General features: G+C 70.8%; 56 protein-coding genes, 1 tRNA gene and 1 pseudogene. 30 read left to right on the top strand and 28 right to left on the bottom strand.

All coding sequences use genetic code 11. The annotated features are described in order from the left end of the window. Nucleotides 1-50 precede the first annotated feature (50 nt). Nucleotides 51-449, bottom strand: a complete 399-nt coding sequence (locus B9H04_RS01725; RefSeq protein WP_049930811.1) for an acyl-CoA thioesterase — start codon at nt 447-449, stop codon at nt 51-53. Nucleotides 450-558: 109 nt separating this feature from the next. Here B9H04_RS01725 and B9H04_RS01720 point away from each other — a divergent pair, with 109 nt between their 5' ends. Then, on the top strand, nt 559-1041 hold the full coding sequence (locus B9H04_RS01720) for an Lrp/AsnC family transcriptional regulator (RefSeq protein ID WP_049930813.1): 483 nt from the start codon (nt 559-561) through the stop codon (nt 1039-1041). Here the strand turns inward: B9H04_RS01720 and B9H04_RS01715 are convergent. After that, nucleotides 1038-2054 (bottom strand): amidohydrolase family protein, encoded by a 1017-nt coding sequence (locus tag B9H04_RS01715; RefSeq protein ID WP_085682397.1) that lies wholly within the window; start codon nt 2052-2054, stop codon nt 1038-1040. The genes B9H04_RS01720 and B9H04_RS01715 overlap by 4 nt on opposite strands. A 252-nt stretch (nt 2055-2306) precedes the next feature. Between B9H04_RS01715 and B9H04_RS01710 the strand changes: the two genes are divergently transcribed. Together B9H04_RS01710 and B9H04_RS01705 are read left to right on the top strand one after the other, a co-directional pair. Further along, nucleotides 2307-3794 carry a proton-conducting transporter transmembrane domain-containing protein gene (locus B9H04_RS01710; protein WP_049930816.1) on the top strand — a complete coding sequence of 496 codons (1488 nt, stop codon included), beginning with the start codon at nt 2307-2309 and terminating at the stop codon, nt 3792-3794. Continuing rightward, nucleotides 3784-6276 carry a DUF2309 domain-containing protein gene (locus B9H04_RS01705; protein ID WP_049930817.1) on the top strand — a complete coding sequence of 831 codons (2493 nt, stop codon included), beginning with the start codon at nt 3784-3786 and terminating at the stop codon, nt 6274-6276. Before B9H04_RS01710 ends, B9H04_RS01705 begins: the two co-directional genes overlap by 11 nt. A gap of 186 nt (nt 6277-6462) precedes the next feature. Here the strand turns inward: B9H04_RS01705 and phoU are convergent, their stop codons facing one another. Next, entirely contained in the window at nt 6463-7137 is a 675-nt protein-coding gene (gene phoU / locus B9H04_RS01700; protein ID WP_049930819.1) for a phosphate signaling complex protein PhoU, read from the bottom strand. A 253-nt stretch (nt 7138-7390) separates the two neighbouring features. Here phoU and B9H04_RS19390 point away from each other — a divergent pair, with 253 nt between their 5' ends. From B9H04_RS19390 to B9H04_RS01690, 3 genes are all read left to right on the top strand, one after another. Continuing rightward, entirely contained in the window at nt 7391-7525 is a 135-nt protein-coding gene (locus B9H04_RS19390) for a hypothetical protein (protein ID WP_254921774.1), read from the top strand. A gap of 86 nt (nt 7526-7611) precedes the next feature. Continuing rightward, nucleotides 7612-8349 carry a carbonic anhydrase gene (locus tag B9H04_RS01695; protein ID WP_049930820.1) on the top strand — a complete coding sequence of 246 codons (738 nt, stop codon included), beginning with the start codon at nt 7612-7614 and terminating at the stop codon, nt 8347-8349. Nucleotides 8350-8452: 103 nt separating this feature from the next. Further along, on the top strand, nt 8453-9706 hold the full coding sequence (locus B9H04_RS01690; protein ID WP_085682396.1) for an outer membrane protein assembly factor BamB family protein: 1254 nt from the start codon (nt 8453-8455) through the stop codon (nt 9704-9706). A 170-nt stretch (nt 9707-9876) separates the two neighbouring features. Here B9H04_RS01690 and ndk read toward each other — a convergent pair whose 3' ends face one another. Genes ndk through rpl7ae form a run of 4 tightly spaced genes read right to left on the bottom strand, consistent with a single transcriptional unit; the run spans nt 9877 to nt 11144 of the window. Continuing rightward, nucleotides 9877-10356 (bottom strand): nucleoside-diphosphate kinase, encoded by a 480-nt coding sequence (gene ndk / locus B9H04_RS01685; RefSeq protein ID WP_049930823.1) that lies wholly within the window; start codon nt 10354-10356, stop codon nt 9877-9879. Next, a complete protein-coding gene (locus tag B9H04_RS01680) occupies nt 10353-10547 on the bottom strand; it encodes a 50S ribosomal protein L24e (RefSeq protein WP_049930824.1) in 195 nt (64 codons plus the stop codon). The genes ndk and B9H04_RS01680 overlap by 4 nt, the downstream gene beginning before the upstream one ends. A gap of 3 nt (nt 10548-10550) precedes the next feature. Beyond that, nucleotides 10551-10775, bottom strand: coding sequence for a 30S ribosomal protein S28e (locus B9H04_RS01675; protein ID WP_004595321.1), 225 nt, complete (start codon nt 10773-10775; stop codon nt 10551-10553). Nucleotides 10776-10781: 6 nt separating this feature from the next. Beyond that, complete coding sequence (gene rpl7ae, locus B9H04_RS01670; protein ID WP_006112392.1) at nt 10782-11144, bottom strand: 50S ribosomal protein L7Ae; 363 nt, start codon at nt 11142-11144, stop codon at nt 10782-10784. 276 nt (nt 11145-11420) lie between these two features. Here rpl7ae and B9H04_RS01665 point away from each other — a divergent pair. Both B9H04_RS01665 and B9H04_RS01660 read left to right on the top strand, forming a co-directional pair. After that, nucleotides 11421-12841: pseudogene (locus tag B9H04_RS01665) on the top strand (bifunctional metallophosphatase/5'-nucleotidase). Between the two features lie 143 nt (nt 12842-12984). Beyond that, entirely contained in the window at nt 12985-13542 is a 558-nt protein-coding gene (locus tag B9H04_RS01660) for a diadenylate cyclase (RefSeq protein ID WP_049930827.1), read from the top strand. Nucleotides 13543-13609: 67 nt separating this feature from the next. On the opposite strand, the gene B9H04_RS01655 is transcribed toward B9H04_RS01660, so the two are convergent. Both B9H04_RS01655 and B9H04_RS01650 read right to left on the bottom strand, forming a co-directional pair. After that, nucleotides 13610-14503, bottom strand: a complete 894-nt coding sequence (locus B9H04_RS01655) for a tetrahydrofolate dehydrogenase/cyclohydrolase catalytic domain-containing protein (RefSeq protein ID WP_049930829.1) — start codon at nt 14501-14503, stop codon at nt 13610-13612. A gap of 93 nt (nt 14504-14596) precedes the next feature. Further along, complete coding sequence (locus B9H04_RS01650; protein ID WP_049930830.1) at nt 14597-15373, bottom strand: aldo/keto reductase; 777 nt, start codon at nt 15371-15373, stop codon at nt 14597-14599. Between the two features lie 200 nt (nt 15374-15573). Here B9H04_RS01650 and B9H04_RS01645 point away from each other — a divergent pair, with 200 nt between their 5' ends. Further along, nucleotides 15574-16116, top strand: a complete 543-nt coding sequence (locus tag B9H04_RS01645) for a hypothetical protein (protein WP_049930832.1) — start codon at nt 15574-15576, stop codon at nt 16114-16116. A 34-nt stretch (nt 16117-16150) separates the two neighbouring features. Here the strand turns inward: B9H04_RS01645 and B9H04_RS01640 are convergent, their stop codons facing one another. The 3 genes from B9H04_RS01640 to B9H04_RS18520 form a co-directional block, all read right to left on the bottom strand. Further along, nucleotides 16151-16906: a hypothetical protein gene (locus B9H04_RS01640; protein WP_049930833.1), complete on the bottom strand. Its 756-nt coding sequence runs from the start codon at nt 16904-16906 to the stop codon at nt 16151-16153. A 68-nt stretch (nt 16907-16974) separates the two neighbouring features. Beyond that, entirely contained in the window at nt 16975-17658 is a 684-nt protein-coding gene (locus B9H04_RS01635) for an HAD family hydrolase (RefSeq protein ID WP_049930835.1), read from the bottom strand. 57 nt (nt 17659-17715) lie between these two features. After that, nucleotides 17716-17856 carry a hypothetical protein gene (locus B9H04_RS18520; protein ID WP_169514831.1) on the bottom strand — a complete coding sequence of 47 codons (141 nt, stop codon included), beginning with the start codon at nt 17854-17856 and terminating at the stop codon, nt 17716-17718. 126 nt (nt 17857-17982) lie between these two features. Here B9H04_RS18520 and B9H04_RS01630 point away from each other — a divergent pair, with 126 nt between their 5' ends. Then, nucleotides 17983-19122 carry a CBS domain-containing protein gene (locus B9H04_RS01630; RefSeq protein ID WP_049930836.1) on the top strand — a complete coding sequence of 380 codons (1140 nt, stop codon included), beginning with the start codon at nt 17983-17985 and terminating at the stop codon, nt 19120-19122. Nucleotides 19123-19248: 126 nt separating this feature from the next. Here B9H04_RS01630 and radB read toward each other — a convergent pair whose 3' ends face one another. Further along, nucleotides 19249-19956, bottom strand: coding sequence for a DNA repair and recombination protein RadB (gene radB / locus B9H04_RS01625; protein WP_049930838.1), 708 nt, complete (start codon nt 19954-19956; stop codon nt 19249-19251). Between the two features lie 215 nt (nt 19957-20171). Continuing rightward, a complete protein-coding gene (locus B9H04_RS01620; protein ID WP_004595330.1) occupies nt 20172-20378 on the bottom strand; it encodes a cold-shock protein in 207 nt (68 codons plus the stop codon). A 207-nt stretch (nt 20379-20585) separates the two neighbouring features. On the opposite strand from B9H04_RS01620, the gene B9H04_RS01615 reads away from it, so the two are divergent. The 4 genes from B9H04_RS01615 to B9H04_RS01600 all read left to right on the top strand — a co-directional run bounded on the left by B9H04_RS01615 (nt 20586) and on the right by B9H04_RS01600 (nt 23282). Further along, a complete protein-coding gene (locus B9H04_RS01615; RefSeq protein WP_049930840.1) occupies nt 20586-21281 on the top strand; it encodes an SCO family protein in 696 nt (231 codons plus the stop codon). Then, entirely contained in the window at nt 21278-21823 is a 546-nt protein-coding gene (locus B9H04_RS01610) for a TlpA family protein disulfide reductase (RefSeq protein WP_007345106.1), read from the top strand. Before B9H04_RS01615 ends, B9H04_RS01610 begins: the two co-directional genes overlap by 4 nt. 16 nt (nt 21824-21839) lie before the next feature. Continuing rightward, nucleotides 21840-22505 carry a cytochrome c biogenesis protein CcdA gene (locus B9H04_RS01605; protein ID WP_004595333.1) on the top strand — a complete coding sequence of 222 codons (666 nt, stop codon included), beginning with the start codon at nt 21840-21842 and terminating at the stop codon, nt 22503-22505. A gap of 123 nt (nt 22506-22628) precedes the next feature. Beyond that, nucleotides 22629-23282 (top strand): AIM24 family protein, encoded by a 654-nt coding sequence (locus B9H04_RS01600; protein ID WP_085682395.1) that lies wholly within the window; start codon nt 22629-22631, stop codon nt 23280-23282. Nucleotides 23283-23316: 34 nt separating this feature from the next. Here B9H04_RS01600 and B9H04_RS01595 read toward each other — a convergent pair whose 3' ends face one another. Further along, nucleotides 23317-24672, bottom strand: coding sequence for a sodium-dependent transporter (locus B9H04_RS01595; RefSeq protein ID WP_049930843.1), 1356 nt, complete (start codon nt 24670-24672; stop codon nt 23317-23319). Nucleotides 24673-24867: 195 nt separating this feature from the next. On the opposite strand from B9H04_RS01595, the gene B9H04_RS01590 reads away from it, so the two are divergent. Further along, the gene (locus B9H04_RS01590) at nt 24868-26256 is read left to right on the top strand and encodes an NAD(P)/FAD-dependent oxidoreductase (RefSeq protein WP_049930845.1); all 1389 of its coding nucleotides are present in this window, start codon (nt 24868-24870) and stop codon (nt 26254-26256) included. A gap of 59 nt (nt 26257-26315) precedes the next feature. Here the strand turns inward: B9H04_RS01590 and B9H04_RS01585 are convergent, their stop codons facing one another. Further along, nucleotides 26316-27458, bottom strand: a complete 1143-nt coding sequence (locus tag B9H04_RS01585) for a M24 family metallopeptidase (RefSeq protein WP_049930847.1) — start codon at nt 27456-27458, stop codon at nt 26316-26318. A gap of 233 nt (nt 27459-27691) precedes the next feature. Between B9H04_RS01585 and B9H04_RS01580 the strand changes: the two genes are divergently transcribed. The 9 genes from B9H04_RS01580 to B9H04_RS01540 all read left to right on the top strand — a co-directional run bounded on the left by B9H04_RS01580 (nt 27692) and on the right by B9H04_RS01540 (nt 35368). Beyond that, nucleotides 27692-27766: transfer RNA gene (locus B9H04_RS01580), tRNA-Val, on the top strand. Nucleotides 27767-28299: 533 nt separating this feature from the next. After that, complete coding sequence (locus B9H04_RS01575) at nt 28300-29046, top strand: AAA family ATPase (protein WP_085682394.1); 747 nt, start codon at nt 28300-28302, stop codon at nt 29044-29046. Between the two features lie 105 nt (nt 29047-29151). Further along, nucleotides 29152-29436: a translation initiation factor eIF-1A gene (locus tag B9H04_RS01570; protein WP_049930850.1), complete on the top strand. Its 285-nt coding sequence runs from the start codon at nt 29152-29154 to the stop codon at nt 29434-29436. A gap of 295 nt (nt 29437-29731) precedes the next feature. After that, nucleotides 29732-30073 (top strand): thioredoxin, encoded by a 342-nt coding sequence (gene trxA / locus B9H04_RS01565; protein WP_049930851.1) that lies wholly within the window; start codon nt 29732-29734, stop codon nt 30071-30073. A gap of 85 nt (nt 30074-30158) precedes the next feature. Then, nucleotides 30159-31301 (top strand): aminotransferase class V-fold PLP-dependent enzyme, encoded by a 1143-nt coding sequence (locus B9H04_RS01560; RefSeq protein WP_049930852.1) that lies wholly within the window; start codon nt 30159-30161, stop codon nt 31299-31301. A gap of 105 nt (nt 31302-31406) precedes the next feature. Next, a complete protein-coding gene (locus tag B9H04_RS01555) occupies nt 31407-31964 on the top strand; it encodes a class I SAM-dependent methyltransferase (protein ID WP_049930854.1) in 558 nt (185 codons plus the stop codon). 97 nt (nt 31965-32061) lie between these two features. After that, nucleotides 32062-33162, top strand: coding sequence for a DoxX family protein (locus B9H04_RS01550; protein WP_049930856.1), 1101 nt, complete (start codon nt 32062-32064; stop codon nt 33160-33162). Nucleotides 33163-33266: 104 nt separating this feature from the next. Further along, nucleotides 33267-34553: a hypothetical protein gene (locus B9H04_RS01545; RefSeq protein WP_049930857.1), complete on the top strand. Its 1287-nt coding sequence runs from the start codon at nt 33267-33269 to the stop codon at nt 34551-34553. An 80-nt stretch (nt 34554-34633) separates the two neighbouring features. Further along, nucleotides 34634-35368 carry a CPBP family intramembrane glutamic endopeptidase gene (locus B9H04_RS01540; RefSeq protein ID WP_085682393.1) on the top strand — a complete coding sequence of 245 codons (735 nt, stop codon included), beginning with the start codon at nt 34634-34636 and terminating at the stop codon, nt 35366-35368. A gap of 11 nt (nt 35369-35379) precedes the next feature. Here B9H04_RS01540 and B9H04_RS01535 read toward each other — a convergent pair whose 3' ends face one another. Next, entirely contained in the window at nt 35380-36675 is a 1296-nt protein-coding gene (locus B9H04_RS01535) for a DNA double-strand break repair nuclease NurA (protein ID WP_085682392.1), read from the bottom strand. A 338-nt stretch (nt 36676-37013) separates the two neighbouring features. Here B9H04_RS01535 and B9H04_RS01530 point away from each other — a divergent pair, with 338 nt between their 5' ends. Then, on the top strand, nt 37014-38921 hold the full coding sequence (locus B9H04_RS01530) for a methyl-accepting chemotaxis protein (protein WP_085682391.1): 1908 nt from the start codon (nt 37014-37016) through the stop codon (nt 38919-38921). Between the two features lie 44 nt (nt 38922-38965). Here the strand turns inward: B9H04_RS01530 and B9H04_RS01525 are convergent, their stop codons facing one another. The 3 genes from B9H04_RS01525 to arcD form a co-directional block, all read right to left on the bottom strand. Further along, complete coding sequence (locus B9H04_RS01525; protein ID WP_085682390.1) at nt 38966-39394, bottom strand: hypothetical protein; 429 nt, start codon at nt 39392-39394, stop codon at nt 38966-38968. A 1-nt stretch (nt 39395) separates the two neighbouring features. After that, nucleotides 39396-39896, bottom strand: a complete 501-nt coding sequence (locus tag B9H04_RS01520; protein WP_176450702.1) for a DUF2240 family protein — start codon at nt 39894-39896, stop codon at nt 39396-39398. A gap of 67 nt (nt 39897-39963) precedes the next feature. Beyond that, nucleotides 39964-41421: an arginine/ornithine antiporter ArcD gene (gene arcD / locus B9H04_RS01515; RefSeq protein WP_085682389.1), complete on the bottom strand. Its 1458-nt coding sequence runs from the start codon at nt 41419-41421 to the stop codon at nt 39964-39966. Nucleotides 41422-41614: 193 nt separating this feature from the next. Here arcD and B9H04_RS01510 point away from each other — a divergent pair, with 193 nt between their 5' ends. Beyond that, entirely contained in the window at nt 41615-42598 is a 984-nt protein-coding gene (locus B9H04_RS01510; RefSeq protein WP_049930867.1) for an NOG1 family protein, read from the top strand. Between the two features lie 52 nt (nt 42599-42650). Here B9H04_RS01510 and B9H04_RS01505 read toward each other — a convergent pair whose 3' ends face one another. The 3 genes from B9H04_RS01505 to B9H04_RS01495 form a co-directional block, all read right to left on the bottom strand. Continuing rightward, nucleotides 42651-43394, bottom strand: coding sequence for an SIMPL domain-containing protein (locus B9H04_RS01505; protein WP_049930868.1), 744 nt, complete (start codon nt 43392-43394; stop codon nt 42651-42653). Nucleotides 43395-43454: 60 nt separating this feature from the next. Then, nucleotides 43455-45539: a formate/nitrite transporter family protein gene (locus B9H04_RS01500; RefSeq protein ID WP_049930869.1), complete on the bottom strand. Its 2085-nt coding sequence runs from the start codon at nt 45537-45539 to the stop codon at nt 43455-43457. Between the two features lie 154 nt (nt 45540-45693). Beyond that, the gene (locus B9H04_RS01495; RefSeq protein WP_049931052.1) at nt 45694-46968 is read right to left on the bottom strand and encodes a TIGR00341 family protein; all 1275 of its coding nucleotides are present in this window, start codon (nt 46966-46968) and stop codon (nt 45694-45696) included. Between the two features lie 125 nt (nt 46969-47093). On the opposite strand from B9H04_RS01495, the gene B9H04_RS01490 reads away from it, so the two are divergent. From B9H04_RS01490 to B9H04_RS01480, 3 genes are all read left to right on the top strand, one after another. Further along, nucleotides 47094-47342: a hypothetical protein gene (locus tag B9H04_RS01490; protein ID WP_049930871.1), complete on the top strand. Its 249-nt coding sequence runs from the start codon at nt 47094-47096 to the stop codon at nt 47340-47342. A 153-nt stretch (nt 47343-47495) separates the two neighbouring features. Further along, nucleotides 47496-48377, top strand: coding sequence for a homoserine kinase (locus B9H04_RS01485; protein ID WP_085682388.1), 882 nt, complete (start codon nt 47496-47498; stop codon nt 48375-48377). A gap of 188 nt (nt 48378-48565) precedes the next feature. Continuing rightward, nucleotides 48566-50803 carry an AAA family ATPase gene (locus B9H04_RS01480; RefSeq protein ID WP_049930874.1) on the top strand — a complete coding sequence of 746 codons (2238 nt, stop codon included), beginning with the start codon at nt 48566-48568 and terminating at the stop codon, nt 50801-50803. Between the two features lie 36 nt (nt 50804-50839). Here the strand turns inward: B9H04_RS01480 and B9H04_RS01475 are convergent, their stop codons facing one another. From B9H04_RS01475 to lwrS, 4 genes are all read right to left on the bottom strand, one after another. After that, nucleotides 50840-51385, bottom strand: coding sequence for a CopG family ribbon-helix-helix protein (locus B9H04_RS01475; RefSeq protein ID WP_049930877.1), 546 nt, complete (start codon nt 51383-51385; stop codon nt 50840-50842). Nucleotides 51386-51410: 25 nt separating this feature from the next. Further along, nucleotides 51411-51767 (bottom strand): helix-turn-helix transcriptional regulator, encoded by a 357-nt coding sequence (locus tag B9H04_RS01470; protein WP_049930878.1) that lies wholly within the window; start codon nt 51765-51767, stop codon nt 51411-51413. A gap of 34 nt (nt 51768-51801) precedes the next feature. Then, nucleotides 51802-52455 (bottom strand): HAD family hydrolase, encoded by a 654-nt coding sequence (locus B9H04_RS01465; protein WP_049930881.1) that lies wholly within the window; start codon nt 52453-52455, stop codon nt 51802-51804. Nucleotides 52456-52558: 103 nt separating this feature from the next. Beyond that, nucleotides 52559-52942: an LWR-salt protein gene (gene lwrS, locus B9H04_RS01460; protein ID WP_049930883.1), complete on the bottom strand. Its 384-nt coding sequence runs from the start codon at nt 52940-52942 to the stop codon at nt 52559-52561. Between the two features lie 62 nt (nt 52943-53004). Here lwrS and uppS point away from each other — a divergent pair, with 62 nt between their 5' ends. Further along, nucleotides 53005-54000, top strand: a complete 996-nt coding sequence (gene uppS, locus B9H04_RS01455) for a polyprenyl diphosphate synthase (RefSeq protein ID WP_049931053.1) — start codon at nt 53005-53007, stop codon at nt 53998-54000. Here the strand turns inward: uppS and B9H04_RS01450 are convergent. Continuing rightward, the coding region (locus B9H04_RS01450) for a DUF2891 family protein (protein ID WP_139835020.1) at nt 53997-54578 on the bottom strand (582 nt) is incomplete at its 5' end. The two genes, uppS and B9H04_RS01450, sit on opposite strands and share 4 nt — an antisense overlap.

Raw genomic sequence — 54578 nt, 5'->3', positions numbered from 1 at the left:
CGACGGTGGGGAAGGCCTCATATCGCAGCCCCGGGCCGCGGGCCGCCCCCTCAGCGATCTCGGTACGACGCCATCGCCTCCCGGTGTGCCTCCGGGATCGGCGTCGGCTCGCCCGTCTCCGGGTCCACGGCGACGAGCGTCGCCTCGGCTTCCGCCGCGACGGCGTCGCCGATCCGGATCTCGTGCGTCATCGTCGCGCTCGACCGGCCGAGATCCGCTATCTCGACGCTCACCACGACCGCGTCGTCGTCGAGTTCGACCGGTCGGCGGAAGTCGATCGACAGCGACGCCAGCACGGTCGACGCCCCCGAGATGTCGAGGTCGAGGACATCGCGGAAGAAGCGCGTCCGCGCCTGCTCGATGTACGTCGCGTAGACGGCGTTGTTGACGTGGCCCATCGCGTCGATGTCGCGGAACCGAACGTCGATGTCCGCGGTGTAGGTCGCCATATCCGACCCACTGGCGGGGATCGTATGTAGGCGTCGGGATCGGCGTCGACCGCGGCGGCGCCGGGCGCCCCACCAACGTATAAAACCGACACGCGCGTACCGGCGAGACATGGACAACGGCGCGATAGACGACGTCGACAGGGCGATCCTGTACGCGCTCCAGGCGGACGCGCGGAACACGTCGTCCGGGGACATCGCGGAGCGGGCCGGCACCTCGGACAGCACCGTCCGCAAGCGCATCCAGCGGTTGGAGTCCGAGGGCGTGATCAAGGGGTACAGCGCCAGCGTCGACTACCAGCGGTCGGGGTATCCGCTCCGGATGCTGCTCTACTGTACCGCGTCGATACCGGAGCGCGGCGAACTCATCCCCGACATCCTCGCGATCGACGGAGTCGTGTCGGTCCAAGAGCTCGTCACCGGCGAGCAGAACCTCCTCGTCACCGTCGTCGGCGAGTCGGACAGCGACATCACGCCCGTGGCGCAGGCGCTCCTCGACATGGGCGTCACCGTCGCCGACGAGGTCCTCGTGCGGACCCACGAGACGACCCCGTTCGGACGGTTCGACGCCGGGCGGGACGGGGCGGAGGACTAACCGACGACGCGCTCGACGTCGAGCCCGGTCGCCCGCCGGACGACCGCACGGACCGGGTCCTCCGAGCCGGACAGGTTGTCGGAGTCGCCGTCGAGGACGAGGAGGGCCGCCCGCCGCCCGGGCTCGATCGCCCCGCAGTCGAGGTCGGCGATTTCGGCGCCCGCGGCGGTCGCCATTCGCAACACCTCCCGGTCGGTCACGTCGAACCGCTTCGCCGCTGTCGCCATCTCGCGGAACATTGACGGCTGGTTCAGCATGGCGTTGTCGGTGCCGAGCGCGACGGTGGTGTGGTCGAGCAGCTCCCGTATCGGCGGCGTCCCGACATCGAGGACCGCGTTCGCGCGCGGACAGACGGCGATCGGGACCGACTGGTCCGCGACGCGCTCCAAGTGGTCCGGCTCGGCGTGGACCATGTGAACGAGCAGGTCCGGGTCGTAGTCGAGCGCCGGGTGGATGTCGGTCGCGTCCGGCTCGCCCGCGTGGATCGCGAACGGGCGACCGCGATCCTCGCAGGCGGCGCGCTCCGCGGCGAACTCGTCGTCGTTCGCGCCGGAGGCCCCGTAGCCGTCGGCGACGTCGAGGACCGACGGGTCGCCGCTCCCGAAGATGAACGGGTCGACGCCCGTCTCCGCCGCCGCCTCGCGGAGCGCCCGCGCGCCGGCGGGCCCCGACTCGCGGAAGTCGAGCGTGGAGACCGTGCCGGTCCGACGCATGAACCGGAGCGTCCGCCCCATCGCCGACACCAGTTCGTCGCGGTCGGCGGCCGCCAGCCGCCGGTGCTTCAGGCTGTCCGGCGGCGCGACCGCCTCGCCGAGCGACAGGCCGACCGCGGCCTCCTTCGCGACGGAGTCCCCGCGGTGGGTGTGCGCGTTGACGAACGCCGGCCGCACGAGGTCCGTCGAGTCGGTGTCCGTCTCCTCCACGGCGTCGATCCGCCCGTCTTCGACGACGACGCGTCCGCGGACGGGCTCGAACGACTCCCCGACCAGGACGGTCCCTGCGAGTTCTCGCATACCGGTCCTCCGGACTCCGAGCCGATATGGTTTCCTGAGTCGCGACGCCGAACGGGCTCACTTGCGACTGCGGACTCGCCAGGCCCTCCCCCATGAGAGGATAATCATAATGTTCTATAATGCTGTTCTTGCGAACGAATTGTGAATACAAACAGCTTTAATAGACGTTATGTTCTCAAAGTGGGTAGACAACGACCGGGTTGCGACTCGACCCGACGGCGGGTCGAGACCGGTCGCGTGGTCGCTCGAACGATGTCAGGACCCACCTCGAAGACGACGGTCGGAGCGCTCCGGAAGACGACGGACTCGTCGTTCGTCTCCGCTGTACTGACGTGGCTCGCGTGGTCGCTGTTCGCCGCGAGCGTCGCCGTCCTCGTCGCCCGACTCCGACTCGGCGCCTCGTGGGAGGTGCCCGGCGCGGTCGCCGTCGACGGACTGACCGTCCTGCTGTGGACCGTCGTCACGTTCTTCAGCGGGATCGTCCACAGCTACTCCCGGCGCTACATGGGCGGGAGCGCCCACGAGACCGACTTCTTCCTCGGGATCTTCTCGTTCACGCTCGCCGTGATGGCGCTCGTCGCGGCCGACCACCTCACGCTGTTCTGGCTGTGCTGGCTGGCGATGGGACTCTTGATGGCCCGGCTCATCGGGACCGTCGACGGCTGGCCGCAGGCCCGCGCGGCCGCGAGCGTCGCCCGGCGGCACTTCCTCGCGAGCAGCGCGCTCCTCGGCGTCGCCCTATTGACGCTGTGGCGGGCGACCGAGGCGACGACGATCTCGGGTATCGCCGCGAGCGCGGACGGGCTCGGCGGCCCCACGCTGCTCGTCGCCGGGGGCGCGCTCGTCCTCGCGGCGATGATCCAGTCCGCTCTCGTCCCGTTCCACGGGTGGCTGCTCTCCTCGATGACCGCTCCCACGCCCGCGTCGGCGCTGATGCACGCCGGCTTCGTCAACGCCGGCGGCATCCTCCTGACCCGCTTCGCGCCCGTCGTGACGGCCGAAACCGGGCTCATGCTCGCCCTCGTGGTCGCGGGCGCCGCGAGCGCCCTCGGCGGGAAGCTGCTCAAGACCGTCCGGTCGGACGTCAAGGGCGAACTAGGCTGCTCGACCGTCGGGCAGATGGGCTTTATGATCGTCCAGACCGGGCTCGGCTTCTTCGCCGCCGCCGTGACGCACCTCGTGTTACACGGGTTCTACAAGGCGTACCACTTCCTGAGCGCGGGCGACAAGGTCGAGCGCACGGCCCCGACGGAGACCGAATCGGAACTCGGGGGAACGGGCGTCGCGGGTGCGGCCGTCGTGTTGCTGACCGGGCTCGCCGGCGGCGCGACGTTCGCGGTCCTGACGGGGAAGGGAACGAGCCTCGACAGCGGGCTGCTGCTCGCCGGGTTCGTCACGCTCACGACGCTCCACGCGGCCCGGAGCGCCGTCCGGCAGACCGGTCTGTCGACGGCGGCCCGCTACGGCGCCGTCCCGCTGGTGGCGCTCCCGGCCATCGCCGTGTACGCGCTCGCGTACGAGGCCGTCTCGGGGCTGCTCGCCGGGCTCCCCGTCGTCTCGGCGCCGACCGAACTGACAGCGCTCCACGCGCTCGTCGGCGTCGCCTTCCTCGCGGCGTACGTCGCGATCGAGACCGGCGTCTACGAACGGAGCGAGCGCCTCTACGTCGCCCTGCTGAACGCGGGGCAGCCCGCCCCGGAAACCGTCCTGACCGCCACGGAGGAATACGATGAACGCTGAATCCACCACCGAAGACGACGCAGACGCCATCGGAGACGCTATCGAGACGGCCGCGACCGCCGTCGGGTCGGTCTGGCCGGTCCACTCGTTCGTGACCGCGAACCCCCTCGCCGGCTTCGAGGACCGGCCGTTCGACGAGGCCGTGAGCCGGGCGGCGGACCTTCTCGGCGGCCGCGGCTACCCGCGGGCGGCGACGTTCCGGACGGCCCTCGACGAGGGGCGGATCGACGCCGACCTGCTCGACGAGACCCTGACCGACCGCGGCTACGAGGCCGGTCCCGAAGCCCTGCTGGACCGGCTGGAATCCGCCGAGGGGACGGACGAACCGAGCGACGCCGGCGCCGCGACGCGCCCGGATTCCGACGCCGAGCGCGTCGACCGCGTGCTGACGAAGTGGCTGTCGGCCTTCCTCGACGAGGGGCGGGCCGAGTGGTCGATGCCGAACCGCGAGGCGGGGTTCTACGACGCGTTCCGGTCGGTCGCCCAGCACGACGACGAGATCCCCGATCGGGGGCTCGCAGCCGACCTCCCGGCGTCGCCGACGGCGGCCGTCGAGTCCGCGCTGGAGCCGTATCCCGACGACCGGTGGCAATCGATCTTCGAGGCGCAGTTCGCCGCGCTCCCCGGGTGGACCGGACTGCTCAAGCGCCGCGCCGACGACGGCGGCGCGTGGCAGTCCGCGTACCCGATCACGCTGACCGGGTACCTCGCGGCCCGGCTCGCGCTGGCGGACGCCTTCGGTGTCGACCTCGCCCCGCCGGCCGAGTCCGACGGCCCGGTCGTCGACGCGGAGGACGAGATCGCGGCAGCGTTCCTGAGCGCGTGGGAGGCGACGTACCGCGACGCGCTCGTCGAGCGGGTCGCGGCCGAGAGCGAGGCCCGCCACGGCGAGCGCGGGGCCCGCGCGGACGGCGGCGCGTCCGGACGCCCGGACGCCCAGCTGGTCTTCTGTATCGACACGCGCTCGGAGGTGATCCGTCGGCACGTCGAGGCGACAGGTGACTACGAGACGCACGGCTACGCCGGCTTCTTCGGCGTCCCGATGGAGTACCAGGGGTACGACGACGACGTGTCGATCGACGCCTGTCCCCCGATCCTCGACCCGCAGCACCGCGTCGCCGAGATCCCGACGGACGACGGCGCGCGGGCGAGCCGCGACCGCTGGGCGCGCGCTCGCGAGGCCGCGGGCGAGGCGATCGAGACGCTCCGCTCGAACCCCGCGACCGCCTTCAGCTTCGTTGAGGGCGCCGGCAGCGGCTACGGGCTCGCGCTCGCGGCGCGCACGCTCCTTCCCGCCCGGGTGTACGACCTGCTCTCGACGACCGACGACGCGGTTCCGGGCGACCACGAGTTCTGCGAACCGGGCGTCCACCGGCAGGACGGCGCTCCCGGAGCGCTTCCGACCGGTCTGACTCGCGACGAGAAGGTCGAGTACGCCGCGACCGCGTTCGAGCTGATGGGGTGGGAGGAGTTCGGTCGCCTCGTCGTCTTCACGGGCCACGCGGCCGAGACGGCGAACAACCCCCACGACTCCAGCCTGGACTGCGGTGCCTGCGCCGGCAACCCCGGCGGCCCGAGCGCCCGCGTCCTCGCGGCGATCTGTAACGACCCCGAAGTGAAGACGGGACTGCGCGAGCGCGGCCACGACGTGCCCGACGACACCGTCTTCCTCGCCGCCGAACACAACACGACGACCGACGAGATCGAGCTGTACGACGGGGACGTGCCGGACTCGCACGCGGCGGACCTCGAACGGCTGCGCGCGGACCTCGACGCCGCCCGCGAGGCGGCAGCCGCCGAGCGGGTCGGACCGGCGGGCGAGGCCGACTCGGCCGGACCCGGGGGCGCGGCGGGCGTGCGCGAGGCGGAACGGCGGGCCGCAGACTGGGCCGAGACGCGCCCCGAGTGGGGGTTGGCCGGAAACGCCGGCTTCGTCGTCGGGCCCCGGCCGCTGACGAGCCACCTCGACCTCGACGGGCGCGCCTTCCTCCACTCGTACGACTGGGCGACCGACCCCGACGGAACGGCGTTGGAGGCGATACTGACGGGCCCGATGGTCGTCACCCAGTGGATCAACGCGCAGTACTACTTCTCGACGGTCGACAACGCCGCGTACGGCAGCGGGTCGAAGGTGACCCACAACCCGGTCGGCAACGTCGGCGTCTACCAGGGCAACGGCGGGGACCTGATGACCGGCCTCCCGCTCCAGTCGCTCATGGCCGACGCCGACACGGCGTACCACCAGCCGCTGCGGCTCTCGACGGTCCTCCACGCGCCCGTCGACCGCGTCACCGATATCCTCGCCGACAACGAGGCGGTGGCCGGACTGCTGGACAACGACTGGCTCTCGCTGACGGTCGTCGACCCGACGCGGGACCACCGCGCGTTCCGCTACGAAGAGGACTTAGAATGGACGCCGGCGCCCGCGGCGGCCGAAGCGCGCCCCGGAACGGCGACGACGCCGGCCGTCGCCGACGACTGAGATCGGTTCGCCACGGAACCCGGCGAGCGGAGCAAGCGCGGCCGCCCACGCGACGGCGCCGAGAGCCACGCCTGTTTCGTCTCGATCCGGAAGGACACAGCACAGGGAGAGCGTCCCGCTCGGCGACGCGTTCTCAGCGGGCGGGTGACGGTACGTGGTGGGCGTCCCCGGACCGAGTGATCTCGGTCAGTACAGCAGTTCGTCGTCGTTCTCGATCATGTACAACGACCGGGCGGCGATGTTGACCGCGTGGTCGCCGACCCGTTCGAGGTCGCGGATCGTGAGGAGCAGCCGCGAGACGTTCTGCATGGTACCCTCCACGTCCTCGTCTTCGCGGAGCTCGTCGCGCTCGATGAGGTCGCGGACGACGAGGTCGCTCGCGGCCTCGCAGGCGGCGTCGACTTCGTCGTCCGACTCGGCGACGGCGTAGCAGCGCTCTGCGTCAGACTCCGCGTACGCGTCCATCGCCTCGTCCAGCATCGCCAGCGTGTCGTCGCCGATGCGCTGGACGTCGACGTCGGGGAACACCTCGCGGTCGGCCCGCTTGGCGTACTCGCCGAGGTTCGTCGCCAGGTCTGCGATCCGTTCGAGGTCGGTGATGATCTTGAACGAGGCCGCGATGAACCGCAGGTCCCCGGCCACCGGCTGCTGGAGCGCGATGAGGTCCGTACACTGTCCCTCCAGTTCGAGGTAGAGGTCGTTGATCTCGGCGTCGCCGGCGATCACCTCTTCGCCCAACTCCTCGTCCTGCTGTTCGAGCGCGTCGAGCCCCATCCGCAGGCGCTCGGCGACGACCTCGCTCATGTAGAGGACGTCGTCGCGGAGGTCTTCGAGCTTCGTCTGGTACTGTTCGCGTGGCATCTTGGCAGATCCGCCACGCCCGACGCACAAAAACACGTCGGCGGCCGGTTCCCGAACGCGGCAGCCGGGCGGTCGACGAATGACCGAGCGGAGCGACGAGGGAGCGGCCGCGACGACACCGACGCGTCGGCAGCGGTCACGCCCCCGCGTGACTCGGACGGTACCGGACGGGTTCGGCCGGTGACGGACTGGTTCGACCGGTAGCGGAGCCTCGGTCGAAGCGTTCAAACCCCGCGGCGACGACAGCTCGGATATGCAGAGCCTGGAAGATTTCGTCGTCGACGAGAACGAGGAGGCGCTCGCGCCCGCGGTGGTGCTCGCAACGATCGCGCTCCTCGCGGTGTTCGTCGTCGGAATCCTGGTCTCCGCGGTCGGGCTCGTCGCCTGACCCGTCCCGGCCGTTCGGGCAGGAGGACTCCGTCAGAAGCCCCCCGCGCCACGGCGTTTTTTGTGCCCGCGGCCGGGCGGGACGGTATGGACCGCCGGATACTCGCCGACCTCCTCGGCCGCAACGACGACCACGTCGCCGCTCTCCCTCCCGACGTTTTCGACAGCCACCGCGACGGCCAGCGCCCCGGCGTGGTCTCCGTCTGCTGTTCCGACTCGCGCGTGTCACAGGAGGGGATGTTCGCCGTCGACGAGCCGGGGTTCCTCTTCACATCCGGCGCCATCGGCAACAAAGTGAGCGCGCTCGTTGACGGCGAGCGCGTCCTCGACGGGAGCGTGGCGTACCCGCTCCGGCACACCCACACCGAGGTCCTCGCCGTGGTCGGCCACACCGGGTGCGGCGCGGTCGGCGCCGCGCTCGCGGCGGCGCGCACCGGCGAGTTCCCGGCCGAACCGGGCGTCCGCGCCGCCGTCGAGGCGCTGCTGCCGATCGTCGAGGCCGGGCTCGACGACCCGGCCGTCGTCGGCGAGGGTGACGGCGAGGCGGTCGACGGCACGACCGACGAGGACGCCGAGAGCGACGCCGGTGTCTCGGTCCGCGACCGGCTCGTCGAGTACAACGTTCACGAGCAGGTCGCGTTCGCCCGCGGCAGCGACGAGACGGCCGACGCGACCGTGTACGGCTTCGTGTACGATCTCCACGGCGTCTACGGCGACCGTGACGGCGTCGCCTACCTCGTCAACGCCGACGGCGAGCGCGACCCGGCGGCGCTGCGCGACCTCGTCGGCGCGTCGCACGACGACCACGTGGCGACGCTCCTGTAGCGCGAGGGGCTCCAAGCCGCCGAGATCGGGAGGCACCGGGACGCCAAGGGCGAGGGGATCGCATCCGACAACCGTTTCACGGCGACGCCCGAAGGGGGTTCAAATGGACCGACGCGTCCTGTTCGCGACGCTGATCCTGCTGGCCGGCGGCGCGACCGGGGTGGGCGTGGCGCTGTTCGCGTTCGTCGGCGTCGACGACGCCACCACCGAGACGACAATCGTCTGGGAGTCCGGGCCGGCGCCCGGCGACGACGGCAGCGGCGCGGCGGTCGCGACCGTCGACGGCGAGCCGCTCCTCTTCCGCCCCGCGGCCAAGGACGGGTCGCGGGTCGTCCGCGCGACGGCCGTCGGGACCGACGAGACGCCTTGGTCGGTCCCGGTCTCCGGCCCGGACGCGGAGCGCGGCGGCGGGGACGCCGGCGACACGAACGGCTCCGACGGCAACGGCCCGGTCGGCGTCAGCGGGCTCACCGCGGGCACCCTCGCCGGCGACCCGGTCGTCGCGCTCACGACGGCGCCGGGGGAGCTCGTCGTCCTCGACGCCGCCGACGGGACGGAGCGGTTCGCGGTCGACCTCGGCGGTCCGAGCGGGGTCCGCCCCGCGATCGGCGACCTCACCGGCGACGGAAGTCGGGAGGTGGCCGCGGTCACGACGGACGGGGGCGTTCGCGTCGTCGACGCCGCGGGCGACTCGGTCGCCGAGGCCTCGCTGGCGGGCGAGATCAGTCGCCGACCGCTCATCGTCGAACCGGACGCTGAGGCCGACGAGCGGGGCGGACTCGCGGTGCTGACGACCGCGGGCGCCCCCGCGACGGTCCACATGCTCGACGCGAGCGGCGGGACGCGATGGACGACCGAGCCGACCGTGAATCCGCTGAGCTGGAACGCGGCGGACAGCCGGGACGGGCCAGTGCTCGCGCTCGGCGGCGCCAACGGGAACATCGAGACGCTGGAGACGAGCGACGGCTCGGACCGGTACGAGGTCGGCCTTCAGGATCTCCCGGTCGCGATCGGCGATGCGGACCCCGGCCGGGTGTACGTCGGCGGCTCCGGGAGCGTCTGGGCCGTCGACCTCCTCGACGGCGAGGTCGTCTGGAAACAGCAGTACGGTGCCTCGACCCGGATCAACCAGCCGCGCATGGGCGACGTCGACGGCGACGGCGAACTCGCGCCCGTGGTGGTCAACCGCGACGGCGAGGCCCTTGCGATGACCCAACAGGGCGAGGTGACCGCCCGGGGCGGTCCCGCCGAGGTCGTCGCGTACGGCGGTCCCCTGTTCGCCGACGTCACCGGCGACGGCGGTGACGAGGTGATCGTCGTCGCGGACGACGGGACCGCGATCGCGGTCGACACGTGATTCCGGGAGCGGCGCTCGGCGGCAGTTTATGCCGGCAAGGCAGAGCAAAACCAACCGACTGCGCCGCACTCAGCGCGAATATTCACCGGAAACGCGGTGTGTCGCGTGAGCGGTAGCTCTGTGCGGGATCGGACAGCGGAGAAACGGTAGACGCTCCGCGAGCAGTCGCGTCAGTGAGATTCGTCCTCGTACACCCACGCGGCGGTGTCGAGGTCGTAGTCGACGAGCTCCTCGTCGTCGAAGAACAGGTCGATCTCGCGCTCGTTCGCGCCCTCGTCCTCGTGGTCCGACGCGTGGATCACGTTGTGGCCGAGGTCTAAGCCGAAGTCGCCGCGGATCGTGCCCGGGGCGGACTCGGCGGGGTCGGTCTCGCCGACCATCGCGCGGACCTGCCGGGTCGCGTCCGCGCCCTCCCACACCATCGCGAAGACGGGGCCGGAGGTAATGAACTCGACGAGGCCGTCGAAGAACGGCTTGTCCTCGTGTTCACCGTAATGGTTCTTCGCGAGATCCTCGTCGAGCTGGACGAACTTCCCGGCGACGAGCTTGAGCCCGCGCTCCTCGAAGCGGGAGACGATCTCGCCGATGAGACCGCGCTGGACGCCGTCGGGCTTCACCATCACGAAGGTGCGCTCGTCGTGGTGGCTCACTGCTCGTCGCCTCCGGCCCGGTGACCCTCCTCGGTCCACTCGACGTCGCGCGCCTCGCGGCCGAGGAAGTAGTTCTTCTCCGCCTTCGAGTCGACGAAGTGGAGGATCTGTCCGTCCTTCTTCACGTACATCGTGCCCGTGCCGGGCTCGATCTCCTCACCGCTGTAATCGCAGGTGCGTGTCTCGACCATTGGTTATCGGCCTCCGATGGAGTCGGCGTCGCGCTGGGTCTCCCGCAGCTGGAGCACGTCGCCCAGACGGACGGGACCCAGGACGTTCCGGGTGATGATCCGGCCCTGGTTCGATCCCTCCTGGATGCGGCACTTGACCTGCATGGCCTCGCCGTGCATCCCGGTCTTGCCGACGACCTCGATGACCTCCGCGGTCGTCGAGTCGCCGGTGCCCTCTTCTGCGCTCATGGGAGGTTATCGGAGCTCCGCGACCTTCTCGCCGATGTCCTCGACATCGTCGTCGGCGTCGCCGGCGTCGACGACGGCGGCGGCGGCCGAGCCGACCTCGAGGCCGGCGGCTTGGCCGACCTCGTCCTGCGTGTCGACGAAGGCGACGGGGATCCCCTTCTCCTCGGCGAGCTCGGGGAGGTGCATCACGATCTCCTCGGGGGAGACGTCCTCGGCGACGATGACGAGGTCCGCGTTGCCGCGCTCGACGGCCTTGGTGGTCTCGTTGGTTCCTTTCTTCACGGTACCGGTGTCTCGGGCGACCTCGAGCGCTTCGAGGGATCGCTCCGCGAGGTCCGCCGGGGTGTCGTAGTCTACGTAAACGGGCATATGTTGTTCACCTATCCTCCGTGCGGGCTCGCGTGCCCGTCCCGTGGTCGGTCCCTAACGGAACGGCACATCATCAACCCCACAGAGGCTGTGCCCCGTGGTAGTCAGGACATCCATAAAAGCGCTTTCAATGTCTCGCGCGTGTGCGAGCGGGAGTCACGGGGCGAGATCGCGGGCAGGACCGGCCGTACCGCGGTCGCCGTCGCACCGCCCGCGGCGGACCCGGCGACACTCCGCGCTTTTTATGCGTCGCTCGCCCCTCAGTCGACTCGACGAATGGTCCGCCTCGTTCACTACTCCGACATCGAGAACGTCTTCGACGCCCCCGAGCGAGCGGCGCGCCTCGCCGGCCGGATCCGAGCGCTCTCGGGCCCCGACGCCGCGGTCGTCGGCACCGGCGACACGACCGCGCCGGGCGTCCTCTCGCTGGTCGCGACGGGCAGGCAGGTCCTCGACTTCTACGAGGTGACTGACACCGCCCTCGACACGTTCGGCAACCACGAGTTCGACTACGGTCCCGACCCGCTCCGCGGCCTCGTCGCCGACTCGCCCGCGACGTTCGTCTCCGCGAACGTCCGCGGCGAGGCCGGCGAGCCGTTCGGCCGCGACGAGGGCGTCGTCCCGTGGGCAACCCGCGAGGTCGACGGCGAGACGGTCGGGTTCGTCGGCGTCACCGACCCCGCGACGGACTCGCTTAACCCCATGGCCGCCGACCTCTCGTTCGACGACCCCGTCTCGGCCGCGCGCGACGCGCTGGCCGAGATGCGCGCCGCGGTCGCCGAGCGCGAGAGAGGCGGAGGCGGCGACGAGGGCCTCAATCACGTCGTCGTCCTCCGCACCTCGGCGCGGGCGACGACGACCTCGCCCGCGAGCTCGACGTCGACGCGATCGCCGGCGGCCACGTCCACAGCCGTCGGAACGAGGTCGTCGACGATACCCTGCTCGTCCGACCCGGCGTCAACGGCGAGGCGGTGGCCGAGATCGACCTCGATTCCGAGCCGCCGACCGCGACGCTCCACGAGCCCGACGGGGCCGACCCCGCGCCGGGGCTCGCCGACGCGCTCGCCGAGCGGATGGCCGCGGCCGACCTCGACGAGACCGTCGACACCGTCGACCGACCGATCAAGCGGTCCGGCGACGTGGTCCACGGCGGGGAGTGCCGCGTCGGCAACTTCGTCGCGGACGCGTTCCGGTGGGTCCACGACGCCGACGTGGGGCTGTCGAACGCGGGCGGGCTCCGCCAGGGCGACCCGTGGACGGGCGACGTGACGAAGGCCGACCTGATCAGCCTGATCCCGTTCGAGGAGCCGGTGGCGCTCGCGTCGGTCACCGGCGCGGAGCTCAGCGACGTGTTCCGCGAGATGGCCGCCCCCGACGTGGACTTCGGCGAGGACGACTGGTGGCACGGCCACGTCTCGAACGCCCGGGTCGTCTGGGACGACGACGCCGAACTGGTCTTAGAAGCCACCGTCGGGGGCGAGCCCATCGACCCGGACGCGCGCTACACGGTCGCCGTCTCGGAGTACCTGCTCCACTCCGAACACGAGTACCCGACGCTCGGCCAGCGTCATCGGGTCGACGAGGCGGACATCCAGTACGAGGTGTTGGCCGCTTACGCCCGCGAACACGGGATCGCCCCCGAAATTGAGGGACGGATCGAGATCCGGAACCGGGCCCCCGCGGCGGACGACGACTGAACGAGCGGCGACGGGCGGGCGGTCGGGATGCGAGTGTCGGATCGCGTCTCGAAGCGGCGAGTCCGGCGTCACGGCCCCGGTAGGTTCGGTCGGGTCACCGAGAGAGAGTTTAACACTGTTTGTTTCGTGTGTACATATAGCACATGGACGCGCTTGACGAGGTGCTCGGGAAGTACGCGACGAGCCAGAAGCTGATGGATCACATCAGGTACACCGCCGAATCGCTGAGCATGGAATTCGACGGCTGGGGCGAACAGTACGTGAGCGGTCCCAGTCTCTACGTCCTCATCGTCGCCGAGGTGAACTTCGCCGACTACACCGACCCCCTCGGCGACAACGAGTGGCCGGTCGACCGGTGCCGCGTTGTCACGGAGTCGCGTGATACGTTCACGAAGGTCGCCCGGGACGTGGCGTTCAGTCGAGACGGGGCCGTCATCGTGACCGGCGACGGTACCGTTCAGCGACAGATGGTGCGGGTCCGGAACCCCTCTCGCGGCGAGATCGAAGACGTCGACGGCCTCGAGTTCCCCGGCTGGATGGGGACCAAACACATGAGCGCCTTGGAGACGTCGCTCCGCGACGACGTCCTCTGGGGAATCACGCTCAGCGAGGAGGACGGACGCGTTACGACGTTCCTGAACGGTACGTACCAGGACTACCCTCGCGACGAGATCGGGGGGCGGTGGCGACCCGAGACGTAGGCGGATGCCCCACCGAGCGACGACCGCGAGGTTTCGGCGGGACCGCGCGCGTCCGTCGCCGCCCCGGCTACTCGAGGTCGACCTCGACGTCGCGCTGGAGTCCGGCCGCCTTCACCGTGTTGTACAGCAACATCGCGCGCGTCATCGGCCCGACGCCGCCGGGGACCGGCGTGATAGCGCCCGCGACTTCTTCCGCCGACTCGTAGTCCACGTCGCCCACCAGCTCGTACCCCTTCTCGGTGTCGGCGTCGACGCGGTTGATCCCCACGTCGATCACGGTCACGCCCTCTTTGAGGGTTGAGCCGTCGACGAACTCGGGGATGCCGGCGGCCGCGACGACGATGTCCGCGTCGGCCAGTTCCCCCTCTAGGTCTTCGGTTCGGGAGTGGCAGACGGTCGTCGTCGCGTTGCCGGTCGGGGACTTCTGTATCAGCAGGTTCGCCATCGGCTTGCCGACGATGTCGGAGCGGCCGACGACGACCGCGTCCGCGCCCTCCGTCTCCACGTCGTAGGCGGCGAGCAGCTTCTGGACGCCGTGGGGGGTACAGGGCTTGAACCGGGCGTCGCCCGCGACGAGGCGGCCGACGTTCTCCGGGTGGAAGCCGTCAACGTCCTTCTCGGGGGCGATCCGCCGGAGGACGGTCCGCTTGTCCACGTGGTCCGGGAGCGGGAGCTGGACCAATATCCCGTGAACGTCGTCGCGGTCGTTGAGGTCGTCGATCGTCTCGTACAGCCGCTCGGCGGGCGCGTCCGCGTCGATCTCGACATGGAAGCTCTCGATGCCCACCTCCTCGCAGTCGCGCTGTTTCATCGAGACGTACGTCTCGCTGGCGGGGTCGTCGCTCATCAGCACCGTGGCGAGGCCCGGCTCGACCCCGGAGTCGGACAGCCGCGACACCTCGTCGGCGACCGCGTCTCGCACGTCCGCCGCGACCGCCTCCCCGTCGATGATCTCCGTCATGAGCGATTCTCGTCGTCCCCGCGGTAAAAGTGAACCGGGATCATGCGTATCGAGTCTCTCACAACTCCTAGGTTATACGTATATGTGGATCGGCTACTCCGGGAACAGCTCTTCCTCGCGCTCGACGGCGTCGATCGCGGCGACCTCCGCGTCGGTCAGTTCGAGGTCGGCCGCCGCGAGGTTGGCGCGGAGGTGGGCCTCGCTCGACGCCTTCGGGATCGTCACCACCGGCTCCTTCGCGGCCGCCCACGCGATCGCGACCGCCTCGGGCGTCGCGTCGTGCGCCTCGGCGACCGCGGCGACGGCGTCGATCTCGCGCACCCGACCGCCAGCGAGCGGCGAGTAGGCGACGACCGGATACCCGTGTTCGCGGGCGTGACCGAGTAGCTCGGGTCGGAGGAACAGCGGGTGGAGTTCGGTCTGGTGGGCCGCGGGCGGCCGTCCGAGAACCTCGATCGCGCGGTCGAGGTCCGCGACCTCGAAGTTCGAGACGCCGACGTTCCGCACGAGTCCGTCGTCGCCCACGCGGTCGATGGCGGGCAGTGTCGTCTCGGGGTCGTAGTCGCCGCGAGGGCGGTGAACGTACAGCAGGTCTATCGCGTCGACGCCGAGCCGGTCCGCGCTCTCGCGGGCCGCGGGCGCGACCGCGCCGGCCGCGAGGTCGTCTGTCCAGAGCTTCGTCGCGACGGTCACGTCGCCGCGGTCGAGGTCGCCGTCGGCCAGCCCGGCGGCGAGCCCGTCGCCCACGACCGCCTCGTTGTCGTAGATCCGAGCGGTGTCGAGGTGGCGGTAGCCGACGGAGACCGCCGTCGCGACCGCACCCGGATCGTCGATCCCCATCGTTCCGAGACCGACCGGCGGGAGGTCCATGTCGCGACGTGCGCGGGACGGGAACTAAAGGCTCTCGCCGTGTGAGCTGGACGGCGGGGACGCGCTCGCGGCCGTGAGTTGACGCCAGCAGTTACGAGCGCGGCCCTCGTACGGACGCTCATGTTTCCCTCCCCCTTACATAGTCGTCGACCCGCCCTCCAGCGCTCGCGCGTCGCGTCGGTGGTCGGCGCCGACGCCGCATGAGCCGGACCGGCGCGTGGTCGCTCCCGACGGCCGCGGGACGCGTCGCGGTCGCCCCGGGCGAGATACGCGTCCGGAACCGACCCGACCGCATGTGCGTCGAGGGGCTCCGGGCCCTCGCGAACGGCCGAGCGCCTTCCGTCGGTCGCGACGTTTCGGGGTCGGCGGTCGCCGCCGCTATCGCCGCGCTCGGGACGCTACTGGAGTGGGTCGGCAGCGGCGGGACTGGTGGCGGGATCGCCGCGTTCGGGCTCGTGACCGGGTTCGCCGGGGTTTGCGTCTCGGTCGTCCGGAACGCGCGGACGGAGATACCGCTGCGAGACGTCCGGCGCGCCGAGTTCAGGGACGGCGACGTGGTCGTCGTTCACGAGGACGAAGACGGCGACGCGGTCGAGACGGCCTTCCGACCGCGGTCGCCCGCGGCCCGGAACGACGCGGCGCTCGCGCTCCGCCTTCGCGGCGTCGACCTGCGCGGTGCCGACGACGCCGACGGCGTCTCCCGGACCGTCGTCGACGCGCCCGAGACGGAACTCGTCGCGTGAACCGTGACGGCTCGTCCCGTTGTCCTACCGGGGTTCACCGCGTCATCGACACCGACCGCTCGACGACCTCGTACCCCTGCGCGGCGAGCGCCTCGGCGTAGTACCGCTCGGCGACCCGCCCCTGCGGGAGCCGTCGGAGGCCGAACCGGCGCGTCGGTCGCAGTTCGAGGTCGACGACGGTCCCGCCGTCGGTCGTCTCGCGGACCGTCGCCGCGTACGAGGCCCACGGCCGACCGTCCGCCGTCCCCTCTATCTCGACCGTCGCGACCGGCGGGTGGTCGGAATCGCTCTCGCCGACCGCGGCGTCGTCGACCGCGTCCCTCCCGCTCACGTCGACGGAGAGGTCGAGCTCGACCGACTTGAGGCCGAGGAGATACGAGAACTCGTAGGTTGCGTCCGTTCCGGGCGCGCTTCTGTCGGTAGCGGCGTCGGTCGACGCTGCCGTGTCGGCGGCGCTCCGGACCTCGTCGGCGACGCCCCACTGGAACGCGAGGTTCGGCGGTCTCGCCGACCCGAACCGCCGGACGACCGCTCCGGGCGACGCGTCCGTCCGGAGGCGAGTCGAGCCGCGCCGTCGAAACACGGGCACGCGGAGCGCGACGACGATGACGGCGCCGACCGCCACGCCGGGCCAGAACGAGATGGCGACGACCGCCGCGAGAAACGCGACGACGACGAGCAGCGCGAGGGTCCAGCCGACGGCGCGCTCCGCCCGGCGGTAGCGAGCGACGACGGACCGCACGTCCGATGCGTCTGTGTCGAGGGGCTGACTCGCGGAGGGCGAGGGCATCGCCCGCGCTTCGGGGACCGATCACATGTCCGTTTTGATCGCGCGGCCGTCGCGAGTCACACGCCGAATCAGATCCCGCCGTCGGCGTCGGGCGGCGCTCGCCCGCAGATGCTCACGAGGTCGTGGAGGTCGTCGATCTCGTAGGTCGGGTGGCAGTCCAGTTCGGTCGACCGGCGGTGAGGGCGGCGGAGGAACGCGGAGTCGATTCCCGCGTTGTCGGCCGCGCGCACGTCCGACTCGTTGTCGCCGACGAACAGCGCCGTCTCGGCGCCGAGGTCTTCGAGGGCGCGCTCGATGTAGTACGGCGAGGGCTTCTTCCGCGAGAGGCTGGCCACCGAGGGGTCGCGGCCGTACGCGACCTCGAAGTGGTCCGCGAGCCCGAAGTGGTCCAAGAGCGCGTCGACGGTCGCCTGCTGGTTCGAGGAGACGACGCCGAGGGAGGCGTCCAGCGCGCGGACGACGTCCACGTCGTCGTACGGCGTCTTCTGTCCCTCCCGGGCGGCGTCGATCTGCGCCGCCGACGCGACCTCGTCTCTGACCCGCCAGAACTCCGCCGGGTCGACGCCGTAGCGCTCGCAGATGTCGGCCAGGGTGGCGGGGTCGACCCCGACGGCGACGTCGTCGACGTGGGCGAGGTCCGGGTCCTCGACGCCGAGGCTCACAAAGGCGTCCCAGGCGGCCTCGCGGAGCGTGTCGAACGGCGTCCGCCCGACCAACACCCCGTCGTTGTCGAAGACGACGGCGTCGTACACGCATCGCCGTGGGTGGGTAACGGGCAAAAAGGTTTCACACGTCGGCCGGTCGGTGCCTCAGACGCCGAAGAGCCGGAGGAAGAGCCCGGCGAGCAGCGCCAGCGCACCGACGATCACGCCGACGAAGGGGATCGGTACCGGGAGCGGGATCACGATCAGCGCGACGCCGACGGCGATCAGCGCGGTCGAGAGCCTCACGGGATCGCTTCGCCGTCGACGCTCAAATACCTTCAGGCGGATTGCGCGCGGCTGACGACCGCCCCCGGCGAGCGCGATAACTCCCGCACTTTCAATACCCGTCCCGTCGAACTCTCAGAACGGACCATGAACATCTCTGATATCGCAGTGCCGGAATACGTCGAGGTCGACGTCGACGAGCGTCTCGCCAAGGTCCGTTCTATCTTCGAGCGAGAGAACCCGAAGGGGATCGTCGTCGTCGAGGACGGCGAGTACGCCGGGGTCGTCGGGGAGAAACAGCTCATGCGCTCGCGCATGGAGGACGACACGAAGGTGTCGGCGGTGATGAAGCCGGCGCCCTCCGTCGACCGTCACGAGGACGTCCGCGAGACCGCCCGGCTCCTCGTCGAGGGCGACGTGAAGATCGCGCCCGTCTACGAGGGCGAGAAGCTCTTCGGTATCGTCACGGTCGACCAGATCCTCGAGGCCGTCCTCGACAGCCTCGACGCGATCACCGTCGGCCAGATCGCCACCGAGGACGTGATCGGCATCGGTGAGACCGAGAGCGTCGGGCGCGCCATCAACCGCCTCCGCGAGAACGGCGTCTCCCGACTGCCGGTCCTCGGCGACGACGGCGACCTCGTCGGCGTCGTCACCACGAACGACATCGTGGAGTTCGTCGTCCGCGACCAAGAGCGACAGGGCAGCGGCGACCGCGCGGGCGACATCGACCGGATGCTCGACATCCCCGTCTACGACATCATGTCGAGCCCCGTCGTCACCGCGCGGAACGCCGAGACCGCCCAGGCGGTCGTCGAGCGCATGTTCGACAACGACGTCTCCGGGCTCGTCGTCACGCCCGAGGGCGTCGACACCGTCGCCGGGATGGTGACGAAGACCGACGTGCTGCGCGCGCTCACGTTCACCGAACAGGATTCGATGGACGTCCAGATCACCAACGTCGACCTGTTGGAGGGGACCTCCCGCGAACACATCGTTGAGTCCATCGAGCAGGTCGCCGACAAGTACGCGGACATGCACGTCATCCACGCGCACGTCCGACTCCACGCGCACAAGGAGAAGCTCCGCGGCACGCCCCTGATCCAGTGTCAGATCCGCCTCCGCACCAACGAGGGTCAGGTCGGCGGCTCCGGCGAGGGGTACGGCGCCGAACACGCCTTCCACGTCGCGCTCGACAAGCTGGAGCGGAACGTCTTGGAGATCAAGGGCGTCAACGCTGACGAAGAATACCGCGGCCAGCTCCTCCGGAAGCTCGGCGACCTCTAAGTCGGTAGCGACCCGCGACGGCGGACGCGCGCTTCGCGTCGCCGTCGACAGACCCCGACCGCACCGCCGGGACGGGACCGTCTCCGGCGTGCGTTTCCGTCGCTGCGTCTCATTCTTCCCCGCCGATCACGCGTCCGAGCCCTCGGCGAGTCCGTCGCCGACGATCCGGAAGGTCGCGGTGTCGCCGGCCGGCTTCGACCGGTGCTTCTCGAGGGTGGCACGGCGGTTCCCACCGCGGTACCGGTCGACGCGCAGGATGGCCCCGGTCCAGTGGTTGAGGGTGTTCCCGCCGAGCGCGCGGTCGCGGTCGCCGTCCGGGTCGGTGAACACCTGGTTCGTGATGATCACAGCGATGTCGTGACGGCGGGCTAACGAGAGGAGGTGCGTCACCTGCTTCGCGACCTTCCGGAGCGACTCGCCGCCCTCGGTGTCACCGGCGCGCTCCAGCCGGTAGAAGCCCGTCGCGGAGTCCAACACGATCAGCTCGACCTCCTCGGCGAGCTCCTCGGCGTCGCGCACCGCCTCGCGCTGGTCGTCGAAGTCGTACGCCTCGGAGATCACGAGCCGCGAGGCGATCGAATCGACCGTCTCGTCGGTGTCCGGGTCGTCGGCGCGGCCCGCGGCCAGCTGCTCGAACCGATCGATCGAGAGCCCCTCGGTGTCGACGTAGAGGGCGCGGTCGCCGCCGGCCGCGACCCCCACCGCGGCCGCGAGCGCGAGGTTCGTCTTCCCGGCGGCCGGCGGCCCGTACACCTGCGTGACGACGCCGCGCTCGAAGCCGCCGCCCAACAGCTCGTCGACCGGGCGACAGCCGGTCGGGATCGGATCGCTCACTGTGAAGTGATCCGCCCGCGCTCGTATTTAAACGGTCGATCGCGTCGCCGTCGGGAGAGCGCCGTCCCACGTAGAAATGAGTCGCTCCCCGTCGGAGAGAGCCGGCGCTCGTCGAGGTGTGATAAGTGTGAGAGAAACGGAGATAGGCGCCATTCGCGTCGAACGACGGCCGAAATCCGGTAGTGCGTGCGGACGCGCTGTCCGCTACGTGGGGGTTAGTTGCGGACGAGGTTCGTCGCGCGGGGTCCCTTGGGGGACGATTCGATGTCGAATTCCACTTCCTGACCCTCCTCGAGGTCCGGGCCGCCGACGTCTTCCATGTGGAAGAACACGTCTTCGTCGTCGTCGAGGTCGCCGTCGTCAGTCGAGATGAAACCGTAGCCGCCAGTGTCGTTGAAGAAATCAACCTTACCGTTTGCCATTGCGAATAAACGTACAGCCCGTTTGGGGATAACCCTTGCGAGGGCCACGGTACCACGGAGGTTCCGGACGTTCGTCTATCGGGGATGTTCCGTGTACGGCCGTCTCCCAGGGGTGTCTCGCCGGTCTGCGGCGGTCGCGGTCGTGTTCACCGCGCGCAACCAGCCGCGGGGTTCATTTACGAGCGACTACGTAGTTCGGGCAACGACATGGAGCGCCGCCACTTCCTCCGATCGCTCGCCGCCACCGGAACCGCCGCCGGCGCGACCGCCACGGCCGGCTGCGCCGGCGTCCTCGGCGACTCCGGCGACGACGGGACGATCCTCGGCCCGCCGGAACAGAATCGCGGCGAGCCGGTCCACCCGATCCACGGCGACGAGATGCCCGAGTTCACCGTTCCCGACCCGATCGCGGGCGAGGAGATATCGACGACGCAGTTCGAAGGGGAACGCGCGTTCCTCTGGACGTCCTTCTACACGAACTGTCCGGACGGCGTCTGTCCGGCGCTCATCCTCCGGCTGCGGCGCGTTCAGGAGGTCGCCGCCGAAGAGGGGTTCGGCGACGAGGCCGCGTTCCTCCCGCTCACCTTCGACCCGGAGCGCGACACGGCGGACGTGCTCCGCGAGTACGCCGGGCAGCGCGGCGTCGACCTCGACGCCGGGAACTGGCACTTCCTCCGCCCGGAGAGCTACGAGGCGGGCGTGGAGCTGATGGACGAGAACTTCGGACTCAAGATCGAGAAGACGGACGGCGAGCAGTACGAGAACCTGGAGTACGCGTTCCCGCACTACGGGCTCATCCTGCTGGTCAACAAGCGGGGTATCGTCGAGCGGGCGTACCCGCGCGGGCCGGCCACCGACGTCGAACGGATCGTCGACGACTTCCGACGGGTGGTCACGGCGTGAGGCGACGGCACCTCCTGGCGGGGCTCGCGAGCGTCGGCGTCCTCGGCGGCGCGGGGGCCGTCGCGACCGGCGGGGTACCGGACGCGCTCGGTGGCAGCGACGCGCCCGAACTCGTCGAGCCGATAACGCTCGACACGGTCGACGCGCCGGGGAGCCGCGATGGCGAGGTGACGCTGCCCGCCCCGGACCGACCGACGTTCGTCGACTTCTTCGGGACGTGGTGCCCGCCCTGCGCCGAGCAGATGCCGGCCCTCGCGGAGGCGCACGATCGGATCGGCGACGAGGTGCTGTTCGTGTCGGTGACGACGGAGCCCGTCGGTGAGGCGGTCAGCGAGGAGACGGTGGCCGACTGGTGGCGGGAGAACGACGGCGACTGGCTCGTCGCCGCCGACGTCTCCGCCGAACTCGCGGCGCGACTCAACGTCGGAAGCTACCCGAGCGCGCGCGCCGTCGACGCCTCCGGGCGCGTCCGCTGGGCCACGTCCGGGACCCACACCACCGAGGAGTTCATCGAGGGTATACGGCAGGCGCTCGACGGATGACGGGGCGACCCGACTCATGACCGACGTCTCGCTTGCGACAAACGTCCCGCTGGCCGTGACCGCGGGTGTGACAACGTTCTTCTCGCCGTGCGCGTACCCGCTCCTGCCGGGATACGTGGGCTTCTACGTGAACTCCGTCGACGCCGACTCCGCGTCCGTCGTCGGGGCGGGGGCTCGAGGGATCGCGGCCGCGGTCGGCGTGTTAGCGACGTTCGCGCTGCTCGCGGGCGCGACCGTCCGGATCGGCTACTCGACGCTGTCGAACATCACGGTGTTCGAGACGCTCGTCGGCGGGCTGCTGATCGCCTTCGGACTGCTCGTGGTTTCCGGGCGCGCGCCGTCGATATCCGTGCCGCTGCCGGAGCGGCGGTCGAGCGTGTTCGGGTTCGGCGTCTTCGGCGCGGGGTACGCACTGGCCGGCGCCGGCTGTGTGGCCCCGGTGTTTCTCAGCGTCGTCGCCCGGGCGATCGCGCTCCCGTCCGAGACGGCGGTACTCCTCCTCGGCGTCTACGCCGGCACCGTCGCCGTCCTGATGGCCGCGACGACCGTCGCGACGGGCGTCGGTCTCGTCAGCAACGCCAACCGGGTGATGAACCACGCGGGACTGCTGAAGCGGATCGCGGGCGCCGTGATGATCGTCGCGGGGATCGGCCAGCTGTACCTCTCGCTGGTCGTGTACTGAGGCCGGACTCGTCTCCCGAACACGGACGGGCCGCGTCTCGCTCCCCGAAACGGGTCCCGTAGATTCTTAATCGATACAGCGGAACTTCCGTACAGCCGAACCGATCGGTTCGGTCCCCGTATCATGAACCTAGACGAGTTCACCGCCGCGAACGCACCGACCGACAGCGCGGAACCGTTCCAGCGCGAGAACAGCTACACCCTAGCCGTCGACGTCGACGGCACCGTCATGGCGAAGGCCGGCTCGATGGTGGCGTTCACGGGCGACGTGTCCTTCACCGGGAAGGCCTCCGCGGAGGGCGGTATCACCGGGTTCCTCAAGGAGGCCGCTACGAGCGAAGGAACGCCGATCATGGCCGTCGAGGGGCAGGGCCACGTTTACTTCGCCGACGACGGCAAGAAGGTCCAAGTCGTCGAGCTCGACGCCGGCGAGTCGATCACGGTCAACGGCGAGGACGTGCTCGCCTTCGAGGAGTCGCTCTCCTACGAGATCAACACGATCGACAGCCTCGCCGGCGCGCTCGCCGGGGGCTTCAGCAACGTCTACCTCGAGGGGCCGGGCTACGTCGCGATCACCACCCACGGCGACCCGATCGTCCTCGAACCGCCGGTGTCGACCGACCCGAGCGCGACCGTCGCGTGGAGCGGCACGTCGCCGGACGTGGAGGTCCACCGCAGCCTCTCGGACATGATCGGCCAGGAGTCGGGCGAGCGCTACCAGATGCGCTTCGGCGGCGAGGGGTTCGTCGTGGTCCAGCCGCGCGAGGAACACGTCTGAGGCGGCGACGGGAAGTCAGCCCGGTAGCCCGGGGCTATCGCGCCGCCAGCCAGCCGGCGAAGTCGCCGGTGAGGAAGCCGACGTAGTCGACGACGCCGAGGTACAGCACGACGACCACGACGATCAGGATCGGGACCCGGACCGCCCAGATCCAGACTGCGTCGAGGCCGGCGCCGTCAGCGATCCCCTTTCTGAGCTCCTCGCGGCCGACGTCCGGGATCACCCAGCCGACGAACAGCGCGAGCAGCAGCGAGCCGAGGACGAGCAGGATCCCGTCCGCGAGCCCGTCGTACAGGCCGAGGAAGATCGAGTCGATCGTGACCGGGACGCCGAGCAGGAAGACGGCGGCTCCGAGCGCGGCCGACGCGGGCACCCGGGCGACGCCGACCTCGTCGATGAGGTAGGAGACGAGCACCTCGAGGATACTGATCGCGGAGGAGAGCGCGGCGATCCCGACCATGCCGAAGAAGACGACGCCGAGGATCCGGCCGCCGGGAATGCCCGCGAACGCGGCGGTGAGGCTCACAAAGATCGTCCGCGGGCCGCCGGCGCCCGGTTCGATCCCGATCGAAAAGAGGACGGGGAAGACGACGAAGCCGACGAGGACGGCGACGAGCGTGTCCAGCGCCGCAATGATCCCGGCGTCGGCCGCGAGGTTCCGGTCCTCGCCGAGGTAGGAGGCGTACGTTATCATCACGCCCATCCCGAGCGACAGCGTGAAGAACGCCTGTCCGGCGGCGGCGGGGAGGATCTCAGTCCAGTTCGCGGCGATTGTGGCGAAGTCGGGCGAGAGGTAGTAGGCGTACGCCGCGCTCGCGCCGTCGAGGGTGAACCCGTACGCGGCCAGTCCGACGAGCAGGACGAGTATGGCCGGCACCATCACCTTCACGCTCAGTTCGATCCCCCGCCTGACGCCGGCCGCGATGATCCCGACGACGAGCAGCATGAACATGGCGTGGAAGAGGAGGGTGTCGAGCCCGGTCGAGACCGACTCGTACAGCGCGTCCGCGGCCGCCGGGTCGGCGACGGTGAACCCCTCTGTGATCCCGATGAGCGTGTAGCGCAGGAACCACCCCGCGACGACGCTGTAGTACGAGAGGATGATGAAGCCGGTGACGACGAACAGCCAGCCGGCGGACGACCAGACGCCGCTGCCCAGTTCCCGAAGCGCCCCGACTGGGTTCCGGTCGGTGCGGCGCCCGATGACGAACTCCACGAGGATCGCCGGGAACCCGATCAGCGCGACGAACGCGAGGTAGGTGATCAGAAACGACGATCCGCCGTACTGGCCGGTGATGAACGGGAACCGCCAGATGTTCCCCAGCCCGACCGCGCTCCCGACCGCGGCGAGGATGAACCCCGCCCGCGTCGCCCACGTCTCGCGTGCCATTGGTGTGCTGGATGAAATCCCTCTCCCCGATAAAAACGTGTCTCTCTGGGCCGCTTACTGCTGATGATCGAACATGATCAATCGGTCACCGGCCCGGAAACGAACGTTCGCCGCCGTGCGTCCGTCGACACGTCGGCCGGTCGGACCCGCATCGGGGACCGTGAATTTAATAGCCGGACAGGGACCTCACGAGGTATGGAACGCGTAGATGTCGCGATCGTGGGCGGCGGGCCGGCCGGGTCGTCCGCGGCGCACGCGGCCGCGACCGGCGGGGCGGACGCCCTGGTCGTCGAGAAAGGGGTCCCCCGGGCCGACCGCGACGGCCTCGGTCCCGACTCGACCGACGCGGCCGGGATCTTGGACTACTGGGTGGACATCATGGGGATCCACCCCGACGAGTTCGACGACGGAGTAATTCAACGCGAGCTGAACCGCGCCGAGTTCCGGGGGCCCGACGAGTCGGCGACGCTCACTTCCACCGGCATCGACTCCTCGTACGACAAGTTCGGCTACACCTTCCAGCGGGCGCGGTTCGACGACTGGCTCCGCGACCGAGCCGAGGAGGCCGGGGCCGAGTACCGCGTCGGGACCTCCGTTCGCGGCGTCGACACTGACCTCTCGGTGGGCCCCGCCGACGGCGACCCGCGCCACACGCTCGAAATCGCGGACGGCGGCACCGTCGGCGCCGACTTCGTCGTTCTCACCGACGGCCCGCAGCGGACGGTGACGAACCGCGTCCTCGACGAGTACCTGCCCGCGGACGCGCAGGCCTCCGAGCGCTTGGCCTCCCGGACCGCCAACCACATCGCGTATCAGGAGTATCGGCGCGTTCCCGAAGACGTGTTCGAGGAGGTCGAGGACGCGCTCGTCTTCTGGTGGGGCGTGATGCCGGGCGAGACCGCGTACCCGTGGATCTTCCCGAACGCGGACCGCGTCTGCCGGGTCGGGCTGACGATGCCGATCGGCCTCGACATGGACGAGATCGACGCCTCGGAGTACGCCCTCCTCCGCGAGGACGACGAGTCGATCCCGCAGGGCGGCGAGTACATCCGCCGACTCTTGGAGTGGCAGTACGGCGAGGAGTACGACATCGAGGAGGAGTTCCCGCTCGTCGAGGACGCGGGCAAGCGGGGCGGGACGGAGACGTACCCGATCTCGTCTACCCGGCCGATCGACTCGCCCGTGGAGGCCGGCATCGCGGTCGCGGGCGGCGCGATGGGGACCACGTCGGCGTTCCACGAGGGCGGCGATCACGTCGCGGTCCGCACCGGCGCGATCGCGGGCGAACTCGCCGCCGAGGGCGACTTGGCCTCGTATAACCGCCGCTGGAAGGAAGCGATCGGCGACGAGGTCGTCCGCAACGTGACGATGGCCGACATGGTCGCGGAGTACGATCCCGCCGACTGGGACCGCGTCATCGGCGCGGCCGACGCGATGCTCGCCGCCGAGACCGGCGACGACCTCCTCTCGCAGCCGTACCGCTCCGGGTGGGAGTCGCTCAAGCTGCTGGTCGGTTACAAGTGGAACAAGCGCCGGGTGAAGAAGGGGTACGTCGGCATCGACGAGAGCGAGTACGTGTACTGACCCGCGGACGCCGTCGACCGCGTCGCCGGCGGCGCTGCCCCCCGACGAGACCGGTCCCGCTACCGGATCACGGGCGCCGCCAGCTCCACCGGCTCCGCGTCGATCCCCGCCACGTCAACCGGTTCGGTCTCGTGGGTCGGCCACCGACCGGTCTTCGTGAGCCGCTCCGTCAGGTCCGGCGCGACGAGGTGCGTGTCCTCGCTTTTCGTTCCTCGGACCGTCGGATTCCACGCGTAGCCCATCGGCCACCGGACGGGCTCGTCGCCGTCGGGCGTCGCTATCCACTCTCGGCCCGCGAACCCGGCCGCGCCGCCCTGGTGGTGCTTCTCCCATTCGTCGGCGAAGCCGACCGCGTCGTACGCCTCTCGGATCGCCTCGAACACGTCACCGGCGGCGTCGGGGGCGTCCGCGGACCCGGCGTCACCGTCTCCTCCGACGAGCGTCCCGGCCGCCGCGGCCTCGGTGGCTCGGATCGCGGTGGCCTCGACGCGCGCCGCGGCGCGGTGTCGCTCCTCGAACCAGTCTGGCGCGTCGAAGGCCACCGTCCGCGTCATCGAGGCGTAGAGCCCCGCCCGCTCCGCGGTGACCGAGACGAGCGCGTAGTCGCCGAGCGCGGCGTCGCTCGGGGTGTAGTGGCGGAACGCCTGCGCTCGCTCCGCGCCGCCGACGAGGACGACCGGCGTGTCCACGTCGCGGGAGGCGAGCGAGATGTCAATGCCGGCCGCGACCTCATACTCCGGGTCGTCGGGTTCGAGGTTCCGGCAGACGGTCTCGACGGCGGCCGCGACCTCCCGACCCAGCTCGCGGTACCGCTCGACGTCGTCGTCGGTGAGGGGTTGTCGGAGCCGGCTCCCGTCGACCGCCTCGAAGCCGGACACGTCGAAGTCCGCGGCGGCGGGCGCGGGCGACCGCTCGGCGACCGCCGCGGCGAGTGAGTCGGCGTACCACGGGAACGATTCGACCGCGAACGCGCCCGGAAGCTCCTCGTCGGCGAGCCGGTCCGCCTCGATGTCGTCGGCGATCACGCGGAGTTCGCCGTCATAGCCAGCGGCCGCGACGCCCGTCGCCGCGTCGGCGTCCACGACGTTGTCGCCGCCGGTGAGCCACGCGAACCCGTTCGGCCGCGCGAACCAGACCGCTTCGAGTCCGCGCTCGGCGAGGTAGGCGTCCAGCCTGTCCGTGCGGGCGGCAAGGTCGACCATACGGACGGACTGTCGCCGAACGGGTAAAACCGGTCGGAAGCCGTCTGCGCGCGGACGCCGTGCGACCGCTCCGTACCCGCCGTCCGGTCGACACCGACCGACGACCCGCCTGGGCCGCGATCGTCGCCGCGCCGTCCCCCGATCGAGCCGCCGGGCCGGCCCCGCGGGCGGTTCGAAACGAAAGGTTCAATTACGTCCCACGGAAACGACGAGATGCGTCAGTAAGCCCCTTCGGGTTGGTAGTCTAGTCCGGTTATGACACCTCCTTGACATGGAGGAGGCCGGCGGTTCAAATCCGCCCCAACCCACTTTCTTGCGGCCGATACCACTCGACGGCGGGAGTCCCGGATGTAATCACCGGACGATATAGCGACGAGTTCAGCGGAGGCAGTGCGTTATTCTGTCTAACTGAACACTGAACGAGTCATCAGACTGTGATCGCAAACCCGTCGTTCGGGGAGATTTTCTGAGCAGAGATTCTTCCCTCCGAGCATAAGTTTCCGATCCGAGGCCACCTCCGAATTCGGCTCCCGATTTGCGCTACAACTCCCGGTTGTAATCGTCGCGGTCGTGGCGGTAACCGGATTGTCACTGTACCTCTCTGTGACTATGGCCGCGGCTTCCGGCCTCCTCGTCGGAACCATCGTCGCCTTGCTCGTCGCTGCTCTCGCAACGATACTCGATTAATTCCATCGGCTATCGGTGGACGGCCCGGGACGGACGCTTGATCCGGCGGTACGTCGAGGGGTCCTGATCCGCCGCGAGCCGGGGGACCTCACCGCGTCGGTCGGGGGTGGCTAATGAGAAGTTTCTTTTACCTCACCCCGGAGAATAGCGGTAGATGAGTGACCGAGGCGGTCGACCGTCGGACCGAACCGAATCCCCCGCTTCGAGCGGTGAAACGGCGGGTTCCTTCGATCCGGCGTCGCCGACCTCGTCCGCCCCGGTCGCCGACGACGGCGCGTCGACCGGGCGACTGGTCGTCGTCTGCGGGCTGCCCGGTGTCGGCAAGACGACCGTCGCCGAGCGGATCGCCGACCACGTCGACGGGCGGATCCGGCGGACCGACGTGATACGCAAGCAGCTGTTCGACGACCCGGAGTACACCGACGCGGAGACCGAGGCGGTCTACGCCGAACTGCTCGCGCGCGCTCGGGACGATGTCGACGACGGGGGCGCCGTCGTCCTCGACGCGACGTTCGCGGATGCCCGGTTCCGGGCGGACGCCCAGGAGACGGCCGCCGAGGCCGCGGCCGAGTTCGCCCTCGTCGAGGTCGCCTGCGACGAGGCGGTCGTCGAGCGCCGGATCGAGCGCCGAGACGGGATCAGCGACGCCGACTTCGAGATCCACCTCCACTTCAAGGAGCTGTTCGACGAGGTGGCGTCGGAGCACGTCGTCGTCGACAACTCCGGGACCGAGGCTGAGACGTTCGCGCAGGTCGACGCGGCGTTCGGCGAGCGGGCGACCGACGGTGACGCGGCCGGGTACGACGCGACCGACGGCGACGCGACCGGTGAAGGTACGGCCGTCGAAGGTTCGACCGTTGACGGAGACGATCGGTCGACCACGCTCACCGACGCGGAGTGAGTTCGGTCCGGCGCCCCGGGGCGCCGTCGTCGTGCGAACGGATCGCGTGACGGGCGCACACACGCGTCTCCAATCACTTATACGGGCGAGCGCACAACGGAAGGTATGAGCGAAGAATCCGGGCGGAAGAACCTCCGCATGCCAAACGACGACGAAGTGTTCGCCGTAGTGACAGAACACCTCGGCGGCAACCACGTCCAACTGCGCTGCGCCGACGGCGAGGAACGACTCGGCCGGATCCCCGGCCGCATGAAGTACCGCACGTGGATCAACGAGGGCGACGTGGTCCTCGCCGAGCCGTGGGACTGGCAGGACGAGAAGGCGAACGTCGAGTGGCGGTACGATGACGAGGACGCCGACCAGCTCCGCCGCGAAGGCCACATCCAGTAGCGACGCCCGACTCGTCGGGCGAGCGGACCGCCCCGGACGCGCAGTTGTGTTGTCACCGATCGATGCTCTCGCCGCTCTTCTCGATTACGCCGCGACCCGGCAGCGGGTCGTCTCGGTCCCCGAACCGGCCGGCGGAAAGATACGGTCAGTACGGCGACGGCCACCGATTCCGCCGGAATCGGGACCGATCGAGAGCGGCCGGGGCGGCCGAGTCGCTCCGGCTCATCCTCCGTAGTGTGTAGTATTGTGGTCTATATCCAAAACCGTTATCAGTCCCGGGCGTGTACCCGGTGGTATGAGTTCGACAGAAGCCGCTCCCGCAGAACCGATCCAGCTGGACGACGCCGACGCGTTCGACGACCGAGTCGCCGAGAACGATGTCGTTCTCGTCGACTTCTACGCCGACTGGTGCGGTCCGTGCCGGATGATGGAGCCCGCCGTCGAGGCGGTCGCGAGCGACACCGACGCGGCGGTGCTGAAGGTCGACGTCGACGTCCACCAGGCCCTGGCCGGCGAGTACGGCGTCCAGGGGATCCCGACGCTGCTCGTGTTCGCCGACGGTGAGCCGGTCGAGCGTATGGTCGGCGCGCAGAGCGAGCAGGCGCTGACCGACGCGGTCGGCGAACACACCGCCTGAATCGGTCCGACAGGCGTCACACACTGAACACCCGAGACGCGGGACCGCGCCGGCCATCGCGGCCCGAGTCGCCGAAACCGACACCATGAGAACGATCCAACTCGACGACGACGGTATGACCCCGAGAGAGCTCCGCGCGGACGTCCCGGCCCTCGGCGACGCGGCGTACTTCAACTTCGGCGCGCACGGGCCGAGCCCGGAGTACGTCGTCGAGGCGGCCGGGTCCTTCATCGAGGAGCACGAGTACGGCTCCGCGACCACCGACCCGTACGGCCACGCGTTCGAGACGTACGACCGCGTTCGCGAGCGGATCGCGGCGTTCGTCGGCGCCGACCCAGAGGAGGTCGCGCTGACGGAGAGCACGACCGACGGGATCACCCGCGTCGCCGGCGCGATCGACTGGGAACCGGGCGACGTGGTCGTCCGGACCGATCTCGAACACCCGGCAGGCGTCCTCCCGTGGAAGCGCCTCGAACGCGAGGGCGTCGAAGTCCGCGTCCTCGAAACGGAGGCGGGCCGCGTCGACCGCGACGAGTACGCAGCGGCGGTCGCGGACGCCCGGCTCGTCTGTTTCAGCGCGATCACGTGGACCCACGGCACCCGCCTCCCCGTCGCCGACCTCGTTGCGGTCGCGAACGACGCGGGCGCGTTCACCCTCGTCGACGCGGTTCAGTCGCCCGGGCAGGGCGCGATGGACGTGAGCGAGTGGGGCGCCGACGCGGTCGCCGCGGCCGGCCACAAGTGGACGCTCGGCCCGTGGGGCGCCGGCTTCCTCTACGTGGACCGCGACGCCGCGGCCGATCTCGCGCCCCACGCGGTCGGCTACCGCGGCGTCGAGGACCCGACCGGCGACGAGATCGAGTTCAAGCCGGCCGCAGGGCGCTTCGAGGTCGGGACGACGACGGCGGCGGCGCACGTCGGCCTCGTCGAGGCGCTCGACGCCATCGAGGCGGTCGGCCTCGACGCGATCGAGGCGCGGATCGAGGCGCTCACCGACCGGCTCAAGGACGGCGTCCCCGAGGACCGACTCCTCAGCCCGCGGGCGTTCGAGTCCGGGCTCGTGACGATCGACGTCGACGACCCGGAGGCGACCGTCGAGCGACTCGGCGAGCGGGACATCGTCGTCCGGTCGCTCCCGCACCCGGACGGGATCCGGGTGTCGGTCCACGCCGTCTCGACGGAGGCGGAGGTCGACCGGCTCCTCGACGCGCTGGAACCCGAGTGGTGACCGGCGGGACGGGTCGCCGTCCCGTTCCACGTCGCGGGGTCGCGTCGGCTCAGTCGCACGCGCCTCGACCGGACGCGTTTTAGTACTCGACGCGCAATACCGCCCATGGGATTCCACACGTTCGACGCCGAGCAGGCGTCGCAGCTCGAGCGCCCGAGCCGCTACCGATGGGTCTCCGCGGAGGAGCTTATCGGCCCGCTGGTCGAGGTCGGCGCCGTGGTCGTCGCCGACCTCGGCAGCGGTACCGGCTTCTACACCGACGCCGTCGCCGAACACGCCGAGACCGTCTACGGCGTCGACGTCCAGTCGGAGATGCACGAGTACTACCGCGACAAGGGGCTCCCGGAGAACGTCGACCTCGTCGCGAGCGACGTCTCGGACCTCCCCCTCGCCGACGGCGAACTCGACGGGGCGTGCTCGACGATGACGTACCACGAGTTCGCGAGTCCGGACGCGATCGGCGAGCTCGCCCGCGTCCTCCGCTCCGACGGGCGGCTCGTCGTGTTCGACTGGTCGGCCGACGGCGACGGCGACCACGGGCCGCCGGTCGACGAGCGCTTCGCTGCGCGCGACGCGCGCGAAACGCTCGTCGACGCCGGGTTCGAGATCGAGCGCGCCGAGACGCGGACCGAAACGTTCGGCGTCGTCACGCGGGCACCCTAAACGACCGTCCCGTATCTGTCCGAAACCGCCGCCACACCGTCGCATTCGAACGTTCGTGAAGAAATACCGTTAGGTGTATCCAGCCCGTACGAGGGGTATGTCCGTCCGTCACCGATCGGTAGCCGTCGCCGCGCTCGCCATGTTCGCGACGCTCGCCGCGCGACCGGCCGCGGCCCACGTCGACTACGTTACCGAGGACTCCGGCGACCCGCTCGACGCTGTGGCGTTCGTCGTCGAGGTGCTCTCGGACCCGTTCAACGCGGCGCTGTTCGCGGGGTCCGGAGCGCTCGGGCTCGTCGGCATCGCGGCGTACCTCTGGGTGCGACCGACGATCGTCGACATCGTCGTCCTCCGCGAAAAGCTCGCCGGGTACGCCGACCTCGTCCCGTGGATGCTCCGCCTCGCCGTCGGGCTCCCGCTCGTCGGCGCCGGCTTCGAGGGGTATCTCTTCGCGCCGACGCTCGCGTTCGACACCGGGGCGAGCCCGCTCCTCCGGGTGCTGTTCATCGGGCTCGGGTTCTTCACCCTCTTCGGGCTGGCGACGCGGATCACCGCGACGGTCGGCCTGCTGACGTACGCGTGGGTGTTCCTCGCGGTCGACCCCCTCGTCTTCCTCGCCGTGGAGTACGTCCCGGTGTTCCTCGCGCTGCTGATCCTCGGCGGCGGCCGCCCGAGCGCCGACGACATGCTGCTGGCGGTCGCGAGCACGCCGGGCTCATACTACGGCCGGGTCGACCCCGTCCAGTACCTCAAGTCGTTCCTCGACGAGTCGACGGCCCCGCTGCGGCGCTACGTTCCGGCGGTGCTCCGGGTCGGGATGGGCGTCTCCTTCGTCTACCTCGGCCTCATTCAGAAGCTCGCCGACCCCGCGAGCGCGCTCCAGGTTGTCGAGAAGTACGACCTCACGGCGGTGGTCCCGGTCGACCCGGGGCTGTGGGTCGTCGGCGCGGGGGTGACCGAGGTCGCCGTGGGGCTCGCGCTGATCGCGGGTTTCTTCACCCGCGGCGCGGCCGCGCTCTCGTTCGTCCTGTTCACGACGACCCTGTTCGGGCTCCCGGACGACCCCGTCCTCGCGCACGTGGCGCTGTTCGGGATGGCGTCGGCGGTGTTCACGCTCGGCTCCGGCCCGCTCGCGTTCGACTACTGGTTCGGTCGGCCGGCGCTCGACGGCGACGACTCGGCGGTCGCGGCGGACTGACCGCGACGGGTGCTCGTCCGTGACGGGCCACGACCGCGGGCGGGCGCCGCGACCGCGACCCCCCGCCGGCGGTTTTTAAGTTACTCTCGCGCGGTGAGGGAGGTATGCGAGTGGACCTCGGCAACGCCCTGGCGACGACGCCCGGGCTCACGACGGCAACGCTGGACCGACTCGACGACCGCGTCGCGGCCGCGCACGAGCGGATCGCGGCCGGGATGGCCGACGACGAGTTCGGGTACGCCGCCCTGACGCTCCCCGAGACCGCGGACCCGGACGCGATCTACGCCGCGGTCGAGGGGTTCGACCGCCCCGAGGCGGTGCTGACGGTCGGGATCGGTGGCAGCGCGCTCGGCGCGGCGACGCTGTCGAACGCCCTCGACAGCGACGTGGACGCGTACGTCCTCGACAACGTCGACCCCGACGAGACGCGGCGCCGCCTCGTCGACCTCCCGCTCGACGACACCGTCGTCAACGTGGTGTCGAAGTCGGGGACGACCGCGGAGACGCTCGCGAACTTCCTCGTCGTCCGCGAGGCGATGGCCGACGCGGGTGTCGACTGGACCGAGCGCACCCTCGTCACGACGGGCGAGTCGGGGAACCTCCGCCGGCTGGCCGACCGCCACGACCTTCCGTCGCTCCCGGTGCCCGACGGCGTCCCCGGGCGCTTCTCGGCGCTGTCGACGGTCGGGCTCGCCGTCGCCGCGCTCCAGGGCCACGACGTCGAGGCCGTCCTCGCGGGGGGCCGCGACGGGATGGACGCGCTCGCCGGGTCGCTGTACGACTCGCCCGCGTACGCCTACGGGGCGGCGACGTACGCGCTCGCGGAGCGGGGCGCGCTCACCAACGCCGTGATGCCGTACGCTGAGTCGCTGGAGACGTTCGCGGAGTGGTTCGCCCAACTGTGGGCCGAGAGCCTCGGGAAGGACGGGCTGGGGCAGACCCCGGCGCGCGCGCTCGGGGCGACCGATCAACACTCCCAGCTCCAGCTGTACCGCGCCGGGCCACCCGACAAGCTGGTGACGCTCGTCCGGCCGACAGAGCGCGCCGACGCGCCGATCCCCGAGACGGACCTCGACGGGCTCGCGTACCTCGGCGGCTCGTCGCTCGGCGGCCTGCTCGATGCCGAGTTCGAGGCGACTGAGGCGAGCCTCGCGGCCGCCGGCGTCCCCAACGTGCGGGTCGAGATCGACCGCGTCGACGAACGCGCGCTCGGCGAACTCCTGTTCGGGATGGAGGCCGCTTGCGTGCTGTACGGCGAGCTCGCGAGCGTCTCGACGTTCACCCAGCCCGCCGTCGAATGGGGCAAGAAGGCGGCCCGCGGGCTGCTCGGCGGCGGCGACTTCGAGGAGGCCGAGGCGGTCGCGGAGAAGCGCGAGCTGCGAATAGACTGATCTGCTCTGCGAGTGGGGACGTCGTCGGCGCCGATCCCCTTCCGGTGCGTCTAAAGCCCTTGCGAGTCGTGTTCACTGTAATGAGCGACGACCTCTCGGCCTCGGCGGTCGGCCAGCGCGTGTTCCGCGTCGCGAGCGCCCTGTTCGCGATCGTGTTCGCGCTCCTCGTCGCGAGCGCGATCACCGCGCCGGGCGCGGAGCTGGCCGCCTCCCTCGGGCTGGTGTCGGAGGGCACGACCGGCTACCAGCTCCTTCAGACGCTGCTCCCGTTCGTCGGGTTCGCGATCGCGGTCGCCGGCTACCTCGCGATCACCGACCAGTGGACGCTCGCCCGGATCTCCCGCCCTGACGCCCGCGAAGCGGCGATCATCGTCGGCGGGGGTATCGCCCTCTTCGCGTTCCAGTACGGCGCGCTGTTCGCGCTCGATCAGGTCGGCCTCTCGACCGGGCAGAATCAGGCGGTCGTCCCCGCCGGCGACCCCGTCCCGTACTACCTCGCGATGATCGCGGTGTCGCTCGCGGTGGTCGGCCCGGTCGAGGAGCTGCTGTTCCGCGGCGTCGTCCAAGGCACCGTCCGCCGCGCGTTCGACGCGGTCCCCGCGGTGCTCATCGCGAGCCTCGCGTTCGGGCTGATCCACCTCCCCTCGGTCTCGGGGACGCCGGTCGAGCAGTGGGCGTACGTCGGTATCGTGGTCGTGTTGGGGTCCGTCCTCGGCGCGTTCTACGAGTGGACGGACAACGTGGTGGTGCCGGGGCTGGTCCACGGCATCTACAACGCGGTCACCTACGCGGTGCTGCTCGCGCAGGCCCTCTGAGGGGCACCGGTTCAGTACGTCTCTTTCCCCCACCGCAGGTCGTCGTAGGTCGCCTGCTGGTCGCTGCCGAGCCGCTCCTCGAACTTCCGGCGGAGCGCCGCCTTCTCGCCGGCTGAGATGCGCGCCAGCGCGTCCGCCTTCGCGACCGGCTCCGGCGGGCCGCGGGTCGCCGCCACCTCGGCGACCACCTGCCGGGTGAGCCGTTCGCGGGTCCCCGCGTCGCGGGTGAACGCGTACGGCGCCTCCAGCTTGTAGGTCAGGTCGGTCCGCGGGTCGTAGACGACCATGAACGTGGGCTCGTACAGCTCGGGGTCGAGCTCGCGGTCGACCCCGAGCGCGTCGCCGTCGGCGGCCATCGGCGCGTCCGCGCCGCCGCGGCTGCGGAACCACGTGGTGAACGTGAGGTCGTCGTCGAGCCGCGCGCCGCGCACTGCGCCCCGGTCGTCGTCGGTGAACTCTCCGTCGCCGGCGGCCCCGTACGGCTCGCGGCGCTCCAACAGCCGGGTGAACAGCGCGGTGTCGTCGGGCCACGGCGACTCGACGCCGGCGCGCGAGGGCGCGCGGACGGCGGTGCCGCTCGCGGGGTTCTTCACGAAGCCGGCCAGCGGCACGTCGCGCTCGACGAACCGCTCGACGAGGCGGACGTACGTCTCGATCACCGCTCGCGGCTTCGCCTCGCGGGCGAGCGCGCCGAGCGCCGGGTCGCGGTCGCCCCACGTGAACAGCTCCTTCGGGTAGATGGGGCCGTCGAGGACGAGCAGGTCCTCCACCCGGTCGGCGTGGTCGAGCGCGTGGGTCCCCTCCGCGAGGTATAAGGCGAGCGCGTGGACGACCCGCTCCGCGTAGCGGTTCACCCGCGGGACGTGGAGGACGCGCTGCTTGGTGTGGCCCTCGTCGCGGCGCGTCCACTCGCTGTCGAAGCCGGCGGTCGAGTCGCCGGCGTGGACGGTGGCCACGATGGTGCGGTCGCGGTGGAGGTCGAGGTCGGTCGGCGAGCTCGCCATCGCCGCGTGGGCGACGTCGACGACGAGGCCGTTCTTGAACGTCGTCGGGTTGATCGTCCCCGAGTCGAGCCCGTGGACCGCCTCGAACGGGCGCTCGGCGAGCGCCACGTCGTCGATGGCGGCCCGATGGCGCTCGTGGTCGCCGAGCGCCGCGAGCACGACCCGGCCGTCGCGGCGTAGTTCGGGGAGCCACTCCCGCCAGACGCGCTCGGCGAGGTCGTCGTGGTCCGTCGCGTCCACGTCGCCGCCGATGCCGTACGCGAGCCGGGCGATGTTCTCGACGTGGATCGGATCGAGCGTCACGACCGTACGGCGGGCCGGACCAATATAAAAGTCGTCGGCCGCGCGGTCGACGACCTGGGCGCCCGGCGCGAGTTCGCTCAGCGGGGGTTCACTCGGCGGGAGTTCGCTCAGTGAAACCGGTTCCGTCCGGTGAAGTTCGTGTCACTCAATGAGGTCATTCCGCCCGCCGGGACGAACGTGTTCGATCATCGCCGAACAATCGGCAACGTCGTGGGGTAAATTGTGTCAGCGCGATATCACTCAGCGGCTTAATTACCAGCGTCTCAGGACCTGAGAGACGGTATCAGCGATAATATCTGGAGGCGACGTGTTTTTATACCGTGCGACAATCGTCGCCCATGGCAGAGACTGCGACCGGCGTGGACGCGGGGGGATCGGGCGGGCTGGCGGAGAGCGTGCGGGACGTGATCCGCTACATCCCGGACGGCACCTCGATGCCGGAGGAGATGTGGAGCCCGCGGCATCGGAACATCCTGATTTCGATCGCGGTCCAGGTGCCGCTGCTGATCGGGCTCGGCCTCTACAACGGGACGGAGTCGTTCACCGGCGCGCAGATTCCGGCGACGCCGCTGTGGAGGCTCGGCGGGTTCGTCGCCGTCATCCTCGGCACCGGCGCGCTGGCAAGCTGGTCGCGGCTCGGCCGCCGTCAGCGGACGGTGCTCTCCGCGTTCAGCCTCATGACCGTCTCGATGGCGATGGTCAAGCTGTCGGGCGGCTACATCGAGGCGCACTTCAGCTTCTTCGTGTTTATCGGGGTGCTCGCGCTGTACGAGGACTGGCTCCCGTGCGCCGTCGGCGTCGTGTACGTGGCGGTCGGCCACGGCGCGTTCAGCCTCATCGATTCGAGTCTCGTCTACAACCACACCGCGGCGATACAGAACCCGATCGTCTGGGGCGGCATTCACGCGGTCTTCGTCCTCGCGCTGGCCAGCGCGCTGATGGTCAACTGGTACTCGATCGAGAAGTCGCGCGAGGCGGCGCGCGAGCAGCTGGAACTGGCGGAGCGGAAGCAGGCGGAGATCCAGGACGTCGAGGCGGCGAAGGCGGAGGTCGAGGAGCGCCGGGAGGAGGTCGAGCGGCTGAACAGCCACCTCGAGACGAAGGCGGACGACTACAGCGCCGCGATGGGCCGGGCGGCAGACGGCGACCTCACGGTCCGGCTCGACGCGGAGAGCGAGAGCGAGGCGATGGCGCAGATCGGCGCGGCGTTCAACGAGATGATGGAGGACATCGACGCGGCGATGGGCGAGGTGCGGTCGTTCGCGCAGGACGTGTCGACCGCGAGCGCGGACACGGTCGACGGCGTCGAGACCGCGTCCGACCGGAGCGAGGCCGTCAGCCGGTCGGTCACGGAGATCGCCGAGGGCGCCGACGAGCAGCGCGAGATGCTGCGGCAGGTGTCCGACGAGATGAACGACCTCTCGGCGACGATCGAGGAGGTCGCCTCCTCGACCGAGACGGTCGTCTCGGTCGCCGAGCAGACCGCCGACATCGCCGACGAGGGCGAGGAGACCGCCGAGGCGGCGATCGGCCGCGTCGAGGAGTCGCGCGAGGCGCTCGACTCGGCCGCGGGGACCGTCCAGCAGCTCGACGACCGGATGGAGGACATCGGCGAGATCGTCGACCTCATCGGCGACATCGCCGAGCAGACGAACCTGCTCGCCTTGAACGCGAACATCGAGGCCGCCCGCGCGGGTGGCAGCGGCGGCGGGAGCGACGGGTTCGCGGTCGTCGCCGACGAGGTGAAGCAACTCGCGGAGGAGACGCAGGACGCCGCCACCGAGATCGAGGAGCTCATCGGCGCCACGCAGTCGCAGACCGAGGGGACCGTCGAGGCGGTCCGGAGCGCCGAGGAGAACATCGCCGCCGGGGCCGACGCCGTCGAGGACGCCGCGGACGCGTTCGCGCGGGTGTCGGAGAACGCCGCGGAGACCGACGAGGGGATCCGCGAGATCAGCCGGGCCACCGACGATCAGGCGGCCAGCACTGAGGAGACCGTCTCGATGGCCGAGGAGGTCGCGGAGATCAGCGGGTCGACGGCCGACGAGGCCGACGCGGTCGCCGAGGCCGCTGACGAGCAGCTGACCGCGATGAGCGAGGCGACGACGGCGGCCGGGTCGCTCGCGGAGCAGGCGGAGCGGCTCGGCTCGCTCGTCCGGGACTTCGACGTCTCCGGCGGCGGGACCGGTCCCGCGTCGGGCCCCGGCCCGAGCGCGGCGGTCGGCGACGGCGGCCAGCGCGAGTAGACGCGCGGCGACGAGACGTTTTTCCGCGGTTCGGCGCTGTCCGGCTATCTATCGTTCGACTCGCTCCGAACAGCTTCGAGGACCGCCAGCGCGCGCTTCACTCTCGCGCCGTCCTCCACGAACACAAGCGTCCGGGGCGGGCGGACCGCCTTCGGCCGGACGCGGAGGTCGACCTCCCTCGCCGCGTCCGCGACCGCGTCCGGGGCCGCGACCGCTTCGATCCGCGCGCGGTCCGGCTGGACGTACACTTTGGCGAGGGTCGGGTCGGGGTCGGTCTCCGCGGACGCGTCCCCGTCTGGCGAGCCGTCGCGCTCGCGGACGATCCGGTACGCCAGCGCGCCGTCGGCAGTCGGCTCGACATCGGGGTCGGCGTCGGCGACGGTCAGCCCGCGGAGCCTGCTCTCGTTCCCCGTCACCTCGGAGGCGAGGAGCTGAGCGATCCGGACGCCGTCCGCGAGTCGGTCCGTCACCATCTCACGCCGCCCCCGAGTCGTCGGCGTCGGTCGGATCGCCTCCCGCGTCGCCCGCCTCGGCGGCGAGCTCCTCGCGCACGTCGACCGCGAGGCGGTCGACCGCGACGCCCTGCTCGCGGGCGTAGAGGACCGCGGCGGCCTCGATGGTGACCGCCAGCGCCCGCTGACGCTCGTTGATCGCGGCGACGGCGCGCTGCTTCTCGACGCCCGCGGCGACGACGGCGTCGAGCGCGCTCTCGAAGGTGGACTGCTCGCGGAGGACCGACTCGTCCGGGGTGAACCCCTCCGGGACGGTCACCTCGGCCGGGTCGAACTGCGGGACCAGATCGCCGTCCTCGGACGCCAGCAGGCCGCGGCCGAGCGCGACGTCGACGAGCCGCTTCGCCTGGTCGGGCGAGAACCACTCGCGCTCCAGCGACAGCGCGACGACGAACTCCCCCTGCCCGAGCCGGTCCTGTGCCCGAGCCTTGAACGGGGCGGCGACGGCGACCTCCAGACTCATGTGAGACGAACGGCCCGGCGGGCGCGTAAACGTGTCGAACCCGGGGGCGACCGGACGATCCCGGGACTCAGTCGTCGCCGGGGGCGGCGGTCTCCGCCGGGTCGGCGTCGGCCGAGGTCGGATCCGCGTCGATCGTGAGGCCGGTCCCGGCCATAACGAACAGCACAAACGGCGAGAGGAACGCGAACAGGTAGTACGGCGCGTACTCGATGGTCGGGACGCCCGTGGCGCTCGCCATGAAGACGGCGCCCGCGTGCCACGGCATCAGGGCGCCGGTCGGCGTCCCGGCCGCTTCGACCGCGCGCGAGAGCTGGTCGGTGTCGAGGCCGAGTTCGTCGTAGGTGTTCCGGAGCGTGACGCCCGGCAGGACGATGCTCATGTACTGTTGGGCCGTGAGGGCGTTGATGAAGATCGCGGAGACACCAGTTCCGGCGACGAGCGCGCCCGGACTCCGCACGGACGAGGTGAACGCGTGGGCGATCACCGCGAGGACGCCGGTGCGCTCCAAGATGCCGCCGAGTGACAGCGCGGCGACGACGACCGTGATCGTCCACGCGGAGCCGGTGAGTCCCCCGGTCGCGAGGAGTTCGTTCACGGTCGTAGAGGCCGACTCCGGCGAGGTCCCGTACATGAATATCTCCCAGGCGGCGACGAATCCGGTCCCTTGGAGGAGGATCGTCGTGAGCGCGCCGGCGAACACGCCCGCGACGAGTGTCGGCAGCGCGGCGTACCCCCGCAGCGCCAGCCCGAAGGTGACGACGAGCGGGACGAAGGCGACGGCGGTGACCGCGTACGTCTCGGTGAGACCGCCCTGGATCGCCGCGATCTCGCCGGCGGGAATGTCGCCGCTCGTGCGGAGGCCGCGCGCGGCGAAGCCGAGGACCGCGAGACCGAAGGCGATCGCGGTGCCGGTCCGCATCCGTCGGATGTGCCCGTACAGGTCGGTGTTGGTGACGCCGGCGGCGAGGTTCGTGGTGTCGGAGAGCGGCGACTGCTTGTCGCCGGCGTACGCGCCCGAGAGGACCGCGCCGACCGTCATCGGTGCGGGGACGCCGAGCCCCGCGCCGATGCCCACGAAGGCGACGCCGAGCGTCCCGACGGTGGTCCACGAGGAACCGATGGCGAACGCGACGATCGCGGCGAGGACCGCTGCCGCGGGGAGGAACGTCGTCGGGGACAAGATCTCCAGGCCGTAGTACATCATGCTGGGGATCGTGCCGGCGCTGACCCACGTCGCGATCAGCCCGTAGATGGTGAAGATGATGAGGAGCGCCTGGAGCCCCATGACGAGGCCGTTCGCGATCCCGTCGAACAGCGCGTCCCAGTCGTAGCCGAGCCACAGGCCGAACGCGCCGACGAAGGCGATGCTCCACAACAGCGGCGGGTGCGGGTCGAGGCCGAGGACGGCCGAGCCGATTCCGAGGAACGCCACGACGGCGAGGACCGGGACCAGCGCCGCCGCGAGACTCGGGCGGCGGTCTGGATCCAGGTCGTCGTACGCCGTCGGGGTGAACGAGCGTGCCATGTCCGATTGTATTCCTTTGAAGCATAAGTATGGCTCGAAATATGCGTGTGATAGATAGCGATAGATCTTGCCGCTTACGGTGAGCGGCTTCGGCAGGCCCCGCGGCACCCGCCGCGTCCGCCCGTGTGCCGCCGTGTCGCGGCGGTCCGCGAACGGACGCTCTTATACGCGTCGGCGGCGAAGCCGGGGTAACATGATATTCGAGGGCCTCCCGACGACTCCGCGCTCCGAGGAGCTCGTCGACAAGGCGTTCTCGCGGGCGGCGCGAGCCGGGCGCGCGAAGCGCGGCCACGAGGCGCAGGAGTCGATGCTACGGACCGCCGGCAACGTGCTCTCGGACAACTTGGAGAACGTCGTCACCTCGTGGCCCGACTTCGGCTTCGACGTCGACCCGTTCTACTACGAGCTCGCGGACGCACTCGTCGACGTCGACCGCCTCCGCCAGGCGCTCTCGCAGGTGATGTGGGCGAGCCGCCAGATCGAGGACCTCCGCGACGAGTACACGACGAAGGTCCGGAACTCCGACGTGGACACCGCGCGGAAACACCGGAAGCAGGCGTTCGCCCGCATGGCGGACATCATGGACCAGATCGAAGACGACCTGCGCTACATCGGCGACTCCCGGGACCAGCTGAAGGTCCTGCCGGACGTGGACCCGGACGAGCCGGCCGTCGTCGTCGCCGGCTACCCGAACGTCGGCAAGTCGTCGTTCGTCAACCGGGTCACCCGCGCGTCGAACCAGATCGCGGAGTACCCGTTCACCACGAAGGGCGTCCAGATCGGCCACTTCGAGCGCGACCACATCCGCTACCAGATCGTCGACACGCCCGGACTCTTAGACCGGCCGGCGGACGAGCGCAACGACATCGAGCGGCAGGCGGTGAGCGCCCTCGAACACCTCGCGGACGCCGTGATCTTCGTCATCGACCCCTCCGGCGACTGCGGCTACCCGCTCGAGGTCCAGCTCGAACTCCGCGAGGAGGCCCGCGAGCTGTTCGGCGCGGCCGTGCCGCTGCTCACGGTGGCGAACAAACACGACCGCTTCGAGGGCGTCAAGGCGGAATCAGTCGACGCGACGATGAGCGTCACGGAAGACGAGAACGTCGAGGATGTCCTCGACATGGCCGTCGACGCGGTCGGCTACGAGCCCGACCTCCCCACCCGCGACGGGGAGTAGTCGGTCGACGCGCTCGACGGTCGGGAACCGCGAAAAAAGGCTCCTCGCGGCGCTACGCCGGCGCCGCCTCGTACACGACGTTCACCGAGACGCTCACGCTCACGTCGCCGCTCTCGACGGCGGTCGCGGCCCCGGCGTCGCCGCCCGCGGCCGACTCGTACGTCTGGGCGACGTACGGCCGCGACTGCGACCGCCCGGTCGACACCTCGTAGACCCCCGAGACCTCGAGCCCGCTCGCGTCGGCGAGCGCGGCGGCGTCGGCGTCGGCGTTCGACATTGCCTGCGTGATCGCCTCCTCGCGGACCTCCCGCTCGGTCTCCTCGCTCAGCCCGAACTCGATCCGCTGGACCTCGTCCGCGCCGGCGTCGATCGCGACGTCGATCACCTCGCCGACCGCGTCGACGTCGTCGAGTTCGATCGCGTACTGGTGGACGCCCTGGTACCGCGTCCGGTTCGGGTCGTCGCGGGTCTCGTAGCTCTCTTGTACGTCGTACCGCTCCGTCCGGATCGCGTCGTCGCTGAGGCCCCACTCGGTCAGCGCCGCCCGGAGATCCTCCTCGCCCGCGGCCAGTTCGTCGCGCACGGCCGCGGCGTCCGACCCGGTCGCGGTGACCGCGACGCGGAGGGTGGCGCGGTCGGGCGCCGAGGTCGCCTCGCCCGTCGCCGTCACTTCGATGTTCCGTTCCAGTTGCGCCTCGTCGCCGTCCGTCGGGGTCGCGGTGCCCGCGAACCCCGCACAGCCGGCCAACGCGACGAGGGCCGCGATGCCAACGATCGCTGTCAGTCGCCTGTTCATACGCGCTTAGTCGGTCCGAAAGCACGTATAAACCGCAGATAACGCAAAGAGTCGTTTTCGTTACCGCCCGTCGTCGCCGTCGCGCTCGCCGGCCGCGTCCTCGGTGATCTCCTCGTCCGCGTCGTCGTGGTCCGCGATGAACGCGTCGTCGCTCGCGCCTCCGGAGTCGCCCGCGTCCGCGTCGTCGGAGTCGCCGTCGCCCTGCGAGCTGGTACCCTCGATACCGCCGTCACCGCGGTCCGCGGCGGACTGCACGTCCGTCCCTTCGGAGCGGTTCGACTCGCGCTCGACGCCGCCGGTCACGGTTGCGGCGCGGCGGCCGGAGCCGAACAGCCGCTCGCGCAGCGACCGGCTGCTGGGCCGCTCTGTGAGGAGCACCGAGGCGTCAACCTCGTGGATGACGTCGAGGTGGAGCGAGTTGGAGACGAGCCGCGAGAGCAGCCCCTTCTCCGTGGCTCCGATGATGACCAGCGTCTTTCCGGCGGCCGCCCGACAGATGCCGTCCTCCACGTCGCCGCCGTCGTCGACGACGAGCTCCGCGTCGTCGAGGTCGTGTTCCGCCGCCCAGTTCGCGAGGAACGCCTCGCCCCGTCCCCTGTTTCCGGGCCCGTCCACCACGTGAAGCAGCGTCACCTCGGCCCCGGTGGCGTCGGCGAGCACCTTCGCCACCTCCGCGCTGAGGTCGGAGTCGGGGCCGCCGGAGGTGGGGATGAGGATCCGCGAGGTGTCGAGATCGCGCTCGTTGAGGATGAGGAAGTCGCAGGGAAGCTGGTTGGTGAGCTCGTCGATCGGCCGCTCGGCGCGGGCGGCGCTCCAGAGCTGGTCGTCGCCCCACCCCATCAGCACCGCGTCCGGCCGGGTCCGCCGCGCCATGTTGAACACCTCCTCGAACGAGCGGTGCGAGACGACCGTGGAGGTCGACACCTCCACGTCGTAGTCGGCCGCGGTCGACCGGAGGTTCGCCATCCCCTCGCCGGAGACGTCCGCGATGCGCCGCCCGGCGTCCCCGGTGGACAGCGACATGCGCTCGGGCGCCTGAACGACGTGGACGATGTGGACGACGCCGTCGTCGTGGTCGCTCGCGAGCCGCGCCGCCAGGTCGACGATCGGGCCGTCGGTCCGGGGGTTCGTGATCGGTACCATGACCCGGTACCCCTCGCCCGCGAACAGCGTCGCCTCGGTGGCGTCCAATATCGGGACGTACGAGCGCCCGGCCGCGCGGCCGAACACCCACTCGGGGACCGTGAGGCGGCGGCTCACGCCCTCGAAGCGCGCCTCTTCGAGGCGCTCCTCGCTGGTCTGGAAGTAGTTGACGAGCGTGACGAGGACGACCCCGCCGATGGTGTTCCCGAGCAGGACCGGGAGGACGAAGCCGACGAGCCCGGAGAAGAGGCTGATCTCCGCGCCGTACAGCGGGATGCCGTGCTGGAAGAACAGGTACAGCACCTCGGTGAAGGAGACGACCACGTGAAACAGGTCGCCGAGCGGGATCGCGAGGAACGCGAGGTAGACGACGAGCATCCGGCTGACGGAGTCGGTGGAGGCGAAGCCGACCCAGACGACGCCGGCGACGACGAGCCCCGCCATCGCGGCCTTGAAGAACAGCGGCACGAACGGGACGCCGAATCCCCCCTCGGAGATGTACCGCGCCGCGTCGACGGTGTCGCCCGTGAAGACGCCGCCGTACGAGAGGACGGCCGCGCCGATCCCGCCGCCGACGAAGTTGCCCGCGAGGACGATCGTCCAGTGCCGGAGGAGCGTGGGGAGGCTCGCGAGCCGCTCCAAGGTCAGGGCCACCGGCGGCAGGGTGTTCTCGGTGTACAGCTGGTACCCGCCGATGATGATGTAGATGAACCCGAGCGGGTAGAGGAGGACGCTCAGTATCGGGTGAGAGTCGGTCGCCGCGGTCAGCGACGCGTACAGCATGAACGTGATCGTGATAGCCAGCCCGGCGGCGAGCCCGCTGAAGAAGAGTTCGCGGCTCCCGGAGGTCACCTCCTCGTCCGCGGCCGCGATGATCCGCTGGAACACCTCGTCGGAGGAGAACCGGTCCCGGACGGCCTCGCCGACCGCGGGCGCGCCGCTCCGGGACCGCTCGACGACCTCTCGCATGGAATCGTCGTCGGATTGCGTGGGATCCGTCACTGGCCGAGCCCACGGAGGCCCGATAAAAAGCCCTTGCTCTTCCGATCACGCGGACGCGAACCGGCGGACCGCAGCGACGGGCGAAACGAGACGAGTTCAGGGGCGGTCGGGCGAAACGAGACGGACTTAGGGCGGTCGGGAGAACGAGACGGACTCAGGCGCGCTCGACGGTCACCGAGCGGACCTCGACCTCCACCTCGCCGCCGACGACCGACTCGATCCGGTCGTCGAGCGCGGGCGCGAGCCCCTCGACGGTGCCGCCGGGGGGCGTGCCGACCCGGATCACGACCCGGTCGGTCTCGAGCGGCGGGACGGTTCCCGTCCGCTCGACGGTCAGATCGAGGAGTTCGAACTCCGCGTCCAGCGCGGTCAACTCGTCGCTCGCGGCGGCGCGGATGTCGGCCTCGGTGGTCGAGGCGACGTACGACTCGTAGGTGACGCCGCCGAGGAACACCGACAGCAGCGCGATGGCGACCGCGAGGACGGCGGCGCGCTTGAGGAACGCGGCGCGTGCCTCGTCCTCCCGGAACCACCGCTGCGGGCGGTACCCCTCGTACCATAGCATCACGAGCGCCGAGAGGTTGATCGAGAGGACGTTCACCGCGACGATGACGCCCGCCCCGATCACGAGCCGCGGGATCCGGAAGGCGATTCCGATGCCGACCGCGGCCGCGGGCGGGATGAGCGCCACCGCGATCATCACGCCGACGAGCGTCGCGGAGACGCCGGTCATCAGCGAGACGATGCCCGCGATCCCGGCCCCGACCGCGACGACCAACACGAGGACGTTCGGCGCGAGTCGCTCCGACACCTCCGCGAGTTCGAGCGGGTCCAGCCCGGGCGGAACCAAGGCGAGCGAGCGCAGCGCGAACGCGAACGCCGTCGCCGCGATAACTGCGACCGCGACGCCGATCACCTGCATCCGCACTCCCCGCCGGAACAGCGCCTCGTCGTCGACGACGGTGCCGATCGCCGCCGACATCGCCGGCCCAATGAGCGGCGCGATCACCATCGAGCCGACCACGGTGGCGGGCGAGTCGAGCAGCAGCCCCGCCGTGGCGATCACCGACGAGATGACGGTCATCAGCACGTACGTGCCGAGCCCCGAGGCGAGGTCGTCCGCCTTCGCCTGGAGCTCCTCCCGCGAGATGCGGTCGCCGCTCCGCTCGGCGTCCGCCTCGTACTCTTCTTCGAGCGCCTCGAACCGGCGCGAGATGACCGTTTCGGCCGCGACGATCACGGTGTACGTGCTCTCGTCGATCCCCGCCTCCCGGAGTCGGTCGAGGACCGGCTCGACGGCGGCGGTCGGCAGCGGGAACGTCGCGACCGCGGTGTACTCCCGGCCGCTCGTCTCGTCGGTGACGACGTAGTCGACCCCCTCGTCGTCGAGCGCGCGGACGACAGCGGCCCGCTTGCCCGCCGGAATCATGACCTGAACGAGTCGCACGATCGGCGGTCGCGCCGACAGCCCTTATAAGATCGGCACGCAGCGGCCCGGCCGGGCCACGAGAAACGGAACTTTAATGCGCGAATCGCTCGCACCTCCGGACAAGAATGATCTCGCCGCTGGTCATCGACACGTTCCTGCTCGACTACCACCTCGGGCACGTCCTACTGTTCGGGCTCGTCGTCTCGCTTCTGGGTGTCGCGCCGCTGAAGTCCCAGAAGGCCCTCGCGTCGATCATGGCCGTGTTCGGAGTCATCTTCCTGATGGCCCCGTACACGACGATGCCGCCGACGTTCATCCTCCTCGGCATCCCGCTCGTCCTCGTCGGCACGCTGCTGTGGACGATGGCGCGCTGAGAACCGCGTCAACTGACCGTCGAGCGGCGCGCGCGGCCGAACTCTCTTCCTCTCAGCTCTCTCGACCCCCTAGACGGACTCGGTCGGCTCCCCCGCGGTTTCGACTTCTGTTCGATCCCGCTCCTTTTTGCCCCACCGGGGACACTCCCCGCCATGGTAACGGTACGGGCCCCCGCGACGAGCGCGAACTTGGGGAGCGGCTTCGACGTGTTCGGGGCGGCCCTCTCGCGGCCGGCCGACGTCGTCACCGTCGAGAAGGCGGCCGAGACGACGATCGAGGTCACCGGCGTCGGCGCGCAGTACATTCCGGAAGACCCCGACAAGAACACGGTCGGCGCCGTCGTCGAGGCCCTCGACGCCCCCGCGCGCATCCACATCGACAAGGGGGTGCGCCCGGCGTCGGGGCTCGGCTCCTCCGCCGCGAGCGCCGCGGGCGCGGCCGTGGCGCTCAACCGACTGTACGACAGGGGCCGCTCCCGGGAGGAGCTGGTCCCGATCGCCGCCGAGGGCGAGGCGGTGGTCTCCGGGGTCGCGCACGCTGACAACGTGGCGCCCTCGATCCTCGGCGGCTTCACCGTGACGACCGCCCAGGGCACGCACTCGGTCGACGCCGCGGTCCCCCTGGTCGTCTGTCTCCCCGACGTGGCGGTCTCGACCCGCGACGCGCGCCGGGTCGTCCCCGAGACCGCCTCGATGGAGGACCTCGTGGAGACGGTCGGCAACGCGGCGACGCTCGCGGTCGGGATGTGTCGCTCCGACCCGGCCCTCGTCGGTCTCGGCATGACCGATCCGGTGGTCACGCCCGAGCGCGCGCGCCTGATCACCGGCTACGACGGCGTGCGCGAACGCGCCTTCGACGCCGGCGCGACGGGCGTCACCGTCAGCGGCGCCGGTCCGGCGGTGATCGCGGCCTGCCGCGAGCGCGACCGCCGGGCCGTCGCGGCCGAGATGCTCGACGCCTTCGCCGGCGCCGGGATCGAGGCGCGCGCCTACCAGACCCGCATCGGCCGCGGTACGACCGTGCTGGACGAGTGAGCCCGGGCGGCCGTCCCGCTCGCAGCGGATCACGCGGTCGGCGCGTGGTCCGGCCGATAAGTCGACGGTGACGAGCCGCCGTCGATCGCGCCCTCTCGTCCGGCCCATCCCTCCCAACGGACACGCCGGACTGCGCGGCTCCGCCGCGACCGGACAAGCGTAAAGAGCCGCCGGCGAGAACTGGTGGTATGAACGACACCGCAGGGCTCCGGCTCACGGTGCGTGCCGCCGAGAAGCGGGACGCGGGCCGGGGCATCGCTAGGCTCCCCGAGTCGGCCCGCAAGCGGCTCGCCCTCCTCAGCGGCGACACGGTCGAGGTGCGCGGCGAGCGCACCGCCGTCGCGAAGGTGTGGCCGGGCGGTCCCGACGCCGCCGAGGGCTCCGTCCTCATCGACGCCGACACCCGTGCGAACGCCGGCGTGAAGGTCGGCGATACTGTCACGATCGCGGCCGTCGACGTCGCCGACGCCGACCGCGTGACGCTGGCCGCGCCCGGGCGGCTCGCCGAGGTGGACGTGAGCCGCGAGGTGGTCGAGCGGGCGCTCTCCCGCGAGCTCCGCGACCGCCCCGTCACCGAGGGCGAGGCCGTCCACGTCGAGCGACTGGGCGGACTCCGGTTCGTGGTCGCTCGGACCGACCCGGCGGGCACCGTCCGCATCACGGCCTCGACGGACGTCTCCGTCGAGTACAAGGACGGCGCCGGGTCCGCCGGAGACCGCGCCGACGCGTCGGCCGCGCCGGGGAGCGACCGCGCCAGCGGGCCGGCGAATCCGGGGACCGAGACGCCCGGCGACGACGGCCGTCCGAAGGGCGGGTCGCCGCCCGAGGAACACACCGCAGGCGCGACCTACGAGGACATCGGCGGATTGGACGAGGAGCTGGAGCTGGTCCGGGAGACCATCGAGCTCCCGCTCTCCGAGCCGGAGGTGTTCACCCGGCTCGGCGTCGACCCGCCGAAGGGGGTCCTCCTCCACGGCCCGCCGGGGACGGGGAAGACGCTCATCGCCCGCGCCGTCGCCAACGAGGTCGACGCGACGTTCATCACCGTCGACGGCCCGGAGATCATGTCGAAGTACAAGGGCGAGTCGGAGGAGCGGCTCCGCGAGGTGTTCGAGCGCGCGAGCGACGACGCCCCTGCGATCGTTTTCTTCGACGAGATCGACTCGATCGCGGGCAAGCGCGACGACGGCGGCGACGTGGAGAACCGCGTCGTCGGCCAGCTGCTCTCGCTGATGGACGGGCTCGACGCCCGTGGCGACGTGATCGTCATCGGCGCGACGAACCGCGTCGACACCATCGACCCCGCCCTCCGGCGCGGCGGGCGCTTCGACCGCGAGATCGAGATCGGCGTGCCCGGCGAGTCGGGGCGGCGGCAGATCCTCGACGTCCACACGCGCCGGATGCCGCTCGCGGACGACGTGGACTTGGACCGGATCGCGGGCCGGACGCACGGGTTCGTCGGCGCCGACATCGAGGGGCTATCGCAGGAGGCGGCGATGACCGCGCTCCGTCGCGCCCGGGAGTCGGACTCACGGGCGCTGAACGACGTGACCGTCACGAAGGCGGACTTCGAGGCGGCGCACGCCAACGTCGAGCCGAGCGCGATGCGCGAGTACGTCGCCGAGCAGCCGACCACCGACTTCGCGGACGTCGGCGGCCTCGACGACGCCAAGGGGGAGCTCGAACGCGCCGTGACGTGGCCGCTGTCGTACGGGCCGCTGTTTGACGCCGCCGGCGCCGACCCCCCGACCGGCGTCCTGCTGTACGGCCCGCCGGGCACCGGGAAGACGCTGCTCGCGCGCGCCATCGCCGGCGAGAGCGGCGTCAACTTCATCCAGGTCGCCGGGCCGGAGCTGCTCGACCGGTACGTCGGGGAGTCGGAGAAGGCGGTCCGCGAGCTGTTCGACCGCGCGCGGCAGGCGGCCCCCGCGATCGTCTTCTTCGACGAAATCGACGCGGTCGCGACCGACCGGGACGCGGCGGGCGGCGACGGCTCGGGCGTGAGCGAGCGCGTCGTCTCCCAGCTCCTGACGGAGCTCGACCGGGCCAGCGACAACCCGAACCTCGTCGTCCTCGCGGCCACCAACCGGCGGGACGCGCTCGACCCCGCGCTGCTCCGCCCCGGCCGGCTCGAGACGCACGTCGAGGTGCCGGAGCCGGACCGCGAGGCGCGCCGCAAGATCCTGGAGGTCCACACCCGCGGGAAGCCCCTCACGGACGAGGTCGACCTGGAGCGCGTCGCCGACGAGACGGAGGGGTTCTCCGGGGCCGAGATCGCCTCGCTGTCGCGGGCGGCGGCGATGCGCGCCATCGAGCGCGTCGCCGACGAGCACGGCGAGGCCGCAAACGACCACGCCGACGAGGTGGGTATCACCGGGGAAGACTTCGACGCGGCGCTCGAGTCCGTCCGGCCCGAGAGCGTCTGAGGGCGCCGAGGTCCCGCGGGCCGGTCCCGTCTCCGATCAGTCGTCTCCGCTCGACTCGGCGGCCGCGCCGTCCTCCGTCCCCTTCTCTTCCACCTCTCTGCCCTCCGTTCCCCCGTCGTCGGACTCGCCGTGATCGTGTCCGCCGTGCGCGCCGGCGTCTCCGAGCGCGCCGGGACCGAACTCGTCGACCGGGGTGACGCTGTAATCGACCGTGAGCGTGTCTTTCGTCGCGCGGACCTTGCCCACGAACGTCGATATCTCCGCGAGCTCGCCCTCCAACACGAACAGCTCCATGCAGTACTGCGAGCCCACGTGGCTGTGGAAGTTCGAGGCGACGATCCCCTCATCCTCGTGGCGCAGGCGCATCATCCGCTCCTCGACGTTCGTCGTCTCGTAGTTGAAAAGCACCGTCACGACGGCCATGAGGTCGCGGTCTTCGAGCTTCGCGTCCTCGAACTCGCCGAGGAGGTTCCGGGAGGCCTCGCGGACGACCTCGCTGCGGCCGGTGTACCCGTGCTCGTCGGAGAAGTTGTCGATGCGCTCTAGCAGCTCCTCCGGCATGGACACGCTGACGACTGTCATATATTAAATCATACCGCGGAAGTTGTTAATCCTTGAGGTCCGGGCCGCCGCGTTCCGCTTCTCGCTCGGGCCGGTCGCCGCCTCCTCCGGTCCCCTCGCTGTCGCCGCCTGCGATCCGCTCGCCGAGCCACGCGTAGTGGTCGAGTAGGGCTGCCTCGCCCGCCTCGGTGAGCGCGTACACGTCCGCGATCCCCTCGGTGCGCCGGCGGAGGTGGCCGGCCTCGACGAGCGCGGAGAGCGTGCCGTAGAACGATCCCGGATCGATCCGCTCGTCGTAGTGCGATTCGAGCCGGCTCTTCAGCGACTGCGCGCGCAGCTCCCCGTGTTCGTACAGGAGCGCGCAGAGGTCGCGGCGGCGGCCGCTGTGGAACCACTTCGTCATGTGTCGCGAGTCGGCCCGCGGCGGCATAAATCGCTCACGACGCGTCGACAAGCTCGTCGAGCCGGCGCACGCGCCGGTCCCCGAGCACGCACCGCCCGCGCTCGTTGTGGCCGACGCGCTCGACGTGGACCGCGTCGAGGCCGGCGTTCCAGGCGGCCGCCACGTCGCTCTCGCCGTCGCCGACGTAGTAGCCGCGACCTCGGGTCGGATCGACGCCGAGGTCTCTCATCGCGGTCTCGATCGGGTCGGGGGACGGCTTCCACCCCGTCTCGTCGGTGCAGCAGACGACGGCGTCGAAGCGGTCGTCGAGGCCGACGCGGTCGAGGACTGGCTCGGCGAGGAACTCCTGACAGTGGGTGACGAGCCCCGTCGGCCCGCCGACCTCCTCGACGCGGTCGAGCAGCCGCGCGGCGTCGTCGTGGAGGTACGTCGCCTCCGCGCGGGCGACCGGATCCTCGACGGAGTGAAACGCGGGCCAGAACGCCTCGGGGTCGACCCCCATCCCGCGGAGCGTCTCCGCGCGAGACCCGCCGAGACCGCTCCAGAGGACCCGCGCCTCCCGGTCCGAGAACTCGCGGCCCAGCCGGCCGCCGACGCGGTCGAACACCGCTCGGGTGTACTCCCACTCGGCGTCGACGAGGGTCCCGTCGAGGTCGAACAGGTGGAAGTCGTAATCGGTGACGGCCATACGGTCCACCCGTACGCCGGGGGCGGGCAAGTGCGTTGCGGGTGCGCGGGATCCCTGCTCACACCGACCGGAGCCGTCCGGGCGGCCGGCTTCCCCCCTCGCGTCACCCCCGGACGTGGACCGACGAGCCGAGGTACTTTCGGAGGACCTCGTCGACCGAGTCGGCGTTGAAGCGGCCGAGGTCCGCGGCGATCGCGTCCGTCAGCGCGTCGCGGTACGCCTCGTCGGTGCGGAGTTCGCGGAAGTCGGCGGCGGCGACCTCGACGCTCGCGGCGTCCGCCAGTCCGAGGCGCTCCGCGGCCAGCCGCCGGAACGACGGCTCGTCGCCGACCTCGCCGCGCCACAGCCGGTCGCGGAAGAACAGCCACCCGTCGGCACCGGGGTCGCTCGCGGGGAGTTCCATCGTCGTCTCGAACCGGCCCGGGTCGACGGCGGCGTCCGCGGGATCGAGTCGGACGGCGACGCGGAAGACGTAGGCGGCCTCCATGCGTCGACCGTCGCCGGACCGATTCATAAAGCTACATACCGTTCGGCGTCGTGGACCCCGTCATGTGGCAGCGTCTCCGCGGCCTCGCCGGGCGCGCGTACCGGCGGCACCTCCGCCGCGAGATCGACGACGTCCCCGACCACGTCGCCGTCATCCAGGACGGGAACCGTCGGTACGCCCGCGAGCAGGGCGACGACGCTCCCGAGGGACACCGCGCCGGCGCGGACACCACCGAACAAGTCCTCGACTGGTGCGCCGACCTCGGCGTCTCGGAGCTCACCCTCTACGCCTTCTCCACCGAGAACTTCGAGCGCCCGGACGAGGAGCTGGAACCCCTCTTCGACCTGCTCGAACGCAAGCTGCGCGAGTTCGCCGACGCCGACCGCGTCCACGATGAGGGCGTCCGCGTCCGCGCCATCGGCGACGTGGCCCGGCTCCCGCCGCGCGTCCGCGACGCGGTCGAGTACGCGGAGCGGCGCACCGCCGGCAACGACCGGTTCACGCTCAACGTCGCGCTGGCGTACGGCGGCCGGACCGAACTGCTCGACGCCGCGCGCGCCATCGCCCGCGACGTGGACGCGGGCGAGATGGCTCCCGGGGACGTCGACGTCGAGACCGTCGAGTCGCGCCTGTACGACCGCCCGATCCGCGACGTTGACCTGATCGTCCGCACCGGCGGCGACGAGCGCACCTCGAACTTCCTCCCGTGGCACGCCAACGGCAACGAGGCCGCCGTCTACTTCTGTGCCCCCTACTGGCCTGAGTTCTCCGAGGTCGACTTCCTGCGCGCGATCCGCACCTACGAGTCGCGCGAGGAATCGTGGCAGCGCGCACGGGCCGAGCGCGCGGTCGCATTGGTGCGCGCGCTCGCCGAGGTGGAGTTCGCCGAAGCCCGCGCCGCCGCCGCCAGGCTCCGCGAGCGGATCCCCCGGCTCGACGGCAGCGACCTCTCCGACGACGCGCTCGACATCGCCGACGGTGACTCGGCCGGCCCGGCCGACGGCGAGTCCGCCGGTCGGATCGACGGCGACGGGCCCGAGTCGACGGGAGCCGACTAGGCGGCGCCGGGCGCGACGCCGCCCTCGTTCCGCGTTAGCAGGTACAGCGCGAACGACGAGAGCCAGTGCGACCCCGCGTAGTCGTCGGTGAGCACGTCCGCGGCCCCGGCCTCCGCGTGGCGGCGCGCCGCGGCATCGAGGGGCTCCCGGAGCCGGTCCGCGGCCGGGCCGTCCCGCCCGTCGAGCGCGTCGGCCAGTCCGGCGAGACACCACGCCCGGGAGACGTTGAGCCCGATCAGGTGTATCGCGGCGCCGTCGCCCTCGTCGGGCTCCACGTCGACCGGCGAACACAGCGCGTCGTGCGGCGGCGCGGCGAGGTCCGGGAGGTAGTCGTCGAGCCACGACGCGAACGGGTCCGGGTCGAGGACGCGGCGCATGAGGTCCGCCTCGGTCAGCGCGGGCGAGACGAAGTCCCAACCGACCGGCTCCGCGCCGACGACCGCGGCGGTGTCGTCCGCGTAGAGGCGGCGCGCCGCAGCCGCGGCCTCGCGTTCGAGGTCGGCGTCGCCGACGACCCGCGCGTAGTCGAGCACGCCGACGAGCGCGAACGCGGTGTTGCCGTGCGTACCGACGCGGTG

The sequence above is a fragment of the Halorubrum ezzemoulense DSM 17463 genome (genome assembly GCF_002114285.1).
Classification (GTDB): domain Archaea; phylum Halobacteriota; class Halobacteria; order Halobacteriales; family Haloferacaceae; genus Halorubrum; species Halorubrum ezzemoulense.
Note: the sequence above shows the minus strand (reverse complement) of the source record. Positions and strands in the feature narration are given on the sequence as shown.

Bases quoted from the DNA above. Each gene is read 5' to 3' on its own strand.
- B9H04_RS01725 (WP_049930811.1), bottom strand. From the start codon at position 449: ATGGCGACCTACACCGCGGACATCGACGTTCGGTTCCGCGACATCGAC.
- B9H04_RS01720 (WP_049930813.1), top strand. From the start codon at position 559: ATGGACAACGGCGCGATAGACGACGTCGACAGGGCGATCCTGTACGCG.
- B9H04_RS01715 (WP_085682397.1), bottom strand. From the start codon at position 2,054: ATGCGAGAACTCGCAGGGACCGTCCTGGTCGGGGAGTCGTTCGAGCCC.
- B9H04_RS01710 (WP_049930816.1), top strand. From the start codon at position 2,307: ATGTCAGGACCCACCTCGAAGACGACGGTCGGAGCGCTCCGGAAGACG.
- B9H04_RS01705 (WP_049930817.1), top strand. From the start codon at position 3,784: ATGAACGCTGAATCCACCACCGAAGACGACGCAGACGCCATCGGAGAC.
- phoU (WP_049930819.1), bottom strand. From the start codon at position 7,137: ATGCCACGCGAACAGTACCAGACGAAGCTCGAAGACCTCCGCGACGAC.
- B9H04_RS19390 (WP_254921774.1), top strand. From the start codon at position 7,391: ATGCAGAGCCTGGAAGATTTCGTCGTCGACGAGAACGAGGAGGCGCTC.
- B9H04_RS01695 (WP_049930820.1), top strand. From the start codon at position 7,612: ATGGACCGCCGGATACTCGCCGACCTCCTCGGCCGCAACGACGACCAC.
- B9H04_RS01690 (WP_085682396.1), top strand. From the start codon at position 8,453: ATGGACCGACGCGTCCTGTTCGCGACGCTGATCCTGCTGGCCGGCGGC.
- B9H04_RS01680 (WP_049930824.1), bottom strand. From the start codon at position 10,547: ATGGTCGAGACACGCACCTGCGATTACAGCGGTGAGGAGATCGAGCCC.
- B9H04_RS01675 (WP_004595321.1), bottom strand. From the start codon at position 10,775: ATGAGCGCAGAAGAGGGCACCGGCGACTCGACGACCGCGGAGGTCATC.
- rpl7ae (WP_006112392.1), bottom strand. From the start codon at position 11,144: ATGCCCGTTTACGTAGACTACGACACCCCGGCGGACCTCGCGGAGCGA.
- B9H04_RS01660 (WP_049930827.1), top strand. From the start codon at position 12,985: ATGGACGCGCTTGACGAGGTGCTCGGGAAGTACGCGACGAGCCAGAAG.
- B9H04_RS01655 (WP_049930829.1), bottom strand. From the start codon at position 14,503: ATGACGGAGATCATCGACGGGGAGGCGGTCGCGGCGGACGTGCGAGAC.
- B9H04_RS01650 (WP_049930830.1), bottom strand. From the start codon at position 15,373: ATGGACCTCCCGCCGGTCGGTCTCGGAACGATGGGGATCGACGATCCG.
- B9H04_RS01645 (WP_049930832.1), top strand. From the start codon at position 15,574: ATGAGCCGGACCGGCGCGTGGTCGCTCCCGACGGCCGCGGGACGCGTC.
- B9H04_RS01640 (WP_049930833.1), bottom strand. From the start codon at position 16,906: ATGCCCTCGCCCTCCGCGAGTCAGCCCCTCGACACAGACGCATCGGAC.
- B9H04_RS01630 (WP_049930836.1), top strand. From the start codon at position 17,983: ATGAACATCTCTGATATCGCAGTGCCGGAATACGTCGAGGTCGACGTC.
- B9H04_RS01620 (WP_004595330.1), bottom strand. From the start codon at position 20,378: ATGGCAAACGGTAAGGTTGATTTCTTCAACGACACTGGCGGCTACGGT.
- B9H04_RS01615 (WP_049930840.1), top strand. From the start codon at position 20,586: ATGGAGCGCCGCCACTTCCTCCGATCGCTCGCCGCCACCGGAACCGCC.
- B9H04_RS01605 (WP_004595333.1), top strand. From the start codon at position 21,840: ATGACCGACGTCTCGCTTGCGACAAACGTCCCGCTGGCCGTGACCGCG.
- B9H04_RS01600 (WP_085682395.1), top strand. From the start codon at position 22,629: ATGAACCTAGACGAGTTCACCGCCGCGAACGCACCGACCGACAGCGCG.
- B9H04_RS01595 (WP_049930843.1), bottom strand. From the start codon at position 24,672: ATGGCACGCGAGACGTGGGCGACGCGGGCGGGGTTCATCCTCGCCGCG.
- B9H04_RS01590 (WP_049930845.1), top strand. From the start codon at position 24,868: ATGGAACGCGTAGATGTCGCGATCGTGGGCGGCGGGCCGGCCGGGTCG.
- B9H04_RS01585 (WP_049930847.1), bottom strand. From the start codon at position 27,458: ATGGTCGACCTTGCCGCCCGCACGGACAGGCTGGACGCCTACCTCGCC.
- B9H04_RS01575 (WP_085682394.1), top strand. From the start codon at position 28,300: ATGAGTGACCGAGGCGGTCGACCGTCGGACCGAACCGAATCCCCCGCT.
- B9H04_RS01570 (WP_049930850.1), top strand. From the start codon at position 29,152: ATGAGCGAAGAATCCGGGCGGAAGAACCTCCGCATGCCAAACGACGAC.
- trxA (WP_049930851.1), top strand. From the start codon at position 29,732: ATGAGTTCGACAGAAGCCGCTCCCGCAGAACCGATCCAGCTGGACGAC.
- B9H04_RS01560 (WP_049930852.1), top strand. From the start codon at position 30,159: ATGAGAACGATCCAACTCGACGACGACGGTATGACCCCGAGAGAGCTC.
- B9H04_RS01555 (WP_049930854.1), top strand. From the start codon at position 31,407: ATGGGATTCCACACGTTCGACGCCGAGCAGGCGTCGCAGCTCGAGCGC.
- B9H04_RS01550 (WP_049930856.1), top strand. From the start codon at position 32,062: ATGTCCGTCCGTCACCGATCGGTAGCCGTCGCCGCGCTCGCCATGTTC.
- B9H04_RS01545 (WP_049930857.1), top strand. From the start codon at position 33,267: ATGCGAGTGGACCTCGGCAACGCCCTGGCGACGACGCCCGGGCTCACG.
- B9H04_RS01540 (WP_085682393.1), top strand. From the start codon at position 34,634: ATGAGCGACGACCTCTCGGCCTCGGCGGTCGGCCAGCGCGTGTTCCGC.
- B9H04_RS01530 (WP_085682391.1), top strand. From the start codon at position 37,014: ATGGCAGAGACTGCGACCGGCGTGGACGCGGGGGGATCGGGCGGGCTG.
- B9H04_RS01525 (WP_085682390.1), bottom strand. From the start codon at position 39,394: ATGGTGACGGACCGACTCGCGGACGGCGTCCGGATCGCTCAGCTCCTC.
- B9H04_RS01520 (WP_176450702.1), bottom strand. From the start codon at position 39,896: ATGAGTCTGGAGGTCGCCGTCGCCGCCCCGTTCAAGGCTCGGGCACAG.
- arcD (WP_085682389.1), bottom strand. From the start codon at position 41,421: ATGGCACGCTCGTTCACCCCGACGGCGTACGACGACCTGGATCCAGAC.
- B9H04_RS01510 (WP_049930867.1), top strand. From the start codon at position 41,615: ATGATATTCGAGGGCCTCCCGACGACTCCGCGCTCCGAGGAGCTCGTC.
- B9H04_RS01505 (WP_049930868.1), bottom strand. From the start codon at position 43,394: ATGAACAGGCGACTGACAGCGATCGTTGGCATCGCGGCCCTCGTCGCG.
- B9H04_RS01495 (WP_049931052.1), bottom strand. From the start codon at position 46,968: ATGATTCCGGCGGGCAAGCGGGCCGCTGTCGTCCGCGCGCTCGACGAC.
- B9H04_RS01490 (WP_049930871.1), top strand. From the start codon at position 47,094: ATGATCTCGCCGCTGGTCATCGACACGTTCCTGCTCGACTACCACCTC.
- B9H04_RS01485 (WP_085682388.1), top strand. From the start codon at position 47,496: ATGGTAACGGTACGGGCCCCCGCGACGAGCGCGAACTTGGGGAGCGGC.
- B9H04_RS01480 (WP_049930874.1), top strand. From the start codon at position 48,566: ATGAACGACACCGCAGGGCTCCGGCTCACGGTGCGTGCCGCCGAGAAG.
- B9H04_RS01475 (WP_049930877.1), bottom strand. From the start codon at position 51,385: ATGACAGTCGTCAGCGTGTCCATGCCGGAGGAGCTGCTAGAGCGCATC.
- B9H04_RS01470 (WP_049930878.1), bottom strand. From the start codon at position 51,767: ATGACGAAGTGGTTCCACAGCGGCCGCCGCCGCGACCTCTGCGCGCTC.
- B9H04_RS01465 (WP_049930881.1), bottom strand. From the start codon at position 52,455: ATGGCCGTCACCGATTACGACTTCCACCTGTTCGACCTCGACGGGACC.
- lwrS (WP_049930883.1), bottom strand. From the start codon at position 52,942: ATGGAGGCCGCCTACGTCTTCCGCGTCGCCGTCCGACTCGATCCCGCG.
- uppS (WP_049931053.1), top strand. From the start codon at position 53,005: ATGTGGCAGCGTCTCCGCGGCCTCGCCGGGCGCGCGTACCGGCGGCAC.